The organism is Pyrobaculum calidifontis JCM 11548 (genome assembly GCF_000015805.1).
GTDB lineage: Archaea > Thermoproteota > Thermoprotei > Thermoproteales > Thermoproteaceae > Pyrobaculum > Pyrobaculum calidifontis.
Genome location: NC_009073.1, coordinates 113,706 through 168,579, shown reverse-complemented (window position 1 = coordinate 168,579; position 54,874 = coordinate 113,706). Strand labels below are relative to the sequence as shown.

Annotated in this window: 61 protein-coding genes and 1 tRNA gene (1 of these 62 running past the window's edge); 27 read left to right on the top strand and 35 right to left on the bottom strand. The window is 59.0% G+C overall.

The genetic code is table 11. The features are described from left to right. Positions 1-35 precede the first annotated feature (35 nt). The gene (locus tag PCAL_RS00900; RefSeq protein WP_011848866.1) at positions 36-977 is read left to right on the top strand and encodes an acyl-CoA thioesterase; all 942 of its coding nucleotides are present in this window, start codon (positions 36-38) and stop codon (positions 975-977) included. Here the strand turns inward: PCAL_RS00900 and PCAL_RS00895 are convergent. Both PCAL_RS00895 and PCAL_RS00890 read right to left on the bottom strand, forming a co-directional pair. Beyond that, positions 969-1,457 carry a Rab family GTPase gene (locus PCAL_RS00895; RefSeq protein WP_011848865.1) on the bottom strand — a complete coding sequence of 163 codons (489 nt, stop codon included), beginning with the start codon at positions 1,455-1,457 and terminating at the stop codon, positions 969-971. The two genes, PCAL_RS00900 and PCAL_RS00895, sit on opposite strands and share 9 nt — an antisense overlap. Then, positions 1,447-2,220 carry a hypothetical protein gene (locus PCAL_RS00890; RefSeq protein ID WP_193322771.1) on the bottom strand — a complete coding sequence of 258 codons (774 nt, stop codon included), beginning with the start codon at positions 2,218-2,220 and terminating at the stop codon, positions 1,447-1,449. Before PCAL_RS00890 ends, PCAL_RS00895 begins: the two co-directional genes overlap by 11 nt. Before the next feature lie 66 nt (positions 2,221-2,286). On the opposite strand from PCAL_RS00890, the gene PCAL_RS00885 reads away from it, so the two are divergent. Continuing rightward, positions 2,287-3,990 carry a hypothetical protein gene (locus tag PCAL_RS00885; RefSeq protein ID WP_011848863.1) on the top strand — a complete coding sequence of 568 codons (1,704 nt, stop codon included), beginning with the start codon at positions 2,287-2,289 and terminating at the stop codon, positions 3,988-3,990. 27 nt (positions 3,991-4,017) lie between these two features. Beyond that, entirely contained in the window at positions 4,018-4,350 is a 333-nt protein-coding gene (locus tag PCAL_RS00880) for a hypothetical protein (RefSeq protein ID WP_011848862.1), read from the top strand. Here the strand turns inward: PCAL_RS00880 and PCAL_RS00875 are convergent. Further along, on the bottom strand, positions 4,347-5,477 hold the full coding sequence (locus tag PCAL_RS00875) for an acyl-CoA dehydrogenase family protein (protein WP_011848861.1): 1,131 nt from the start codon (positions 5,475-5,477) through the stop codon (positions 4,347-4,349). The two genes, PCAL_RS00880 and PCAL_RS00875, sit on opposite strands and share 4 nt — an antisense overlap. A gap of 46 nt (positions 5,478-5,523) precedes the next feature. On the opposite strand from PCAL_RS00875, the gene PCAL_RS00870 reads away from it, so the two are divergent. The 3 genes from PCAL_RS00870 to PCAL_RS00860 all read left to right on the top strand — a co-directional run bounded on the left by PCAL_RS00870 (position 5,524) and on the right by PCAL_RS00860 (position 8,629). Further along, a complete protein-coding gene (locus tag PCAL_RS00870; RefSeq protein ID WP_011848860.1) occupies positions 5,524-7,395 on the top strand; it encodes an AMP-binding protein in 1,872 nt (623 codons plus the stop codon). A gap of 226 nt (positions 7,396-7,621) precedes the next feature. Beyond that, positions 7,622-7,732 (top strand) — tRNA-Cys (locus PCAL_RS00865). 624 nt (positions 7,733-8,356) lie between these two features. Continuing rightward, the gene (locus PCAL_RS00860) at positions 8,357-8,629 is read left to right on the top strand and encodes a hypothetical protein (protein ID WP_193322770.1); all 273 of its coding nucleotides are present in this window, start codon (positions 8,357-8,359) and stop codon (positions 8,627-8,629) included. A gap of 1,045 nt (positions 8,630-9,674) precedes the next feature. On the opposite strand, the gene PCAL_RS00855 is transcribed toward PCAL_RS00860, so the two are convergent. The 5 genes from PCAL_RS00855 to PCAL_RS00835 all read right to left on the bottom strand — a co-directional run bounded on the left by PCAL_RS00855 (position 9,675) and on the right by PCAL_RS00835 (position 14,487). After that, on the bottom strand, positions 9,675-10,373 hold the full coding sequence (locus PCAL_RS00855; RefSeq protein ID WP_011848858.1) for a diphthine--ammonia ligase: 699 nt from the start codon (positions 10,371-10,373) through the stop codon (positions 9,675-9,677). Beyond that, complete coding sequence (locus tag PCAL_RS00850) at positions 10,370-10,636, bottom strand: hypothetical protein (RefSeq protein WP_011848857.1); 267 nt, start codon at positions 10,634-10,636, stop codon at positions 10,370-10,372. Before PCAL_RS00850 ends, PCAL_RS00855 begins: the two co-directional genes overlap by 4 nt. After that, the gene (locus PCAL_RS00845) at positions 10,636-10,776 is read right to left on the bottom strand and encodes a hypothetical protein (RefSeq protein ID WP_193322769.1); all 141 of its coding nucleotides are present in this window, start codon (positions 10,774-10,776) and stop codon (positions 10,636-10,638) included. The genes PCAL_RS00850 and PCAL_RS00845 overlap by 1 nt, the downstream gene beginning before the upstream one ends. Positions 10,777-10,820: 44 nt before the next feature. Next, positions 10,821-13,559, bottom strand: coding sequence for a pyruvate, phosphate dikinase (gene ppdK, locus PCAL_RS00840; RefSeq protein ID WP_011848856.1), 2,739 nt, complete (start codon positions 13,557-13,559; stop codon positions 10,821-10,823). A gap of 118 nt (positions 13,560-13,677) precedes the next feature. After that, positions 13,678-14,487, bottom strand: coding sequence for an MBL fold metallo-hydrolase (locus tag PCAL_RS00835; protein ID WP_011848855.1), 810 nt, complete (start codon positions 14,485-14,487; stop codon positions 13,678-13,680). Positions 14,488-14,523: 36 nt separating this feature from the next. Here PCAL_RS00835 and PCAL_RS00830 point away from each other — a divergent pair, with 36 nt between their 5' ends. Continuing rightward, positions 14,524-15,372 carry a DUF1028 domain-containing protein gene (locus tag PCAL_RS00830; protein ID WP_011848854.1) on the top strand — a complete coding sequence of 283 codons (849 nt, stop codon included), beginning with the start codon at positions 14,524-14,526 and terminating at the stop codon, positions 15,370-15,372. Here the strand turns inward: PCAL_RS00830 and sfsA are convergent. Next, positions 15,352-16,041 (bottom strand): DNA/RNA nuclease SfsA, encoded by a 690-nt coding sequence (sfsA, locus tag PCAL_RS00825; protein WP_011848853.1) that lies wholly within the window; start codon positions 16,039-16,041, stop codon positions 15,352-15,354. The two genes, PCAL_RS00830 and sfsA, sit on opposite strands and share 21 nt — an antisense overlap. A 24-nt stretch (positions 16,042-16,065) precedes the next feature. On the opposite strand from sfsA, the gene PCAL_RS00820 reads away from it, so the two are divergent. Next, positions 16,066-17,010, top strand: coding sequence for an MBL fold metallo-hydrolase (locus PCAL_RS00820; protein ID WP_011848852.1), 945 nt, complete (start codon positions 16,066-16,068; stop codon positions 17,008-17,010). On the opposite strand, the gene PCAL_RS00815 is transcribed toward PCAL_RS00820, so the two are convergent. Next, complete coding sequence (locus PCAL_RS00815) at positions 17,007-17,291, bottom strand: MoaD/ThiS family protein (RefSeq protein WP_011848851.1); 285 nt, start codon at positions 17,289-17,291, stop codon at positions 17,007-17,009. The genes PCAL_RS00820 and PCAL_RS00815 overlap by 4 nt on opposite strands. Positions 17,292-17,345: 54 nt before the next feature. On the opposite strand from PCAL_RS00815, the gene sixA reads away from it, so the two are divergent. The 4 genes from sixA to PCAL_RS00795 all read left to right on the top strand — a co-directional run bounded on the left by sixA (position 17,346) and on the right by PCAL_RS00795 (position 23,225). After that, positions 17,346-17,792, top strand: coding sequence for a phosphohistidine phosphatase SixA (sixA, locus tag PCAL_RS00810; protein WP_011848850.1), 447 nt, complete (start codon positions 17,346-17,348; stop codon positions 17,790-17,792). Between the two features lie 114 nt (positions 17,793-17,906). Then, positions 17,907-19,856 carry an acetate--CoA ligase gene (locus tag PCAL_RS00805; protein ID WP_011848849.1) on the top strand — a complete coding sequence of 650 codons (1,950 nt, stop codon included), beginning with the start codon at positions 17,907-17,909 and terminating at the stop codon, positions 19,854-19,856. A 1-nt stretch (position 19,857) separates the two neighbouring features. Then, positions 19,858-20,982: a citrate synthase/methylcitrate synthase gene (locus PCAL_RS00800; RefSeq protein ID WP_011848848.1), complete on the top strand. Its 1,125-nt coding sequence runs from the start codon at positions 19,858-19,860 to the stop codon at positions 20,980-20,982. A 404-nt stretch (positions 20,983-21,386) separates the two neighbouring features. Further along, positions 21,387-23,225, top strand: coding sequence for a S49 family peptidase (locus PCAL_RS00795; protein ID WP_011848847.1), 1,839 nt, complete (start codon positions 21,387-21,389; stop codon positions 23,223-23,225). Between the two features lie 78 nt (positions 23,226-23,303). Here PCAL_RS00795 and PCAL_RS11655 read toward each other — a convergent pair whose 3' ends face one another. The 3 genes from PCAL_RS11655 to PCAL_RS00785 all read right to left on the bottom strand — a co-directional run bounded on the left by PCAL_RS11655 (position 23,304) and on the right by PCAL_RS00785 (position 24,389). After that, positions 23,304-23,429 (bottom strand): hypothetical protein, encoded by a 126-nt coding sequence (locus tag PCAL_RS11655; RefSeq protein WP_264317709.1) that lies wholly within the window; start codon positions 23,427-23,429, stop codon positions 23,304-23,306. Continuing rightward, positions 23,426-23,587 carry a hypothetical protein gene (locus PCAL_RS00790; protein WP_193322767.1) on the bottom strand — a complete coding sequence of 54 codons (162 nt, stop codon included), beginning with the start codon at positions 23,585-23,587 and terminating at the stop codon, positions 23,426-23,428. Before PCAL_RS00790 ends, PCAL_RS11655 begins: the two co-directional genes overlap by 4 nt. Positions 23,588-23,672: 85 nt before the next feature. Next, positions 23,673-24,389 (bottom strand): DUF92 domain-containing protein, encoded by a 717-nt coding sequence (locus PCAL_RS00785; RefSeq protein ID WP_011848846.1) that lies wholly within the window; start codon positions 24,387-24,389, stop codon positions 23,673-23,675. Between the two features lie 61 nt (positions 24,390-24,450). Here PCAL_RS00785 and PCAL_RS00780 point away from each other — a divergent pair, with 61 nt between their 5' ends. Together PCAL_RS00780 and PCAL_RS00775 are read left to right on the top strand one after the other, a co-directional pair. Next, positions 24,451-25,455, top strand: a complete 1,005-nt coding sequence (locus tag PCAL_RS00780; protein ID WP_011848845.1) for a polyprenyl synthetase family protein — start codon at positions 24,451-24,453, stop codon at positions 25,453-25,455. Further along, positions 25,456-26,178: an isopentenyl phosphate kinase gene (locus PCAL_RS00775; protein WP_011848844.1), complete on the top strand. Its 723-nt coding sequence runs from the start codon at positions 25,456-25,458 to the stop codon at positions 26,176-26,178. Here PCAL_RS00775 and PCAL_RS00770 read toward each other — a convergent pair. Next, positions 26,168-26,725 carry a hypothetical protein gene (locus PCAL_RS00770; RefSeq protein ID WP_011848843.1) on the bottom strand — a complete coding sequence of 186 codons (558 nt, stop codon included), beginning with the start codon at positions 26,723-26,725 and terminating at the stop codon, positions 26,168-26,170. The two genes, PCAL_RS00775 and PCAL_RS00770, sit on opposite strands and share 11 nt — an antisense overlap. Positions 26,726-26,761: 36 nt before the next feature. Next, on the bottom strand, positions 26,762-27,022 hold the full coding sequence (locus PCAL_RS00765; RefSeq protein WP_011848842.1) for a hypothetical protein: 261 nt from the start codon (positions 27,020-27,022) through the stop codon (positions 26,762-26,764). A gap of 47 nt (positions 27,023-27,069) precedes the next feature. Between PCAL_RS00765 and PCAL_RS00760 the strand changes: the two genes are divergently transcribed. After that, the gene (locus PCAL_RS00760) at positions 27,070-27,618 is read left to right on the top strand and encodes a ZPR1 zinc finger domain-containing protein (protein ID WP_011848841.1); all 549 of its coding nucleotides are present in this window, start codon (positions 27,070-27,072) and stop codon (positions 27,616-27,618) included. Here PCAL_RS00760 and PCAL_RS00755 read toward each other — a convergent pair. From PCAL_RS00755 to PCAL_RS00745, 3 genes are read right to left on the bottom strand one after another with little or no spacing between them, the layout of a single operon-like run. After that, on the bottom strand, positions 27,594-28,121 hold the full coding sequence (locus PCAL_RS00755; protein ID WP_011848840.1) for an HD domain-containing protein: 528 nt from the start codon (positions 28,119-28,121) through the stop codon (positions 27,594-27,596). The genes PCAL_RS00760 and PCAL_RS00755 overlap by 25 nt on opposite strands. Beyond that, a complete protein-coding gene (gatD, locus tag PCAL_RS00750) occupies positions 28,118-29,371 on the bottom strand; it encodes a Glu-tRNA(Gln) amidotransferase subunit GatD (protein ID WP_011848839.1) in 1,254 nt (417 codons plus the stop codon). Before gatD ends, PCAL_RS00755 begins: the two co-directional genes overlap by 4 nt. Before the next feature lie 29 nt (positions 29,372-29,400). After that, positions 29,401-29,907: a hypothetical protein gene (locus PCAL_RS00745; protein WP_011848838.1), complete on the bottom strand. Its 507-nt coding sequence runs from the start codon at positions 29,905-29,907 to the stop codon at positions 29,401-29,403. A gap of 107 nt (positions 29,908-30,014) precedes the next feature. On the opposite strand from PCAL_RS00745, the gene PCAL_RS00740 reads away from it, so the two are divergent. Then, a complete protein-coding gene (locus PCAL_RS00740; protein ID WP_226951975.1) occupies positions 30,015-30,245 on the top strand; it encodes a winged helix-turn-helix domain-containing protein in 231 nt (76 codons plus the stop codon). 40 nt (positions 30,246-30,285) lie between these two features. Then, the gene (locus PCAL_RS00735; protein ID WP_011848836.1) at positions 30,286-31,740 is read left to right on the top strand and encodes an RtcB family protein; all 1,455 of its coding nucleotides are present in this window, start codon (positions 30,286-30,288) and stop codon (positions 31,738-31,740) included. On the opposite strand, the gene PCAL_RS00730 is transcribed toward PCAL_RS00735, so the two are convergent. The 3 genes from PCAL_RS00730 to PCAL_RS00720 are packed head-to-tail and all read right to left on the bottom strand — an operon-like array spanning position 31,737 to position 34,457. Continuing rightward, positions 31,737-32,423, bottom strand: coding sequence for a 1-(5-phosphoribosyl)-5-[(5-phosphoribosylamino)methylideneamino] imidazole-4-carboxamide isomerase (locus PCAL_RS00730; RefSeq protein ID WP_011848835.1), 687 nt, complete (start codon positions 32,421-32,423; stop codon positions 31,737-31,739). The genes PCAL_RS00735 and PCAL_RS00730 overlap by 4 nt on opposite strands. Then, positions 32,420-32,983 carry an imidazoleglycerol-phosphate dehydratase gene (gene hisB, locus PCAL_RS00725; protein ID WP_011848834.1) on the bottom strand — a complete coding sequence of 188 codons (564 nt, stop codon included), beginning with the start codon at positions 32,981-32,983 and terminating at the stop codon, positions 32,420-32,422. The genes PCAL_RS00730 and hisB overlap by 4 nt, the downstream gene beginning before the upstream one ends. 34 nt (positions 32,984-33,017) lie before the next feature. Further along, entirely contained in the window at positions 33,018-34,457 is a 1,440-nt protein-coding gene (locus tag PCAL_RS00720; RefSeq protein WP_011848833.1) for a hypothetical protein, read from the bottom strand. Between the two features lie 78 nt (positions 34,458-34,535). Between PCAL_RS00720 and hisF the strand changes: the two genes are divergently transcribed. Genes hisF through hisE form a run of 3 tightly spaced genes read left to right on the top strand, consistent with a single transcriptional unit; the run spans position 34,536 to position 36,687 of the window. Continuing rightward, positions 34,536-35,294: an imidazole glycerol phosphate synthase subunit HisF gene (hisF, locus tag PCAL_RS00715; protein ID WP_011848832.1), complete on the top strand. Its 759-nt coding sequence runs from the start codon at positions 34,536-34,538 to the stop codon at positions 35,292-35,294. Continuing rightward, complete coding sequence (hisD, locus tag PCAL_RS00710) at positions 35,291-36,406, top strand: histidinol dehydrogenase (protein WP_011848831.1); 1,116 nt, start codon at positions 35,291-35,293, stop codon at positions 36,404-36,406. Before hisF ends, hisD begins: the two co-directional genes overlap by 4 nt. After that, positions 36,403-36,687 carry a phosphoribosyl-ATP diphosphatase gene (gene hisE / locus PCAL_RS00705; RefSeq protein WP_011848830.1) on the top strand — a complete coding sequence of 95 codons (285 nt, stop codon included), beginning with the start codon at positions 36,403-36,405 and terminating at the stop codon, positions 36,685-36,687. Before hisD ends, hisE begins: the two co-directional genes overlap by 4 nt. On the opposite strand, the gene hisG is transcribed toward hisE, so the two are convergent. Together hisG and PCAL_RS00695 are read right to left on the bottom strand one after the other, a co-directional pair. Next, positions 36,688-37,536 (bottom strand): ATP phosphoribosyltransferase, encoded by an 849-nt coding sequence (gene hisG / locus PCAL_RS00700; protein ID WP_011848829.1) that lies wholly within the window; start codon positions 37,534-37,536, stop codon positions 36,688-36,690. An 18-nt stretch (positions 37,537-37,554) separates the two neighbouring features. Then, positions 37,555-38,577 (bottom strand): pyridoxal phosphate-dependent aminotransferase, encoded by a 1,023-nt coding sequence (locus PCAL_RS00695; protein WP_193322764.1) that lies wholly within the window; start codon positions 38,575-38,577, stop codon positions 37,555-37,557. 167 nt (positions 38,578-38,744) lie between these two features. Here PCAL_RS00695 and PCAL_RS00690 point away from each other — a divergent pair, with 167 nt between their 5' ends. After that, complete coding sequence (locus tag PCAL_RS00690) at positions 38,745-40,409, top strand: TIGR04190 family B12-binding domain/radical SAM domain protein (RefSeq protein ID WP_011848827.1); 1,665 nt, start codon at positions 38,745-38,747, stop codon at positions 40,407-40,409. A 207-nt stretch (positions 40,410-40,616) separates the two neighbouring features. After that, positions 40,617-41,003: a phosphoribosyl-AMP cyclohydrolase gene (hisI, locus tag PCAL_RS00685; protein WP_011848826.1), complete on the top strand. Its 387-nt coding sequence runs from the start codon at positions 40,617-40,619 to the stop codon at positions 41,001-41,003. 5 nt (positions 41,004-41,008) lie between these two features. Here the strand turns inward: hisI and hisH are convergent, their stop codons facing one another. From hisH to PCAL_RS00670, 3 genes are all read right to left on the bottom strand, one after another. Then, positions 41,009-41,581 carry an imidazole glycerol phosphate synthase subunit HisH gene (gene hisH / locus PCAL_RS00680; RefSeq protein WP_193322763.1) on the bottom strand — a complete coding sequence of 191 codons (573 nt, stop codon included), beginning with the start codon at positions 41,579-41,581 and terminating at the stop codon, positions 41,009-41,011. A gap of 115 nt (positions 41,582-41,696) precedes the next feature. Then, positions 41,697-42,923 (bottom strand): adenylosuccinate lyase, encoded by a 1,227-nt coding sequence (gene purB / locus PCAL_RS00675; RefSeq protein WP_011848824.1) that lies wholly within the window; start codon positions 42,921-42,923, stop codon positions 41,697-41,699. Beyond that, the gene (locus PCAL_RS00670; RefSeq protein ID WP_011848823.1) at positions 42,920-43,924 is read right to left on the bottom strand and encodes an adenylosuccinate synthetase; all 1,005 of its coding nucleotides are present in this window, start codon (positions 43,922-43,924) and stop codon (positions 42,920-42,922) included. Before PCAL_RS00670 ends, purB begins: the two co-directional genes overlap by 4 nt. 117 nt (positions 43,925-44,041) lie before the next feature. On the opposite strand from PCAL_RS00670, the gene PCAL_RS00665 reads away from it, so the two are divergent. Next, positions 44,042-45,487, top strand: a complete 1,446-nt coding sequence (locus PCAL_RS00665; protein WP_193322955.1) for an NAD(P)/FAD-dependent oxidoreductase — start codon at positions 44,042-44,044, stop codon at positions 45,485-45,487. A gap of 28 nt (positions 45,488-45,515) precedes the next feature. Continuing rightward, the gene (gene tmk / locus PCAL_RS00660) at positions 45,516-46,097 is read left to right on the top strand and encodes a dTMP kinase (protein WP_011848821.1); all 582 of its coding nucleotides are present in this window, start codon (positions 45,516-45,518) and stop codon (positions 46,095-46,097) included. Here the strand turns inward: tmk and PCAL_RS00655 are convergent. Continuing rightward, positions 46,075-46,572 (bottom strand): DNA replication complex GINS family protein, encoded by a 498-nt coding sequence (locus PCAL_RS00655; RefSeq protein ID WP_011848820.1) that lies wholly within the window; start codon positions 46,570-46,572, stop codon positions 46,075-46,077. The two genes, tmk and PCAL_RS00655, sit on opposite strands and share 23 nt — an antisense overlap. Between PCAL_RS00655 and PCAL_RS00650 the strand changes: the two genes are divergently transcribed. Continuing rightward, positions 46,573-47,214, top strand: a complete 642-nt coding sequence (locus tag PCAL_RS00650; protein WP_193322762.1) for a CPBP family intramembrane glutamic endopeptidase — start codon at positions 46,573-46,575, stop codon at positions 47,212-47,214. Here PCAL_RS00650 and PCAL_RS00645 read toward each other — a convergent pair. The 6 genes from PCAL_RS00645 to PCAL_RS00620 form a co-directional block, all read right to left on the bottom strand. After that, positions 47,211-47,741: an SLOG cluster 4 domain-containing protein gene (locus tag PCAL_RS00645; RefSeq protein WP_011848818.1), complete on the bottom strand. Its 531-nt coding sequence runs from the start codon at positions 47,739-47,741 to the stop codon at positions 47,211-47,213. The genes PCAL_RS00650 and PCAL_RS00645 overlap by 4 nt on opposite strands. Beyond that, a complete protein-coding gene (locus tag PCAL_RS00640; protein WP_011848817.1) occupies positions 47,738-48,259 on the bottom strand; it encodes a MogA/MoaB family molybdenum cofactor biosynthesis protein in 522 nt (173 codons plus the stop codon). The genes PCAL_RS00645 and PCAL_RS00640 overlap by 4 nt, the downstream gene beginning before the upstream one ends. A gap of 21 nt (positions 48,260-48,280) precedes the next feature. Beyond that, positions 48,281-48,439 (bottom strand): hypothetical protein, encoded by a 159-nt coding sequence (locus tag PCAL_RS00635; RefSeq protein ID WP_193323058.1) that lies wholly within the window; start codon positions 48,437-48,439, stop codon positions 48,281-48,283. 41 nt (positions 48,440-48,480) lie between these two features. Next, the gene (locus tag PCAL_RS00630) at positions 48,481-49,575 is read right to left on the bottom strand and encodes a polyamine ABC transporter substrate-binding protein (RefSeq protein ID WP_011848815.1); all 1,095 of its coding nucleotides are present in this window, start codon (positions 49,573-49,575) and stop codon (positions 48,481-48,483) included. A gap of 133 nt (positions 49,576-49,708) precedes the next feature. Further along, positions 49,709-50,257 carry an endonuclease dU gene (locus PCAL_RS00625; protein WP_011848814.1) on the bottom strand — a complete coding sequence of 183 codons (549 nt, stop codon included), beginning with the start codon at positions 50,255-50,257 and terminating at the stop codon, positions 49,709-49,711. Continuing rightward, on the bottom strand, positions 50,235-51,143 hold the full coding sequence (locus tag PCAL_RS00620) for an aminotransferase-like domain-containing protein (RefSeq protein ID WP_011848813.1): 909 nt from the start codon (positions 51,141-51,143) through the stop codon (positions 50,235-50,237). Before PCAL_RS00620 ends, PCAL_RS00625 begins: the two co-directional genes overlap by 23 nt. A gap of 26 nt (positions 51,144-51,169) precedes the next feature. On the opposite strand from PCAL_RS00620, the gene PCAL_RS00615 reads away from it, so the two are divergent. Then, complete coding sequence (locus PCAL_RS00615) at positions 51,170-52,141, top strand: AIR synthase family protein (RefSeq protein ID WP_011848812.1); 972 nt, start codon at positions 51,170-51,172, stop codon at positions 52,139-52,141. Between the two features lie 29 nt (positions 52,142-52,170). Further along, on the top strand, positions 52,171-52,671 hold the full coding sequence (locus PCAL_RS00610) for a PaREP1 family protein (protein WP_011848811.1): 501 nt from the start codon (positions 52,171-52,173) through the stop codon (positions 52,669-52,671). Here PCAL_RS00610 and PCAL_RS00605 read toward each other — a convergent pair. Beyond that, positions 52,657-53,451 carry a RimK family alpha-L-glutamate ligase gene (locus tag PCAL_RS00605; protein WP_011848810.1) on the bottom strand — a complete coding sequence of 265 codons (795 nt, stop codon included), beginning with the start codon at positions 53,449-53,451 and terminating at the stop codon, positions 52,657-52,659. The genes PCAL_RS00610 and PCAL_RS00605 overlap by 15 nt on opposite strands. Beyond that, positions 53,445-54,874 carry the final stretch of a carbamoyl-phosphate synthase (glutamine-hydrolyzing) large subunit gene (carB, locus tag PCAL_RS00600; protein WP_011848809.1) on the bottom strand. 1,648 nt of this gene lie beyond the right edge of the window, so the window shows 1,430 of its 3,078 coding nt (coding positions 1,649-3,078); the start codon falls outside the window, past its right edge; it ends in the stop codon at positions 53,445-53,447. The genes PCAL_RS00605 and carB overlap by 7 nt, the downstream gene beginning before the upstream one ends.

Sequence of the window (54,874 nt, the reverse complement as noted above, 5' to 3'; positions counted from 1 at the left end):
ACGGTAAGCTTAAATGCGCCTAGCTTTGGGGGTCTGTGGACGTGTTGGACACTTTGACGGAGTACGTGGCGTGGGTTTCGCAGCGGCACGTCAACCCTCTGGGGAATCTATACGGTGGATATATGCTCCACTGGCTGGTGGACGCCGGGTCTATTACTGCCATGAAGTTCGCCGAGGGCAACGTTGTGTTGGGGTTTTTGGATAAGACGCATTTTGTCTCCCCGGTGAGGCTGGGCGACTTGGTGACTTACAGGGGGTGGGTGGTCAATGTGCGGAGGAGTAGCATGGGGGTCCTTGTGGAGGCGTACGTCTCTAGGGGCGGCGAGGCGCGTTTAGCCACAGTTGGCAGGATGGTCTTTGTGAAAGTGGATGGGGAGGGGAGGCCCGTCCCCGTCGGCAAGTCGCTTACATGTGCGGGCGAGGTTAAGCGGCTGTGTGAATACTTCCAGGAGTGGCGGGCGAGGGTGGACGAGGCGCTGAGGAGGGAGGAGAGGGCTGACCCCGGGTGGGAGGCGTTGAGCCACTTTATCGCAATGCCTGAGGACTCTCTAGACGGAGTGTTGATGTACGGGGGGAGGCTTCTCTTTAGGCTGGACGAAGTGACGTCTATCGCCGCTTTAAGGTTCTACCCCTCCATATATGTGACGGCCAGCGTCAACAGCATGGCTTTTAGAAGGCCCATCTACGTGGGTGACATTGTCTCAATAAGGGCCGGCGTCACGTACGTTGGAAGGACTAGCGTTGAAGTGGGGTTCGCAGTGGAGGCCCTCGGGGTGAGGGGCAGGAGGCTTGTGGCAGATGGCTATTTTACATTTGTAAACATGTCTGGGGGCAGGCCGAGCGAGTTGCCGGCGGGGCCGCAGGGCGATGAGGAGGCGAGGAGGCGTAAGGAGGAGAGCGTAAGAGAGGCGCAGATGTTGAAGACGCTGAAGCCGCCGCCGGCGCGCAACCTCCCCTGGATGACTCAGCTACTGTAGATTTTCCAGTATTATGTGGAGGAGGGTGTTTGGGTCGTCTTTCAATGCCGAGGCGTAGTACACGCGCGTCGCGCCGAGGGCTTTCGCCGCCTCTTCGCCTTCTGTGTATATGCCCAATTCTTCTGCCAAGTCTCGCTTGTTGCCTATCAGGATTTTGCGGGGGTTGAAGGCCAGTCTTACCTCTATTTGGAAGAGGTCGTTTAAAGTGTGTGGCGCGGTGAGGTCGTACATGTAGGCGACTAGGTCAATCTGCGCGGCGTATTTCCTAACGGCCTCGTTGTAAAGCGCGGCCACCTCTGCTGCGTACTGCCCTGGGGCGTCTAGCAAGAAGAGCTCCATGTCCCCAACCCTCAGCACGTAGAACCGCGGCCTCCTCGTCACCCTAGGCTCTTTAGAAAGGCCCAACAGGCGGTATATGTAAGTAGTCTTGCCCACTCCACCCACCCCGAGGAAAGACACTGCATATTTTCTACGTGGCATCCATTATACAGAGGTCTGCGTCTTTGTAGTATATTTTGCCGGCGCATTCGCCCACTTGGCCTAATCCGAGCGCCTCTGCGAGGAGGTCTGCGAAGAGGCCCAGGGCGCCGAGGAAGCGTACTTTGTAGACTTTCTCTGCCACTTCTCTGGCTCTCTTCGCGTCTACCCCTCTGTGGCAGATAACTGCGGCTGAGAATTTTCCATACTTGTCTAAGGCCAAGTCCTCTAGCCTCCCCACTTCGAAGGCTATGAAGAGGGACGGCGATACGGGCTCTAGCACTCTTTCAAGCTCTAGGGGCAGTATTGACACTCTCTCCTCCTCAAGGGCCAACACTTCCCAGTTCTCGTCTAATATCACGATGTCGGCCCCCGTGGCGGCGGCCACCTCTGTGGAAAAGCCGCAGGGGAGCCAGCCGGCCACTAGCACGAGGGGCATTTTTCCCAGCTTGCCCGCCGCCCTGGCCCTCAGGCCTTGGAATATCGCAGTTGCGGCGAACAGCGTCTCGTGGCTCGGCCTGACGCCTTCTCCCAGGAGGTGGGGCACAATCACGTCGTCGAAGATTGCGCCGAGGACTTTGCTTGGGATAGGCGGAGGCGCCTTGTTAGTCCTCCTGTACTTGTCGCCTCTCTTCACGAAGTAGCCGAGCTCTGCGAGGAGGTGGTACAGCTTGCCGAGGGCGTCGTCTACCTTGACTTCGTTTTGTTTAAGCAGTAGGCGGAGGTAGCGGCTGCCAGCCACCCCGGCCTCTAACACCGAAGACACATACATCTTCGCAAACGTTATATATATTTTAAACACGGGGCGTTAAATATGCGCTGTGCATAATACGTGTACGTGCTGTCTCTGCGGCGCGGCGAAGTCTACATGGGCGGCGTAAAGCTAGTCCCAACGCCCCTAGTGGAAGAGGTGCGTAAACTGCTGAAGGAGGGCTCCTCCGTCCTCGTCTTGGGGCCTCACGGCGTTGGGAAATCCGCCGCCGTTTTTACCGCCATGTACACGGCAGTGGGAGAAGGCGCCGCGGCGATAGATCTCTCTGTGGACACTGCCACGTTCGCCGAGTATTTAAAAGTGGCCGAGAGGGCGAAGTGGGCCTTTGGCTTCTTTGACGCGCTGCCGCCCCAGTTCTACGAAGAGCCAGACGTGTGGGTGGAGTACGCAACTCTGTGGAGGGACGGCTGCCAGAGAATTGCGGCCCGCTCCGCCTACCTCCAGAGGAGGGGCTACCCCGTGGTGTTAGTTCTCCCCCGGGAGCTCGCCGTCCGATGCGGTGCATATCTACGTAAATTTGTCAAAGTTAGAGTTGGCCAGTCTGAGGATGTGGCTAGGAGAATTTTTGAGGAAAACGCGGAGGTTTACTGCGGGGATAGCTACGCCGAGTATGTGGCAGCGGCTGTGTCTAAGTGGGGCGAGGGGGGCTACTACATGGCGCTTTACGCGGCGAAGGCATTGCGCTACTGCGACGAGGACCCCGAGGGGCTGGTGGAGGTGGCGCGCGCCTCCTTTGTGGAAAAACTGAAGAAGTACGTCAAGGCGGTCTACGCTGGCCCCCGCTTCGCCGATGTGGTAGCCCACCGCCGCCTGCCGGGGCCTCTCCTCTCAGAGGTGGCGCACTACGAGGAGGTTGAGGCAAAGGTGAGGGTGGCGGAGAGGCTAGTCTCGCTGGCTAGAAAAATTCCAAGCCCCCACAGGGAGTACGTGGAGGTGCTCGCGCTACAAGCCGCAGATGGCCTTAGGCGTTTTACAAGGCCTGGGTGGTATGTGCGCTCTCTAAGGCGGGTGGGGCCCCTCTGCGAAGAGGCCCTGGTAAAAGTGGCAGAGGAGCTGGGAGGAGGGCGCCGGGAGGTCGACCTTCGCCTCTTGCTGAAGGGGTTTGTGATAGCCCACGGCGCCTATAGCGACTTGGCAGAGGCCGTTCTGCGCCTGGCCCTTGGGGAAAGCCCTTGCGTGGGGAAGCTCGCGCGGCTTTGCAGAGGCGGCGCCATGGGGGAGGAGTTGGTCAACGCCATTGTGCACCCGTACCGGCTGTCGCTGGACTTTCCGCCTCTGCCCGAGGGCCCCGCCTACTACGCCAGCGTGAGGGCTGAGGAGCTGGGGGAGGACAAGTGGGTTGAGTTCCTCGCCTTTCTCAATGAGGAGGCTAAGAGGCGGAGGGTGGACGTGACCCCGTTTAGAGACTACGTGGAGCTGGCTCTGTCGAGGGGCGGGCCTGAGGCCAGGGGGCTCGCCTTGTCTCTCGTTGAGGCGGCCGCCGTTGTGCCTAGGGACTTGATAGTGTACGCCCTCGCCGAGGCCTCTAAAATGGGCAGAGCAAGCGGGGCGCTCGTCGACAAGTATGTACAATACGTGGGCGACGCAGAGGCCCTCTACAAGGCGTGTGGAGAGGCGTGTAGAGACGTGGTGGTAGAAGTGGCGCTTGCCGCCGCGGCTAGGGCTAGGGGCTGTGAAGCCCTGCGCCAGCTGGAAGTGGCGCTGACGGCCGCGGGGTATGGTAGACTAGTAGAGAAGTACAGACCACACCAGTTCTGCACATAAGATAAATACTGGGTCTGTTGCCTTTTCGTGGATTTGAAGACTTTAGTGGCCTCAGCGCTTGCGGCCGTGGAGTCGGGGGACGTGGAAACTATATACTCGCTGGTGGTAATCGCTCTGCGTGAGCTGAAGCAGAAGGCGGAGCTTACGCCCATAGCGGTGGAGGCCGTCTTAGACGAGCTTGTGGCGGAGGGCTACGCCATTGTGTATGAGGAGGCTACCCTCGACTTCAAGCACAAGTACAGGAAGTACATGGCCACGGACAAAATTGCCACAATAGCCAAGCCGCTTCCGCCCACCGCGCAGAAAGTGGCGTCTATGAAGTACGTGACGCCGGCCTTCTACCTGCTGTTAAACAGCTAGCGTTTCTCCAGGAGTTTGAATAAGACGTACTTCATCACCTCGTTTGTGCCCTCGCCGATTTCAAGAATTTTGGCATCTCTATAGAACATCTCCGCCTTACTCTCCTTGCTGTAGCCGTATCCGCCCTCGAGTTGCACAGCCCTCCTCGCCACGTCCACCGCAATTCTCGCCGTCTGAAGCTTTGCCACATGGGCCATGGCTACAAAGTCGGGAGACTTCACATCGTACAGATATGCTGCGTAGTACGTCAAAGTCCTCGCCGTCTCAATGGCGGCGTACATCTCAGCTAGCTCAAACTGGGTGTTCTGGAACTCTATGAGCGTTTTCCCAAACAGCCTCCTACCCCTGGCCCAGGAGAGTGCCTCCTCAAAGGCCCCCCTGGCGATACCCACAGCCACGCCAGATATAGCCGCCCTACCCACGTTCAATGCATGAACTACAACGGCCCATCCTTCGTTTATTTTTCCTACTATGTCGTCGTCGTTGGCTGGGCATTCGTTGAATTTTACCTCGGCGGTGCCTGTGCCTCTCACGCCCATTACCTCTATTGGAGTAGCCTCTACGCAGCTTCCCCTCTTCACTAGGAAGGCGGTTATCGCCTTGTGCCTAGCCTCTTTGGGGCCAGTGCGGGCAAAGACTAGGTAGTAGTCTGCGTACAAGCCACTGGTAATCCACATCTTAACCCCAGAAATACGCCACTCACCACCCACACGCACAGCCCTAGTCTCAATAGCCCCAGCATCACTACCACAACAAGGCTCAGAAAGAGCAAAAGCGCATATGAGCTCGCCGGAGGCAAACTTGGGCAAAAGCTCCTCCCTCTGCCGGGGGTTGCCCATGGCGTATATATTCTCCGCTATCATGGAGCTCTGAATTTCCATAATTGTGGCCACCCCGGGGCTTGCCCTAGCCAGCTCCTCCACCACCAATACCTGTGTCAAGGTGTCTGAGCCGCCGCCGTTGAACTCAGGCGGGATTGTGGGCGCTAGGAGACCCAACTCGCCTAGCTTTCTCAATATCTCCCTGGGGTAGACACCCCTGTCTATCTCCCTGGCCCTAGGTCTAACATGTAGTTCTGTGAATTCTCTCACACTTTTTAAAATTAACCTATGCTCTTCGTCAAGCATATTAACAAGTCGATACACTTTTTAAAACTTTATTCAATTCTAACCCATGTGGAAGCCCGAAAGAGAGCACTTGGAGGAGTCCAACGTGGCTAAGACTCTGGCGGAGAGGGGGGAGCCGCTTGAGAAATTCCTGGAATATACCTACACGGGGGACTTCTGGTCTTGGTTTGAGTCGCACGTCCTGGGGCTGAGGTGGGCCAGGCGTTATGAGAAAGTACTGGACCTCTCCCGCGGTGTTCAGTGGCCTCGCTGGTTTGTGGGAGGATTTTTAAACATCGGCGACCAGGTGGAGGAGTCCGCCCAGCCGCTGGTGAAGTGGGAGGGGGAAGACGGTTCGGCGGCCGAGTGGTCTTACTCCTACGTGCTCTACAAGGCAAGGGCAGTGGCCTCTTGGCTGAAGAGGGCGGGGCTTAGAAAGGGGGATAGAGTGGCCGTCTACATGCCCATGGTGCCCGAAATTGTGCCTGTGATGCTCGGCATCATTAGGGCTGGGGGGATTTTTGTGCCGCTTTTCAGCGGCTTCGGCAGAGAGGCCATTAGAATTAGGCTTGAGGACAGCGAGGCCCGCTTCGTCTTTGCCTCAGATGTGTCGTATAGGAGGGGGAGGGAGGTGGACATGTTGGCCGAGCTGGAGGCCGGGTTGGCCAAGTCTGTGGAGGCCGTGGTGCTCCACGCGAGGGCCAGGGAGAGGAAGGACTACGTAGACTTGGGCGAGGTCTTTCGCACAGGCGGAGACTACGTGGAGGTCACCGAGGCGGAGGACCCCATGATGCTCATATACACCTCGGGCACCACTGGGAAGCCCAAGGCCACAGTGCACGTCCACGGGGGGTTCCCCATAAAGGCCGCCGCCGACGTCTACTTCCACTTCGACCTCAAGAGGGGGGAGACCCTCACCTGGGTCACAGACATGGGGTGGATGATGGGGCCGTGGCTCGTCTTCTCGGCGTATCTGCTGAGGGGCTCCATGGCCTTCTTCGAGGGAGCCCCCGACTACCCCAAAGACAGGGTGTGGAAGTTCGTAGAGCGGTTTAAGGTAAAGGTGCTCGGCATGGCCGCCACGCTCACAAGACACCTCCGCACAATTGGGGCAGAGCCTGGGGAAGGGGCGGGCGAGCTGAAGGCATTCGGCAACACTGGGGAGCCCATAGACGCCGAGAGCTGGTGGTGGCTGCACAAGGCCGGGAGGGGGAGGGCGCCCATAATAAACTACTCAGGCGGCACAGAGATCTCCGGAGGCATACTGGGGTGCTACGTGGTAAAGCCCATAAAGCCCACATCCTTCAACGGCCCCTCGCCGGGGACAAAAGCCGCCGTGTTTACAGAAGACGGAAAGCCGGCGCCGCCGGGGGTTGAGGGAGAGCTGGTGGTGCTGTCCGTTTGGCCTGGCATGACTAGGGGCTTCTGGAGGGACCCCCAGCGGTATTTAGAGACGTACTGGTCCAAGTGGCCGGGGGTGTGGGCGCACGGCGACGCGGCTGTGGTAGACGAAGACGGCTACTTCTACATCGTGGGCAGGGCAGACGACACGCTCAAGGTGGCTGGGAAGCGCCTAGGCCCCGCCGAGGTGGAGGGCGTGCTTAACTCCCACCCCGCAGTGGCCGAGTCGGCTGTGGTGGGCAAGCCCGACCCGCTCAAGGGCGAGGTGCCAGTGGCCTTCGTAGTGTTAAAGCAGGGCTTTCAGCCAAGCGAAGAGCTTAAAAGAGAGCTGGCAGCGCTGGCGGAGAAGGCGCTTGGCAAGGCGTACGGCGCCTTGGAGGAGATATACTTCGTGAAAGAGCTCCCCAAGACTAGAAACGCCAAAATCATGAGGAGGGTAATAAGGGCAATTCTCCTGGGAAAAAGCCCAGGCGACCTCTCAGCTCTCGAAAACCCCACCGCCGTAGAAGAGATCAAAAAGGCAATAGGACGGCAGTAATTTTCCAATACTGCGCGCAGAAGAGCGCAAGTCGTTCGCTCGCATCGAGGCATGCAATAAAATAGAGATGACATGACCACTGAGGCTCGGCGAACAACGAGAGCGGCCAGACTCTAAGGCTTGCCTCCACTAGACGTAACACATGGTGCCGGTCTCCTAAAGGCGGCTACCTGTAACCTAGGGAAACGCGGCAGTAAATTTAAAAATTGAGGAAGGAAAAGAGATAGCCCCGGTAGCTCAGCGTGGTTAGAGGGCTAATTATCCGACTAGAGCGGCGGGCTGCAGACCCGTAGAGCCGCCGGCGCGGAAGTCCCGGGTTCAAATCCCGGCCGGGGCTTCAGCCTTTATGGAGAGCAAAGCCGTTTTGATTATTTCTAGGGATCTCTTTTCATATACCCTCACCTCTCCTTTATGCCGTAATAGCGAACTCCTTATGCCCACAGACAAAAGCATAGCCTTTATTTCGCACGCCTTTGTCTTATCATGGGGAATTATCCTGATGTACTCTCCGCGCTTGTACTGTGCTACAATGATTCTGGCGATCTTTGCCATCTCTACTAACACACGCCTAACAGACTCGACATCGAGTTGCGGCTTCATCGCCCTGCCAGCCCTCTTCTTAGCCTTCTCTAACCTCCTGATCATCTCTCTGGCCGCCACCTTTTCTATCTCGTCTAAAAACCGTACGGAGACACCTCTCTGCGCTAATTCCTCTAGCTGTTTTGGCGTAAATTTGACCGCGTTGCCCCTTAGCTTTACCTCTATATCTAATTTCTTCAACGTTTCGTACAATTCGACAGCTGTTACGCCTTTTACCCCAAATCTGTTATCATAACGGTAAAGTAGATATTTAGCATTACCTAGTTCAACAAGGGCCGCTACAGGGTTTCTAGCCAGCGACGTGTAAAGATTCAAAGCTTTCCCAAACGCAGGGCTCGGCGCAATAGGCAGTAGGAGACGCATGTGCCACGGCCTGAGACGTATAAATGGCCCCGCGAGAATACCTTTTACAGCCTCGGCTAGTTCACTCGCCAGAGAAGTCTCCCCCTTAAACGTCTTCTTCGGCGTAGTTTTTGCCGCAATTCTCAGCTCTGTCCTATACATATTGCCATCCCCCAGCACGAGCGTCCCCACGGCGTTGCTGAAGGCAATCCAAGCGCCGGCGTCGTCAACCACGTACACTCTGCCATTCCTTTTAAACGCCGCCTCCCTCAACGCCTTTAGCACGGCGTAGCCCCGCACGAGCACTCCCTCCGTTCTGCCCAGCGTAATTCCAAACCACTTATAGAGACCCCTAATGACCTCAGCCGCTGTGCCGACCGGCCACATTTCCACTGTAGGGCTTATGCTCATCACAGTCTTTGTGGCTTGGCGGACCGCCAGCTTAAATACCAGAGGCTTATTAGGGGATAAGTTCAATACTTCAATGGCGTATTTCGCCAAGGCAATCCAGTCAAAAAGCCGTAAGGCAATTTGGCCAGGATTACTGGCACTATGCTTCAAGCTACCTCGTCTATCGTCACTGAGCAACCAGCCCAAGTTTCTAAACAACGCCACAGGCGCCCTATCTCTCTGGCCCAACATGCGCGATACCGGCTCTACTAGCGGTATCTCAAGCCACAGTCTCTTGTAGTCCACATCTATATCGAAGACTCCCACCCTCGTATCCCTGGCACCATGAGCCCCATCCACAAATTGCATAAACTCCTTCTGCTGACTCCGTAGCGACGTCTCGTCAAGTTCTCTCCACGTGACACGCATCTCCGTGTCCAATAGCGTTAGATAAACAAGCACCGGCTTATTTAGGTGCCACTTTGTAATCTCGCTGTGCGCCACCGACCTTTTGACTAAGCCACCATGTCTCTTAAGGCTCTCTATCCCAAGCTCTCTTATCCTATACTCTACCCCCGCCAGCCCTTTCATCAGTTTGCAACACAGAGGCTCTGTGTACTCTATGTACTTCCACATCAGCTTCAGATCATCCTCTGTGTACTCCCTGCCCCACGGCCGCTTACAATGGGCCCCAGGGAAGTTGCACCTCTCGCTATGAAACCTAGCAAGTTCCATGTAGCGATGGTGGATATTCCGCAGGTGTCGGCAGAGCTCGTCCCAGCCGTCTCCAGCTACTTTAGACGGCGACATATCTCTGCCGCTCCGCGGCATTAAAAAGTCGCTGTTTATAACTTTGTAGGGGGACCTCGCTGAAAGTAACAAACCGAAGAGAGCAAAGGCTTTAGGCAGACGCGGCGCCGGTGCCAAAACAACTTACTGAGAAGTTTCTATGGAGCGTGGCTACTGCGAATCTCTCTCCTCACCGCCTTTGCCTCTTTTATCTCGTAGTACCCCCACCCGCTGGGGTGCCAGTGCGCCGTGCCGCTTACCTCCACCCGGAGTAGGGGGCTTTCCACAACGTACGTCTCGTATTCGCCTCCCTCGCCGACGGGCGAGAAGCCGTACCGCCGGCTGAGGGCGATTAGCTCCTCGGCTGCGTCGGGCGTGACGGCTCTCCCCAGCCACTGGGGCCCCAGGCCCATGGCCATGGCGGCTGTGATTATGAACCGCATGTGGGCCGCCTCTTCCCGCAGGAGCTCCTCTTGGTCTCTCCCCCAGTGGGGGGCCAGGTGGCGGACGCCCAGGAGCTTGGCCAACTTGTCTACTCTCTCCTTCTGGTAGCGGGACGCCACGGCGCCTGAGACCAATGCGTCAAATCGGCAGTCTCTGCGCAACTGGGCAAGCAATTCGCCGAGTTCCTCCACTTCCCTCTCCTTTTCCCCACTTACCTCTACCGCGAAGTGAGGTATGCCCATGGCATCGCCGTGTATTAAGCTCCACCTTATGTTCACTGTGTGGAACATGTAGGAGTCGGCGCGGCGGGGGAGCGCGATGATGAGACAGGCGGCTTCGTGCCCCTCCTCCAACGCCTTTAGCAGGGCGTAGTGGCTGTCTTTGCCGCCTGTGTAGAGGACGGCGACTCTCATTTCCTAAGGCTTGCGATTATCTTCTCCACGTGTGCAACTGCCTCGACGTGGCTTTTCGCCTCCACCTCCCCCTCCCTCAGCCCCGCGGGGCATTTTACGGCGTATACGAGCCTCTTGGTGGCTGGAAACCAGAGGAAGTACACGTCGCATTTCCCCACTCTGCCGTTTGCCCACTCCATTAGCCCCGCGGCCTCGCCTGCCGAGTCCACTGCGTCGAGTCTCTTGGCTACCTCTCGGTGGAATGTCTCAATAAAATTTAGCATTACTTGATCTTGGTGCAGCGGGTCTCGCGCGTCTCTTTGACTCCGCTCTGCGCCTTAGGCGCGCCGAATTTGCAGACGTCGAGGTACGGCGCTAGGAGTAGGCAGACCCCAGTTATGAAGTTCTTAAGCTTCGTCCACATGTGTATAAAATTGGCGTGGTTTTAAAACCGTTTTCGTAAGTGCGTTATTTGCTCTGCAGTATTGCGGCCTGGGCGGCGGCTAGTCTCGCCAGAGGCACTCTAAACGGCGACGCGCTTACGTAGTCAACCTTGGTCTTGTGGAAGAAGTAGATGGACTTGAGGTCTCCGCCGTGTTCGCCGCATACTCCCACCTCTATGGAGGGGTTCACCTCCTTGGCTGTGGCAGCTGCGTATTCTACTAGTTTTCCAACTCCCTTGACGTCCAGCGTCTCAAAGGGGTTTGCGTCTAGTATCTCTAGCTCTAGGTACTGCGGTATGAACTTGTTCTCAGCGTCGTCGCGGCTGAAGCTAAACACGGCCTGCGTCAAGTCGTTGGTGCCGAAGCTTATGAAGTCCACATGCTTGGCTATTTCGTCTATGGTCAACGCGGCGCGCACAGTCTCCACCATTGTGCCTATTTTCACGTTGAGAGACACGCCGAATTCCTTCTCCACGTCTCTAAGCGCAGGTATTATGCTCTTCTCTTTTACAAACACTATCTCTCTCGCGTCTGCCACCTGCGGTATCATGATCTCCACGACGGGGTTGTGCCCGGCCTTCTTCAGCTCCGCCGCGGCCTCTAGAATGGCCCTGTTTAAGTAGTAGTAGAAGTCGGGGTGCGTGACGCCGACCCGCACGCCTCTGTGGCCGAGCATTGGGTTAGCCTCCTGCAACGCCTTTACGCGTTTGTACAACTTCTCGAGCTCCGAGGCGTCTTCACCGCGCATCTTCCTCTGGTAAATCTGCTCCAGCACTTCCTCGGGCTTTGGCAGAAACTCGTGGAGCGGCGGGTCTATCAGTCTCACAATTACGGGCAGGCCGTCCATTATGCGGAACACCTCCTTAAAGTCCTCCTTCAACGCCTTGTACAACTTCTCTAAGTATGGCCTCCTCTCCTCGGCGCTCTCCGCGAGAATTATCCTCCGGAGTAGCTCAAGTCTCTCAGGCTTTCTAAACATTCTCTCAATTCTCAACAAGCCGATGCCCTCTGCCCCAAACTTCCTCGCTATGGCCGCGTCGTCGGGCAAATCGGCGTTTGCTCTAACGCCGAGCCTCCGCACTTGGTCAGCCCAGCTCAGAAGCTCCTCGAGCTCTGGGATCAGCTCGGCCTCTATCGTGGGCACGACACCTATGTAGACGTTGCCCGTGTGCCCGTCGATGGTTATCCACTCCCCCTCCTTGACCACTATGTCGCCTATCTTGAGGTACTTCTCCTCCTCGTGTATCTCTACGCTCTCTGCCCCGACCACCGCGGGCTTCCCAATTGCCCTCGCCACCACCGCGGCGTGGCTAGTCATCCCGCCTCTGCTCGTGAGAATGCCCACCGCGGCGTAGAAGCCGTGCACGTCGTCGGGCTTAGTCTCCACCCTAGCCAATATCACCCGCTTCCCCTCAGCCGCCCACCGCACTGCATCGTCGGGGTGGAAGACCACTTGCCCAGACACTGCGCCTGGGCTGGCGGGGAGGCCCTGGGCCACCGGCTTTGCCTTGGCCTTGGGGTCTATGCGCGGGTATAAGAGCTGGAGGACGTGGTCCGGCTTAACGTAGAGGATGGCCTCCTCCCTAGTTATAATCCCCTCCTTGGCCATGTCCACAGCCGTCTTTACCCTGGCCAACGCCGTCATCTTGGCGTTTCTAGCCTGGAGGAAGTACAAGACGCCTTTCTCCACTGTGAACTCCACGTCTTGGACGTCCTTGTTGACGCGCTCAAGCAACTTCACCCCCCTGTAAAGCTCGTCGTATAGGTGCGGGAACCTCTTCCTAAACTCCTCGATGTCCATGGGAGTCCTTATGCCAGCCACCACGTCCTCTCCCTGTGCCACTGGTAAGAATTCTCCATACAGCTTATTCTCGCCGGTGGCCACATCTCTGCTGAACACGACCCCCGTGCCGGAGTCCCACCCCACGTTGCCAAAGACCATTGTCACCACGTTGACGGCGGTGCAGTCCGCCACGTCGGGGGTTATTTTCTCAATTATCCTGTAGAAAATGGCGCGGGGGCTCATCCACGACTTAAACACCGCCTTTATAGCCAGCCTCAACTGCTCCCACGGGTCCTGCGGGAAGCCGCCCCTCTCTCTGAGAATTATCTGCTTAAACCTCTCCACCGCCTCTTTGAGCCCCTCCAAGGGGACCTCCGGGTCCTCCTTTGCCCCATACTTGCGCTTAATCTCTTCCCACGCCGAGGAGAAGAGCTTCTCGTCTATGGAGAGGACAATTTTGCCGAACATCTGCAAAAACCTCCGGTAGGCGTCGTAGGCAAACCACTCGTTGCCCGACCACTTTGCGAGACCTTTCACAGTCTCGTCGTTTAGGCCCAAGTTGAGTACCGTGTCCATCATCCCTGGCATGGAGACCGCGGCGCCGCTTCTCACAGACACTAAAAGCGGCGCATTAGGATCGCCAAATTTTCTCCCAGTCTCTTCCTCAAGCCTCTTCATGTACTCCACGGCCTCTCTCCAAATCTCCTGAGGCAACTCAAGGCTGTCTATAACCTTGTGGAGTTTTTCGATGACTTGGTCTCTCACCTCCGGCGGCGGGTTTTTCAGAAGGGCTGCCTCCAGCTCGGCGATTTCCTCTCGCCTAGGCTCGTAGAACTTCTTACACGCCTCGGTGGTTATAATGAAGCCGGGCGGCACGCGGAGGCCGAGCTGGCTCATTTGAATCAAGCTGGCCCCCTTACCGCCGAACAGCTTCTTATTCCGATAGTCGGCCTCTTTGAAGCTGTACACATACTTACCCATAGAGAGTACAATATAGCATGTTTTTAAATGTTTCTATAGAAAAATATAGAGAAATGAAGCTAAGAAAGTTTAGAGAAGCTTCTATTTTTATACAGGCAAAATTTATAATTATCTATAATTATAGATTACTCCTCCAAGTGCCCTCTTCATCTAAGTAAACACGCCCCTCGCTAGACAGCTTAGACAAGATAGCCCTAACCGTGGTCATCGTCAGTAGCACATTTTCCCACCCCCTCTCCCCACCCACCTCCTTCAACAAGCCCACGGCCAGCTTAGTCAAGTCGCCGGGCAACAGCTTGGCCACGGCCTCCACAGCCCTTTCCACGTAGCGCCTATTTGCCTCAATCAGCTCCGCCGCCCTCTTCCGGCTACCTACCACGGGGCCGTGGCCCATCACCAAGACCTCTGGCTCAAGCGCCATTATCTTGTCCAAGGAGGCTAGAAAGGCGTCTACGTCCATGAGGTAGGGCGCGCCGTATTTCTCGAGCACCTTTTCCCCAAACAACGCGTCGCCGGCGTACAGCACCCCCTCTACGTAGTACCCCACGTGGCCAAAAGTGTGGCCGGGCAGAGACACTACCTCGAAGGGGCCTACCCTCTCGCCGTCTTTCACCACGCCGGACACCTTTATATCTCCGCCCTTGTACACCGCGTTGTTTACATAAACGCCGTGGGTGAAGAAGAGCCTCGCCCGGACGCTGGCCACGAAGAGCTCTTCGCCCCAGGGCGCGTAGACCTCGGCGCCTGGGGGCACCGCGGTGAGGTGGTCTGCGTGGAAGTGGGTGAGCAACACCTTAGGCGCGGGGCCCGCCGCCTGCAACACCTCAGCCGCCCTCTCCGCCGGCTGGCCGGGGTCTACGACGTATTCCCCAACCACCAAGGTGTTGGGAGAACCCCTCAACAGCCTTACGCCTTTTCTCAGCTCCATGTTATCTTTATATCCCCTATAAATCAATAAATCAGTGTGACCTTCTCCATAGTGGCAAGCGACGGCGTCGACGTAGGCGTGGCTGTGGCGTCTAAATTCGTCGCAGTGGGTGCCGTGGTGCCGCACGCAGAGGCCGGCGTAGGCGCCGTGGCCACGCAGTGTTATGCAAACCCCAGGCTTGGGAGAGTAATACTCGCGCTCCTCCAACACCGCTCCCCGAGGGAGGCGTTGGAAAAGGCCTTGGCGCAAGACGCCGAGAGGGAGATCAGGCAGGTCGGGGTAGTCAACGCCAGAGGCGAGGCGTACGTCCACACTGGGGGCAAGTGTCCGTACTACGCTGGGCACATCGTGGGCAACGGATACGCGGCGCTGGGGAACATACTGGCGGGGCCCGAGGTGTTGGAGGCCATGGCCAAGGCCTTTGAGACAAAGAGGGGGGAGCTGGTGGACAAGCTCTTGGCGGCTCTAGAGGCTGGGGACAGGGCCGGCGGAGACCGCAGAGGGAGGCAGTCAGCCGCTTTGCTTGTGCTCAGGCCCGGCGGGGGATACCTCGGCTTGTCAGACACCTACGTGGACATTAGGGTAGACGACCACCCAAACCCGGTGGAAGAGCTGAAGAGAATCTTCCACATTTGGGAGCTCACTCTACTGCAAAGGGAGGACCCCAGCGACGTTGTGTCAAAGAGAGATGTGGCGGCGGAGGTGCAGAGGGCTTTGAAAAAGCTAGGCTTCTACAGGGGCGAGGTGACCGGCGTCTGGGACGAGGCCACAGAGGAGGCGTTTAGGGACTGGGCGGGCTATGAGAACTTTGAAAACAAGATACGCGACGACGACAAGATTTGGGGCACAGTCTACCGCTACCTCTTATCTAAGCTTAACGGGTAGCTCCCCCGCGAATTTCAACCCCCACTTGAACATCTCCAGCTTAACCGCGGAGATTTTCACTCCCGCGTCAGCCGCCTTGGCCAAGGCCTCTGCGAACTTGGCGTCTAGCGCCCAGTTGGGCGAAAAGAGGCGGGCCCTCCTCCTGAGCACTAGGAAGAGGACATGGGCCTCGTAGCCCTCCGCCGCGGCCCTCGCGAGCTCCTCCATGTGCCGAGCTCCCCTCGCCGTCGGCGCGTCGGGGAAAAGCGCGACTCCGCCCACCTCAAGCGTGACACCCTTAACCTCCACCAAGGCCAGCCCCCCATCGGGCCTCCTCAGTAGTAGGTCGAAGCGCCCTCTGCCGTAGGAGGGCTCGGTCTTCGCCACGGAGTACCCCTTAAACACGTGCCCCTCCTCCACGAGCCACGTGGCTATCTTGTTGTGCATCGCTGAGTCCACGAGGACGAGCTCCTCCGGCAACTCCACGGCGAGGAGGTAGTAGGGGGCCTTTCCCCCCGCCTTCTTCCTAAGCCACACGGTGGAGCCGGGGAACAACAGCTCGGCCAGGCGGCCGGGGTCGTGGATGTGGACGAGCGCCTCTTCCCCCTCCACCTCTGCCACGCCGAGGAATCTGTTGAGGCGGCGTTTGAATGTCGCAGAGACGTCTGGCTGGGGGAGCGGGAAATGCATAAATAGGCGTGGGGATGTGGTTCTATGTATTTTTCGAGGATAAAGGTCCCCCTGCCCGGCATGGAGCTCGGCCATGTCAACGTCTACGTGGTGAAGTGCGGCGACGGGTTTGGGCTTGTAGACGTGGGCCTTGCCACCTACGAGGCGGCGCTGGCCCTTTTGAGGGGGCTTAAGGCCATTGGGATAAAGCCGCAGGAGGTTGCCAAGGTCTTTCTCACGCACTTCCACGCCGACCACATAACTCTCGCCCAGTTCTTGGCGGAGGTGGCCTCGCCCGACTTCTACATAGGGGCAGAGGAGTTGGGATGGGCGGCCCCCTCCTTCGACGAGTTGGCCAAGATGTACGCCGAGGAGTACAAGAGGCACGGCGCGCCGCCTGAGGTCTACGAGGCCTACCTCAAGCTCCACCCCATGTCTAGGTACCGGAGGGCGTTTGAAGACGTGTGGAAGTTGCCCTGGCGGGGAGTCCGCGACGGCGAGGAGCTGGACTGCGGCCTGAGGGCGGTGCACACCCCCGGGCACACCCCAGGCCACACGGTGTACATGTCCCAGGGCGCCGTCTTCACCGGCGACCACGTACTGCCCAAGATTACCCCGAACATTTCGTGGTACCCCAAGCCCGGCTTTAACCCCCTAAAGGAGTACTTGTCCAGCCTACGCAAGACTAGGCTGGAGGCGAGGGGCCTCCCAGCGCACGGCGAGGAGATCCCAAATCTGGCGGACAGAGTAGACCAGCTTATTCAACACCACGAAGAACGCTTGGCCGAAGTGCTGTCGGTCTTAAAGGAGCCCATGACCACCTACGAAGTGGCCAAGAGGATAACTTGGGATGCAGGGCCCTTCGACCAATTCGACGTGTATAATAAAATGTTCGCCGTGGGAGAGGCGTACAGCCACCTGCTCTACCTAGAGGAGATGGGGAAGGTGCGGCGGATTGAGGGCGAAGTGGTGCGCTGGGCGCCGGCCTAGCCGCCGAAGGGGGGCACCAGTTGTACAACATCGCCGTCTTTTAGCCTCGTGGCGAGGCCTTGGAGAAACTGGATAGAGCGCCCGTTGACCCATATGTCGTGCATAGGGATTATCTCCTCGCCCCTCAGAATCCTCCCCCTAAGCCCTGGGTACATCTTCTCCAAAAGGTCTACCACGTCCCCCACCGTGGCCCCGTCTGGGAGATCAAAGACGTGTGTTACAACGTCGTACTGCGGCAGACCAAAGTACTTGGGCCCAAATATTTTTACAGTGACGCGCACATGAGTTACAACGGCCTCTTTTAAAGCTTTAAACTAGCACACACCCCCTTGTTCATGATATACCTAGTTCAACACGGCAAAGCCTTCGACGAGAGAGTTGACCCAGAGCGTAGCTTGACGCCGGAGGGCATTGAAGAGAGCAGGCGGGTGGCAACGCATTTGGCGAAGGTGGGGGTGAAAGTGGCCGTTGTGTATCACAGCGGGAAAAAGAGAGCTCGGCAGACTGCGGAAATCTTCGCCCAAGTACTGGGGGCGAGGGCAGAGGAGAAAGACGGGCTAAATCCAAACGACGACCCTGCCATTTGGGCCGAGAGGCTTAGCACCCTCGACGAAGTGATGATCGTCGGCCATCTGCCCCACCTCTCCCGCCTGGCGTCGCTCCTCGTGGTTGGCAACACAGAGGTGCCCATAGTCGAGTTTAGATACTCCGGCGTAGTCGCGCTGACGCGTACGCCGAAGTGGGTAGTCAAGTGGCTTCTTACGCCTGACATTTTGCCCTAGTGAGATATCTAACATACACTTTTTCATCTGTTCTGCTTTTGTACTTTGCTTCTAACAGTTTTTAATTATATATAATGAACGACAATACTTATAACAGATGATGATAGTACCGCTATGAGAAGCTTCTTCCCTAACTACGAGCTGTCGCTGAAAGACCCAGAGACCTACTGGCGGCGGGTGTTGGAGGCCTCGGCCGAGGACATATACTGGGCTAAGTGGCCTGACAAAATTTTTGAGTGGGAGCCGCCTAAGCCGTTTAAGTGGTTTGTGGGCGGGTACACAAACGCGGGCTTCAGCGCCGTGTCTTACAAGATTAGGAAGTACCGCGACAAGCCCGCCTACATCTACTACAGCCCAGAGCTCGGCGTAGAGAGAAAAATAACCTACTGGGAGCTCTACCAGCTCGTCTGCGACTACGCCGCGGCTCTAAGGGCCGCTGGCGTGAGGAAGGGGGATAGAGTGATGGTGTACATGCCGAACTCTATCGAGGCGGTGGCGGTTATACTGGCGGCGGCGAGAATAGGCGCGATTTCTACGACGGTCTTCGCGGGCTTTTCGCCCAAGGCTGTGGCCGACAGGATAGAGCTCACCGAGCCTAAGATAATATTTACCCAGGACTATTCGCTTAGGCGTGGGCGTAGGGTGCCGCTGAAGGAGAACATTGACGAGGCTTTGAAGATTTCGCCGTGGCGGCCCGAGAAGGTGGTGGTAAAGAGGGCGCTTCCCGAGGCGGAGGTGGCCATGGAGAAGGGCAGAGATTTGACTCTCGACGAGTTTCTCGAGTTGGGCAAGTACACGGACTGTAGCCCCGTGTTTCTCGAGGCCAACGAACCCCTCTTCATAATGCCTACGTCTGGCACCACCGCTAAGCCGAAGCCTGTGGTGCACGTGCACGGGGGGTACCAAGTGTGGATTTGGCACGGCGCAAAGCTCGTCTATGGGCTAGAGCCGGGGGACGTGGTCTTCAACACGTCGGACATTGGGTGGATTGTGGGGCAGAGCTACATAGTCTTCGCCCCGCTGATAATCGGCGCCACGTCTATACTCTTCGACGGGGCAATAGACTACCCGCGGCCCGACGTGTTCTGGGAAGTGGTGGAGAAGTACCGGCCCACTCTCATCTGGACGTCTCCCACGGCAGCTAGGCTTTTGATGCGGCTCGGAGTAGAGCAGGCAAGGAAGCACGACTTGAGCAGCGTGAGGCGAGTCGTGACCGCGGGGGAGGTATTGAACCCGGAGGTGTGGCGGTGGCTGTACGAGGACGTCTTCCAGAGGAGGGTGCCCGTGATTGACCACATGTGGCAGACCGAGACTGGGGGGCCCATCTTCGGGTACCCATACGCCCTTGTAAAAGATATGGGATACGGCATGGAGTATGTGAAAATTAAGCCCGGCTCCGCGGGGCAACCCCTCCCCGGTGTGGAGTTCGAGATAGTGGACGAGAAGGGCAATCCGCTACCGCCGATGCATAAGGGGATTGTGGTAATAAAGCGCCCCTTCCCGGGGCTCACGCCCACTCTGTGGAAGGACCACGAGAGGTATCTAAAGGACTACTGGCAGAGGTTCGAGGGAAGGCTGGTCTACTACACCGGCGACGCGGCGCATGTGGACGAGGAGGGCTACATATGGTTTGGCGGGAGAGCAGACGAGGTTATAAAAATCGCGGGGCACCGCATAGGCACTATAGAGGTTGAGTCGGCCCTCTTGACACACCCCGCGGTGGCTGAGGCGGCTGTGGTGGGCGTGCCCGACCCCCTGAGGGGGGAGGCCATCGCCGCCTTTGTGGTGCTAAAGCCGGGCTGGCGCCCCACAGAGGAGCTCAAGAGAGAGTTGATAGAACACGTGCGGAGGACCTTTGGCCCAATAGCCGTCTTCGCTGGGGTAGAGTTCGTCAACATGTTGCCCAAGACGCGGTCTGGCAAAATCATGAGGAGAGTGCTTAAGAGGGTGTGGACCGGCGAGCCCATAGGCGACATATCCACCATAGAGGAGGAGGCGTCTGTGGAAGAGGTAAAAGAGGCGGTGTCAAGGATGAAAATATTAGCCGAGACGAGCAGGGAGTAGCATGGCCTACTTCCCAGGGCTGGAGGGGGTGGTGGTAAAAGAGACTGAGATCTGCCACATCGACTTGGAGAACTCGAAGATATACTACAGGGGCTACGACTTGGAGGAACTCGCCGAGAGGTCCACCTTTGAGGAGACGGCGTACCTACTGCTCTATGGAAAACTCCCCACCCGCGGCGGGCTTGAGCAGTTCAAGGCCGTGCTGAGGGGCAACAGAGCGCCGCCTCAGCACGTCACCGCCGTACTCCAGCACTTGCCCAAGTCGGCGGAGCCCATAGACGTGTTGAGGACTGGGGTGTCGGCCATGGCACACGGGGAAGATCTCAGGGACAGATCCCCCGAGGCCGAGCTCGCGAGGGGGGTGCGGATTATGGCGGCGATGCCGTACATAGTTGCGGCGTGGCACAGAATTAGGACAGGCCAACAGCCCCTTTCGCCAGACGCCGACAGCCACGCGGAGTACTTCCTAAAGGCCCTAAGGGGTAGCGACGTCTCCCCCCTAGAGGCGAGGGCGATGGACGTCATGTTGATAATATACGCCGAGCACAGCATGAACAACAGCGCCTTCACCGCAGTCACAGTGGCCTCCACTCTCTCCGACATGTACGCCGCTGTGACAGCCGCCATCGCCAGCCTCAAAGGCCCACTACACGGGGGAGCCAACGTGGATGCGGCCCTCATGATAGAGGAGATAGGCGACGAGGGGAACGTGGAGAAGTGGGTAGACGCCGCGCTGGCCGCCGGGAGGAGGATACCCGGCTTCGGCCACAGGCTGTACAAGAGGGGGCCCGACCCGCGGCTGAGGGTATTGCGAAGACTCGCCAAGGAGCTAGCCTACGCCAAGGGAGACACCAAGTACTACGCCATTGCCCAGAGACTTGAGGAGTACGTCACGGCAAAGCTCGCCGCCAAGGGCATATACCCCAACACAGACCTCTACGCCGCGGTGATATTCAAATACCTAGGCCTCCCCGTGGACATAAACCTCCCCACCTTCGCCATATCCAGAGTAGCCGGCTGGGTGGCACACGTCGTGGAGTACAGGAGGAAGAACAGGCTGATACGCCCCACCGAGAAGTACACAGGCCCCATAGGGCTGAAATACGTGCCAATAGAAGAACGCTGACCCTGCCCCTCCACACGCTCAAATGGTAACCACCTCTTTTCACAGTAGGAGTCGCGCGACTATAGCGTGTGTAGGTTATCATAAACCAGACATAGTCCCAAGATCCCGCACCACAACATCTGTGATGGCAAGACGGCCTTGAACGTCAAACCCTTGTCGAAAATTTCTAGCGCCTCGCACCGCCGATTGGTTACACTGGCTAGAGACCACTGGAAAGCCAGAGGCGCCGAGCGAGGAAGGGGATAGTGAGAAAGTCTTGACTACTTGTGTTGTGAATTTCGACAAACAGTGCTTGTATAAATTTTGAACATAATCTGCTAAGCGCAATACTGAGGAGCCTACACTTGATCGAGAAATAGCAGACTAGGGGCGACAAGCTTTAATACACATGTTTTCTGAGGTACATGAGGGCTTTGTGGGCGGTATCTCTCCTGGCGCTCGTACTAGCTGCGGCGGCGTTGGTCGGCTGGTTCTCGCTACAAGTCTCCCTAGGCGAAGTTAAGGCCGAAGTCGGCAAGCTGGGCAAGGATGTAGCCACTAATTTAAACTCCCTTGAGAAGAGAGTTGCAAACATATCGGCCTCTGTGGATAAGCTCCTCAACGCGACGAGGGGGCTTGAGGAGCGTGTGTCTAAGCTTGAGGCCAAGAAGGCGGCTGAGAAGGAGATCGTGGTAGTGCCCGTGGATTTTGCGATTTACGACTATGAGGTAGACTTCCTTGTCAAGTACGTGAAGAGGCTTGAATTCGACGACAGAGTGGCCGGCGTCGTGCTTCTGATAAACTCGCCTGGCGGCGCCGTGGGGGCCACTGAGCGCCTCTACAGCACCATCGCCGGGTTGAATAAGACTAAGTACGCGGTGATCGCTGGGCTGGGCGCCTCGGGGGCCTACTATACGGCGGTGGCGGCTGAGAAGATATACGCCACGCCCTCCAGCTGGGTGGGAAGCGTCGGCGTAATTGCCCTTATAGCGCCCGAGGACTACCTCGCCGAGGTGCCCGACTGGATTTATACCACAGGCCCGTGGAAGTACTACGGCAAAGACCTCCTGGCGCTGTACGACGACGTGGAGAAGACTAGGGAGAACTTCGTCAACGCCGTGCTCAAGGGGAGGGGGGACAGGCTCAAGGATTTGAAGGCGGTTGAGACCGCCGAGATATTTAGAGCTGACGAGGCGCTGAGGATTGGGCTAATAGACGCCATAGGCGGTCTGTGGGACGCGGTGAGGGACATGGCCAAGGAGCTGGGGCTGAAGAACTACACAGTGGTGGACATATATGAGAGGCACAACGCAACGAGGTACACCGGCATAGTCATACCCCTGCTGGGCGGCAAAATAGACGCCAAGACGCTTCTGAGGCTGAGCCCGGAGCCCATCTTCTACATCTACCCAGGCGCCGTGCAGTTCGACGGCTTCCCCAACGCCACAGTGCCGCCGGTGCAGGTGGCGGTGGAGGAGAGGCGCGGGGCGCCCTACGTCGTCCTCGACATGTCTCACGGCAACGCGGTGCCGCTCCCCTTGCTGGAGCCCTTGGCGGCCGAGCTTGTGCCAAGGGGTTACGGGATTAGGGTGGCCAACAGCGAGTCTGAGCTAGTGAAGCTCCTCGACAACGCCACTGGGCTAATAGTGGTAAACCCCACGCAACCCTTCAGCGAGGAGGCCCTCTCGGCGGTGGTCAACGCCACTAGGAGAGGCGTCAGAGTGCTCTACATGGTCGACGTGAAGAGCCCCGTCTTTCTCTCCTACGGGTTCATCATAGTGTTCACGTCGTACAACGCGCCCCTCTACGTGCACAACCTGCTCGCATACTTCAACGCCACGGTGGTCCACAGAGCCGTCTACAACGACACGGCCGCGGGGGCCAAGACCTTTACGGAGAACTGGCAGTTCCTCCATGTCACAGACTTCCCCAACTCCACTCTGTTTAGAGGAGTGCGCCGCCTAGTCCTCTTTGGCGCAACGCCGGCCTTTACGCGGGCCCAGTATAGAGTAGACGTCCGCGGCGCCGTGCGGGGATACGGGCCTGGCAACTACACAGTGGCCTTCGCCGTGGGCAATTTCACATACGTGGGCTCTGTGAGGTCTTTCACGCCGTACTTCATCCAGCTAGGCGACAACAAGAAGTTCTTCTCCAACTTGGTGGAGTGGCTGGTGGAGCCGCGGCCAATAGCCCCGCCGCCTAAAAAGGCTGAAACGACGCCCACATATCCATACTACCCGGTGCCAATTCCGCCAGTCAAATAGTGCTTCTTTTTGTACACGAGTCTTTTTCGACTTAATCTCGCGGTCTTTTTTAGAGCCATAACAAGGCCGCATACAGTTCTAAAACCACCCCTCGGTCTCTACACTGTGCCTGACCTTGTCTTCGTCAGAGAGTCTCCAAAGCCCCCTCTTGAAGTCTAGGAGGACTATGCCCAACATGCTGGCTACATAGTCGCCTATAATCACTTCGCGAACCGCCGGTTTATGACGGGGTTTACGAGGATGGGCTCCACGCGTCTGTCCTCAAGCAATAACTCGAGCTGTGCCCCGTCCTCTATTAAGTAGGCCTCCACCTCGCCGCCTGTCTCCATGGAAATCAATGCACCAGCCTTAGGAGGCCACACGCCTATCGCCTTAGCGAACTGATGACCAATACTCTCATCCTACGTCCCATTGTTGTTGAATCCTCACTAAGGCAATATGTGACCCCTAGGGAGTTAGAACGGCGAGGGTACCCACGGCGAGGCCGCTGACTAGGTTGACGGTCTCGTTGCTTAAGAGCCCCCGCTTGACGCAACCCGGGCGGGGTGTCTCGGAGAGCTGAGAGCCGCAGAGGTATTTCACTTGGAGCGAGGCGCCTAGCACGCTGTCTATTACTTCGCCTAGGTAGCCGAGGAGGGCTATTTTCCACGCGTCGCCCAGGCCGAGGGCGTGGGCTAGGAGGGCCGTGGTCAACGCGCCTGCGGCCGACGCGGCGGCGCCTATTGGCGTAACGCCGCCCGACGTGCCGGGGTCAACTCTCCTCCAGGGGGCGAGGATGTACCTGGGCGCGCCGCCGTAGGCCACGCCCACCTCGCTTGCCCACGTGTCCGCTGCGGCCACGGCCACTGCAGTGGCGGCGGCGGTGAGGAGGCGCGGGTCGCCTGAGGCGAGGTATGCCAGGGAGAATACTGCAATGGGGGTCCCCACGCCGACGACTTGGCGCAGAGACCTGCCAGAGACGTCTTTGAGACCCATTTCCCTCTTCCACTCTGCCCTCAGCTTGGTCAACAGCGACGAGGATATGAAGAAGTAGGTCAAGACGGCGAAGAGGCTGAGGCTCGCGGCGGCCACCGCCAGCCCCACTGCTACGGCGGAGGCGGCGCCGCGGGGGGTGAGGTAGCCCCTCTTGAGGGCGAGAAGGGCGAGGGCCACTATGGAGGGCATTACGACGAGGCTTGCGTCCACGGCGCCTACACTGCATATATATTTATTGGTTTCTTTTGCCATGGACGTCGTAAGTAGACTGCACCAGAAGTACGGCGCAGAGGTTGAAAAGGCGCTTGTGCGCTACCTCTCCATTGGCCTGGCTGAGGACTTTAGAGAGGCGGTGTTGTACCAGGTGAAGACCGGGGGGAAGCGGCTGAGGCCCCTCCTCACCTTGGCGGCGGCTGAGGCCGTGTCTGGGCAGTGGAGGCCGGCCCTCCCCGCGGCGGCTATCGTAGAGCTGATCCACAACTACTCGCTGATTTACGACGACATCATCGACAGGGGCGACGTGAGGCGGGGGTTGCCCACTGTGCGGAAGGCCTTTGGGGACAACGCCGCCATACTCGTCGGGATTTGGTACAGGGAGGCCATTGAGGAGGCCGTCCTCGACACGCCCAAGCCCACGCTCTTTGCCAAAGAGGTGGCGGAGGTGATAAAGGCCATCGACGAGGGGGAGAGGCTGGACATCTTGTTTGAGGCGGCTGGGCGGAGCGACCCCTACTTCGTCCAAGCCAGGTGGAGAGAGGTGACGCTAGACGACTACATCAAAATGGTGTCTCTCAAGACTGGGGCGTTGATCGCGGCTGCGGCCAAGTGGGGCGTCCTCTCAGTGAGCGACGACCGTGGACTTGCCGAAGCCGCGTGGAACTTCGGCATGGCCGCGGGTGTGGCCTTCCAAATAATCGACGACGTGTTGGACATATACGGCGACCCCAAGAAATTCGGCAAAGAAATTGGCAAGGACATAAAGGAGCACAAGAGGGGAAACGCGGTGGTGGCCGTGGCCCTCTCGCATCTGGGGGAGGGGGAGAGGAGGAGGCTCTTGGAGATCTTGGCCAGGGAAGTTGTGGAGGAGGCCGACGTCAGAGAGGCTGTGGCGCTCTTGGACTCGGTAGGCGCGAGAGAGGAGGCGCTGAGGCTGGCGGCGCGGTACAGGGAGGAGGCCGAGAGGCACTTGGCCAAGATCCCCAACAACGGCACGTTGAAAGAGCTGTTGGACTTCATCGTGGCGCGGGAGTATTAAATGTACGTGGTAAAGTTCGGGGGCTCCGCCATCACCGACAAGACTAAGCCGTATACCTACCGGCGGGGGCGCGTGGCCAAGGCCGCGGCTGAGCTCAGGGGGAGGCAGGCCGTGCTTATCCACGGGGCGGGGTCCTTCGCCCACCCCCACGTGAAGGCCTTCGGCCTCACCCCCCTGGGCATCGCGTTGACAAAGGCCTCTCTGCGGAGGCTCACGGCGTATGTGGTAGAGGAGCTCGCCGAGGCCGGAGTGGCGGCTATGCCAGTGGAGCCGAGCGACGTGTTCTGGGGGAGGGAGCTGAGGCGCGTCGAGGTGTTGACCCACGCCCTCTCCCACGGCCTATACCCACTCCTCCATGGGGACATAGTCCCCTCCGACGGGGGCTACGTGGTAGTCAGTGGAGACGACATGGCGGTAGAAGTGGCGAGGCTCCTCAAGCCGCGGGCCGTGGTCTTCCTAATGGACGTAGACGGCATATACACCGCCCCGCCGGGCACCCCCGGCGCCGAGAGAATACGGAGGATAGCGCCCGGCCTAGCGGTGGAGGGGGCCGGCGGAGTAGACGTGACGGGGGGCGTGAGGAAGAAGGTAGAAAGCGGCCTCGAAATAGCTCGGCTGGGAATTCCCGTATACTACTGCCACATAGAGGACAGAGAGGCGCTTAGAGAGGCCCTAGATGGAGGCCACCCAGAGAGGTGCACAGTGGTGGAGCCTATACAATAATCGCCGACTGAACAGTGCCGTTGACTATTTGAAATCTAAGGACGCGCGTCAAATCCACAGTGAGCCCGAGTCTATGCGCCTCTCCCGACGCCCAGTCGTATACTATGCGTACATTGTTGGGGTTTGGGGCCAAGAGAACCACGGGGAATTTGGCGTTTGTGGGAAGCAACTCGTAGAAGTCGCTGGGCACCACGGCCGCGCTAGTCACCGGGAGCGGCACGATGTAGACGGGGCCCTGGGACGCGTCTAGTACAATTCTGGCAATCAATTGGTCGGGATACACAATCCCTGGCTGATAAGGCAGTACGTAGACATACGCCGTTTGGTACACAGGCGGCTTTTCAACAGTGACATTGCCGTTGAAAAACACGTAGGCCTGAGACGCTTGCAATACAGCATTAAAGTCGGGCGGCGGAGGGTTGCCCCAGTGAAAGCATATGCCAGTGGTTCCGCATATGTACCCTATCTCTGCGAAGATTAGCGCGGCTAGTGCTATTATGAAGATTTTGCCCCGCTTTCTCTTTCGCTCACTCTTTGCTTTAGCCATGGTGGAGCTGGAGGGCGGCTTTATAAGCTTGTCGCGTTAGCAGTCGTAGAGGGCGGCCGGGTTTGCAAATGTGGCCCACATGGCAACTAGGTAGAGCAGGAGGAGGCCTATTCCCACCACCTCGAGGGATTTGTACCACCGGGAGAGGAGCAGGAGGGAGCCGGTCAAGGCGCCCAGGGCCACGTAGCCCCCCAAGACGCCGCAGTAGGGCTTGTAGACGAGGCTCCACAGGCCCCCCAGCACCAGGGCCACGAGGACCACCGCGGAGAGGCCCACTGCGAGGTCGAACTTCTGCATGGCGAGGGCGCATTTACACGTTTTTAAATATCCCCCCTCCCGGGGCCGTGATCTACGAGACTGAAACGAGGTGCCCCGTATGTGGAGCCAAGGCATTTAGATACGTGGAGTTCCTCTACGACGTCCCATTCTTTGGCAATGTACTCATACAAAGCGGGGTGTGCACGGCGTGCGGCTACCGGTACTTCGACATAGTCTACGCAGACGCGGGGCGCCCCACGCGGGTCACCTTCACCGCGAGAGACGGCCTCGACGTGGCTAAGTCGTTGCTCATTAGGAGCCGCACGGGGCGCATCTACTCCCCCGACCTGGGCTTCGAGCTTGAGCCAGGGACGCAGGGGGAGGCCATGATCACCACAGTGGAGGGCTTCCTCTACAAGGTGGTGGACTACGCGGAGAGGCTCAAGGTGCTGGAGCCCGAGAAGGCCGACGTCGTCGACGCCTTCATACAGAGGGTATACGAAAAGATCGAGAATGGGGGCTTTACCCTGGTTGTGGAGGACCCCCAGGGGAAGTCCTTCATTTCGCCGTACAGGCCCGACACAGTGCAAGTGGAATACCTCGACGAGGGTCAAGCCGGCACTCCTCCACAGTAGGCAGAGACGTATACGTCCAGGAGGTGGGCCAAGTCGTCGTATTCTTGCAATCTCTTGTACAAAGACTTCACTAGGTCGTCTGTGTCATAGCCCATCTGTCGGTAGCGGCAGGCCCGGATCAACGTGGCGAGCTTGTCTGCGAAGGCCACGACCCGCCCCACTAGGTTCTCCTCGTAGCGGTACCAGCGGAATAGCTCCAGGAGGTGGGGGAACTCGCGTTTGAACACCTCCTCCTCTACCTCCTCCCAGCGCAGTCGGTTCCTCACCTCCCGCGACGGGTGGCCGAGGTACGCCTCAGCCAGGTCGTGGACCGCCGCGGCGGCGATCACCTTCTCCACGTCGATGTCTACGCCCTCTGCCCTCAGCCTAGCCGCCACCTCCGCCGCCAGCAACGTGGCCAACAGAGAGTGGGCGCACACCGTCTCTGCGTTAGAGACGCCCCTCTGGAGCCACCCAACCCTCGGCGTATTGCAGAGCGTGTCTACGACCGAGAGGAGGCTCATGGCGCCCCAAAGGCCAGGGGGTCTGACCGCGGGTTTATCTCAAACGCCACGGGGGTCTTAAGCACCTGCGGCACCTCCTCGCGCTTGAAGTTGGCGAGGGCCCAGGAGAGCTTGGCGTAGGCCACCTCAGGCAACATGTCCTCCACTGGCACCACCCCAGCGGCCAACAGCTCTCTCCCCCTGCGGTAGACGTAGAGGTTTACTCTGCCGTACAAGGTCTGACTGGCCATGGCCACCACCACCCCCGCGTCTGTCAGCTTCTTCACCGCGGGGAGTAGGTACTCCCCCACGTGGCCAAACCCCGTCCCCTCGATAACCACCCCCTTTATCCCCAAGTCGAGGAGGGCCTCCAACATCTTGGGGTACATCCCGGGGAAGAACTTGACCAGGGCCACAGCCTCTTCGAACTTCGTGGTGTAGGAGAGGCCGCCCCTCTCCTTGTACTGCGGCTCTAGTACCTGCAACAAGTCTTTCTCGGGGTAGTACTCGGCCAGCGGCTGGGCGTTTATGGACTGGAAGGCGTCTCTCCGCGACGTGTGCATCTTCCTCACCCGAGTGCCCCTGTGAGCCGCTATCACGCTGTCACTACTCGTCTTGTGCATAACTACGACAGACTCGGCAAAGGGGGCCCTGGCGGCGACGGCGACCGCCGCCTTGAGGTTAAGCACCGCGTCTGTGGAAGGCCTGTCGCTCGACCTCTGGGCGCCCACAAGCGCAATTGGCCCCGGCGCCTCTCTAAAGGCAAAGGCGAGGGCCGCAGCCGTGTAGTGCATAGTGTCTGTGCCGTGCAAGACGACAACCCCCCTGGCGCCTTTTTCAAAGGCCTCGCCTACTTTCGCCGCTATTAGAGACCACGTGGCCGGGGTGAAGTCTTCGCTAAACTTGGCGGTGACCTCCACGAGCTCCACAGGCGACTCCACTTCGCCCAACAGCTCGAAAAGGTAAGACGCCGACAGAGTGGGGTACACGCCCCCCGTAACGTAGTCCACGCGGGAGAGAATTGTCCCGCCAGCCGCCAAGACCCAGACACCAGGCCCCACCTGCTTAGGCGGCTCAGCTGCGCCAAAAGACGGGGGCGGCACATCCCCCAGCTCCACAAGCTCCCTAATCCTACTCCTCTTAATCCCCACGTTGTACCCATTCCTCAGCTTCACGACAACTACATCTGGGTCGCTGAACTGGGTAGGGGGCAGAAGGACGCCTTCAAAGACGTCTCCGCCTTCCAGCACCACTCTGACGCGTTTATACATACGGCGGGAGATGGAAGACGGTAAAATATTTACTCAAAGGGGCACTTGGGCTCCCCAACCGTGTACGTGGGCGTGAATGGGAACTTGAAGCCCTCCGCCGTATGCAACCAGCCTACCAGCGACTGGCCGTATTCCACTCTCACGTCGAAAAACGCCTTGACTACCGCCGTCTCGCCCGCCCTAACGACTGCGCGCGGCGAGTCGCCCACGTAGACCTCTACCCGTGACGCCTTTACGCCCCCCAGCTCTACGCTCTCGATCTTCAACGCGTCGGAGCCTCCAGCGGCGACGCACAGCTTTACCCACGACCCGCCTCCCCCGGGATAGACGTAGGCCTGTAAAACCGCTATGTAGGTATACCGCGCCGCGGCTTGAAACATAGTCATGAGGTACCCAGCCACGGCGAGAGCTATGGCCAAGATCACCGCCATCAAAATCGCCACCTGTATGCTGACCACTGCCCCTCTCACACGTCTACACACGGGGAGGTATATAAAGAAGAGGGGAGGCGCCCCGCCGGGGTCACAGCGCGGCACGGCGCCGGCCTTGCCCGGCGTAGTCCCGGCAGTGGGAGATAGTGCGGTGGTTTTTAAACTTGTACGGCGCTACGCAGGATTTTTTAAATTGGATGCACGTCGTGGACATGGCGAGGGCCAAGTCTGCAAAAGCAATAAACGACCCCAGGAGGATGCAACTCCTGCAGATAATTAAGGAGCGTGGTCCGCTTACGCAGGGCCAGCTGGCCAAGCTAACGGGAATGTCGTGGGGGACGCTCCAGTGGCACCTCTACGTCCTCGAGAGGGAGGGGCTCATAAAGCGGATTAGGCAGGGGGCCCTTGTCTACTACGCCACGCCGGAGCAGGCCCTCGCGTAGGCGGAGAAAACACTTTTAAAGAGAAGTGGCGTAGCCTCACATGTCCCGCTTTCAGATAAATAAGATATCTGACTATATCTGGGAGATTCCGCCGGGCCAGAAGCCCTGCCAGAAGGTGCCGGTGAGAATCTACGCCGACAGCGTCTTGTTGGAGAAGATGAAGACCGACATGACGCTGGAGCAGGGGGTAAACGTGGCCTGTCTCCCCGGCATCTACCGGTGGTCGATCGTGTTGCCGGACGCCCACCAGGGCTACGGCTTCCCCATCGGAGGAGTGGCGGCTATTGACGCAGAGGAGGGCGTGATATCGCCGGGCGGGATTGGCTACGACATAAACTGCGGCGTGAGAGTGCTCAGGACGAATCTCACGGAGGAGGAGGTGAGGCCGAAGTTGAAGGAGCTTGTGGACACCATCTTCCGCCTCGTCCCGCCGGGCGTCGGCGGCACGGGCCACCTGCGGCTCTCGCCGGGCGAGTTCGAGCGCGTCCTCGCCGAGGGCGTGGAGTGGGCGGTGCAGAAGGGCTACGGGTGGGCTGAGGACATGGAGTACATAGAGGAGAGGGGGTCGTGGAAGTTGGCGGACCCCTCTAAGGTGTCTGAGAAGGCGAAGGCGAGGGGAAGGGACCAGTTGGGCACTCTGGGTTCTGGCAACCACTTCCTAGAGATCCAGGTGGTGGACAAGATATACGACGAGAAGGTGGCCAAGACCTTTGGCATTGAGAGAGAGGGCCAGGTCGTGGTGATGATACACACGGGCAGCAGAGGCTTTGGCCACCAAGTGGCCACCGACTACCTATTGATCATGGAAAGAAAGATGAGGCAGTGGGGGCTGAACCTGCCCGACAGAGAGCTAGCCGCGGCGCCGCTTAAGGACAAGGTGGCGGAGGACTACATCAAGGCCATGGCGTCGGCGGCTAACTTCGCTTGGACGAATAGGCACATCATCATGCACTGGGTGAGAGAGGCCTTTAAGAAGGTGTTCGGCTCCATCGAGAAAGTCGGCTTAGAGCTGGTATACGACGTGGCCCACAACATCGCCAAGCTCGAGGAGCATGTGGTTGACGACAGGGGCACCGTGAGGAAGGTGTGGGTCCACCGCAAAGGCGCCACGAGGGCCTTCCCGCCTGGCAGACCCGAGATACCTGCCAAGTACAGAGACGTGGGTCAGCCCGTGCTGATCCCCGGCTCCATGGGCACTGCCTCGTGGATCCTCGTGGGGACTCCCGAGGCTATGAGGCTCACCTTCGGCACTGCTCCACACGGCGCTGGCCGCGTCCTCAGCCGCGAGGCCGCCATCCGCATGTATCCGCCTCACAAGGTGCAGGAGGAGCTGGCGAAGAGAGGCATCATCGTGAGGTCGGCCGAGACGGAGGTCATAAGCGAGGAGGCCCCCTGGGCGTACAAGGACGTAGACAGAGTGGTTGAGACGGCGCACCAAGTGGGCTTTGCCAAAAAAGTGGTGAGGCAGAGGCCTATCGGAGTAGTGAAGGGCTAGAGGGGGAAACACTCCCTTAAATCTCCTCTGTACAGCGCGTAGCCAACGATAACTCCATCAAAGCCTGCTTTTAACGCATTTTCAACGTCTCTACAGTCCTTAATCCCTCCAGCGTAGTAGAGCCTCTCAGCAACCTCCCGCAACACCGATGTGGCCACCTCCAGGGCGACCCCCGCCCCGGTTCCCTCCACCTCCACTGCCGTGACCACCAGGCCTCCGAGGGGGCCGAAACGCTTTAAGTGCTCCACCGCCTGGCCCAGGGGAGCCCCTTCAGACCTCCAGCCGTCTACCAACACCACACCTCTGCGGTAGTCGAGGGAGGCAACGAGGCGGCTTCGATACAAGTCGGCGATGCGCTGGAAGAGGGCGGGGTTTTTGAAGGGGAGGGTGCCCACCACGGCGTATTTGCAGGTGCCCAGCGCCCAGCCGATGGACGCCTCGTCTCTCAGCCCGCCGCCCACTTGGCAACGCCCCCCGAGGGCCTTGGCCACTGCCTCGATCGTCCCCACGTTGACTGGGCGCCCCGCCTCTGCCCCGTCTAAGTCAACCACGTGGACGAGGGGCGCCTTGGAGAGCCTCGACGCGAGCTCCAGGGGGTCTCCCACGAAGACGTACTCCCCCCTCCTCCCCTGGACCCGCTTGACGGCCCTGCCCCCCTCTATGTCTATGGAGGGGATAATCATTTCAAAACGCCCTTGGTGCTCTGGACTCCGCTTGCGGGGGACACGGCGGCGCGTAGGGCTAGGCCGAGGGCCTTGTGCGCAGCCTCTACCTTGTGGTGGGGGTCGCGGCCTCTGGCGTATATGTGGATGGTGGCGCGGGCCTCCGAGGCGAGGCTCCTCACCCAGTGGGGGAACATGGGGAGGGGATAGCCGCCAATCGCTACGTTGGGGAGCTTGGCTTTCACGACCCAGTAGGGCCTGCCGCCTAGGTCCACTGCCGCGAGCGCAAAGGCGTCGTCCATGGGCACTGCCGCCCACCCGTACCTAGCCACCGCCGACCTGTCGCCGATTAGCTGGTCTAACGCTCTGCCCAGCGCAATCGCCACGTCCTCGATGACGTGGTGCCCGTCGTCTAGCCGCCTCTTCTCCTCCGCATACACCCGGCCACCCAGCCCGGCGTAGAAGAGGAAGGTCTCTACCATGTGCGTGAGGAAGGGGATCGGCGTCTCCACCTGCGCTACGGCGCCGGGGACAAGCTCCACTACCACAAGTGTCTCCCTAGTCTCCCTGCGGTAGGACACTAAAGCCCCAGAGAAAGGGTTTATATGCGTTGATCTACCTCGCCACAACTACAGCAAGAGGGAGGTACTGCTGGCGGCTACTCCCATCTCTTGCAATGATCTTTACTCTTACGCCGTAAACGTCAATGAACTCAGGCACGCTATACGTCGGACCATAGATGTCACCTTTGTTGAAAATTGTTAGCGCCGGCCCGCGCCACCATCGACCCGCATCTTCTACCTCAAAGGAGATTAGTATAATGAGTAGTGCGGGGTTACTCCCTGCGCCTTTGGTGGCCGCCCGTAGTAACTCAACGGCACCTAAGGGGGCGCCTACTTTGATGTCCTTCTTACCCCTCGATGAGTAGAGCGCAAACAATTCCCTTTCGAGGTATAGGTCTCTGCCTGGATCTAGTCTGTAGGTTCTAATGACGGTTACGTTAGCGTTGGAGCTCAATGTATCTAGCAACTCCTTTTGCGGCGTGTGGTCGTCGATTGTGCTGACGGCGCCCTGCGGCAGGTACAGCACATCTGTCTGAATCTTAATGTTCCCGGTGCGGACTGTACTCACCACTCTGTCTCCGTCATGACACACGTAGTATTCGTCGTATTTATAGACCGCTAATCGGCCGGGCAAAAATGCAGTATACCACCCCTCTGGCGTAACATCAGCACCAAATGCAACTTGGAAGTCGTTGCTTTTAATGTCGTATTCTATTGCGGCCAGCTCTCTGACTGCTATATCTAAGTTGCCAATTTCATGTCCGAGGAGCACTGTGAAATCTATGTTGACGCTACTTACATGAGTTATAAAGCCTAAGACGGACACTAGGCCCGAGTAGTTGTACTGGTTATAGAGCAGGAACAAGGTAATGCGCCGCGTGTCAATTAGCGTTGTGTTATACCGCCACTCGTAGTTGCAGTCTAGGCCAGGGGCGAGTCGCGCCGCTGTGTTGTTGACCTTTTTAATCGGCTTTTCTATGATGTAGACGGCGGCTTTTATGACGTATTCCCCACGTTCCATATTGCCTACCTCTCTTGGCACGTAGTGAGCCGCGGCGAAGCCTATGTGGGTGTCGCCGTACCATATGTCGATTTGTATTGGGACTTCTATGTCTGTGGCGTTGCTGTTTAGCCAGTCGTCTAGGGCCTTTCTAAAGTCGCCGTTTACTGGTATGCGGATCACGTTGCCTCTGGCCTCGAAGTCCCTGATCTCGTACTTACCCACGTTGGGCCCCTTGGCCCACACTTGCACGTTCCCCATGGGGGGCACACCAATCCTTCGCATATTGTCTAGTACGACTACTATGTATGGCGGACCCGGCTTGTCGAAGTAGGCGCGGTAGAGCGGCTTAATGTAGACTCTGTACTTAAGGGGCGCCTCCTCCTTTACCTCCACGCTTATCCACACGGGCATGCTGACAGTCGCCGCCACGTATGCGAGCAACAAGGCAACCACGCCGATGGCAACTCCATATAGTACTCTCCTCTGCATAATGGGATAATGAGGATGTCGTTTAGATGTTTTTCCGTTGGGCACGGCTTTATTTTATATACACGAGGTTTTTCCCGTATGCCTGCTGTGCGGGTGATACCTTGCTTGGACATGGATGGAAAGGCTGGCGTAGTGGTGAAGGGGGTCAACTTCCTCGGGGTAAGGGAGGTGGGGGATCCCGTGGAGCTGGCGGTGAGGTATGAGGAGGAGGGGGCCGACGAGCTTGTGGTACTCGACATCACAGCCACGCCGGAGGGGCGGGGGACCTTTGTGGAGGCTGTTAGGAGGGTGGCCACCTCGGTGTCTATACCGGTGGCCGTGGGGGGCGGCGTCAGGGGGCTTAAGGACGCAGACGCTCTTTTCAAGGCGGGGGCGGACAAGGTCTCTGTAAACACTGCGGCGGTTAAGAGCCCTGGCCTTGTGGAAGAGCTGGCTAGGGAGTACGGCTCTCAGTCCGTGGTGGTGGCCATTGACGCAAAGCGGGTGGGCGGGGGCTTTGAGGTGTTTATAAACGGGGGAAGGACGCCCACTGGCCTAGACGCAGTTGCGTGGGCTAGGAGGGTGGAGGAGCTGGGGGCTGGGGAGATCCTCCTCACGTCCATCGACCGCGACGGCACTAAGCTGGGCTATGACGTGGAGCTCATACGCGCCGTGGCCTCGGCCGTCCGTGTCCCCGTAATAGCCTCGGGAGGGGCGGGGGAGCTGGAGCACTTCTACGAGGCGGTCAAGGCTGGGGCCGACGCGGTGTTGGCGGCCAGCCTCTTCCACTTTAGAAAGCTCACCGTGGGGGACGTCAAGCGCTATTTGAGGGAGCGGGGCGTGGAGGTGCGGCTATGAGGCGAGGCGGGTTGCCAAGGGACGTGGTGAAGGGCGTGGAGGCCGTCGTCGACGACGTGGCTGAGCGCGGCTTAGAGGCGGCGTTGCGGTACTCGGAGCAGTTCGACGGAGTCAAGCCCTCGGCGCCCATTGTTGAGCCAAGGGCCGGGGGCGACCCCGCCGTCGTAAAGGCGGCGTTGGAGGCGGCTGAGTCGCTTAGGCGGGTCTACAAGAGGCTTGTTCCGCCGGACGCCGTGGACTACTACGGCGGCTTCATGAGGCTTGTGTCTTGGCGGCCCGTGGACAAAGCGGCGCTCTACGTCCCAGCTCGGTACATCTCCACCTTGGTCATGCTGGCCGTGCCCGCCTCGCTGGCCGGCGTGAGGGAGATCTACGTGGTGACTCCTCCCAGGGGCGTCACAGAGGAGCTCCTCGCCGTGGCCAAGGAGCTGGGGGTAAAGGGCGTTTTGCAGATAGGCGGCCCCCACGGCTTGGCCTACGCCGTGTTTCACATTGGCGTAGACGTAGTGGCGGGGCCCGGCGGCCTCTACGTCCAGGCGGGCAAATACGTCTTGTCTCAGTATGTGGGGGTTGACGGGATTGAGGGGCCTACGGAGCTCGTGGTGTACGCGGAGGGTGTCGCGCCCGAGGTGGCAGCCAAGGGCGCCATGGCGCAGTTGGAGCACGGCCCCACCTCCTTCGCCCATGTCCTCTCCCCCGACGAGGAGCTCCTGAGGGCTGTTGAGGAGATCTACAGGAGGGAGAAGACCTCCTCCATGGGCCCACTACACGTCAAAAAGGTGGCGGGCGTGGAGGAGGCGGCGAGGGTCGTAGACGAGATTGCCCCAGAGCATTTAGAGGTCTGGGGGAGGCGGGAGTTGGCCTTCATGGTGAAAAACGTAGGCGCGGTGTCTATAAACGCGCCGAGCCCCTACTTGGACTACGTGGCGGGCATATGCCACGTGTTGCCGACCGGCGGCACGGCCAGGTGGCGGGGCCCCGTGACCCCCCTCAACTTCCTAAAGCCAATCGGCGTGGCAGAGGCCGTAGGCTCCGTGGACCCCGCGCTGGCCGAGGCGGCGAGGGTGCTCGCCAAATACGAGGGCTTCCAGCGCCACTTCGAGGCAATATGAGCTGCCACGTGTTAGAAAGGCTGGAGGAGGTCATTAGGCAGAGGATTAGGGAGGGCAACCCCCAGAGCTACACCTACCGCCTGTACAGCTCCGGCCTCCACAACGTGGCTAGGAAAGTGGGCGAGGAGGCCGTGGAAACGGCGGTAGCCGCCTTGGCGGAGGGGGAGGAGAGGCTTGTGCAAGAGGCGGCGGACCTTCTCTACCACCTCCTCGTCCTACTAGCCGCCAAGGGACTCGCGCTCGCGGACGTGTGTAAAGAGCTTGAGAGGAGGATGAAGTAGCTACGAGATCAGCTTCTCTATTGGCGTGACGACTATGTCCTTTGCCCCGGCCTCCTTTAGGCGTATGACTATGTCGGGTAGCTCGTCTTCGGGGACTACGCTGAAGACTTCGTACACGTCTCCCTTTGCCAGCGGCGTCACGCTGGGGGCCTCCATGGCCGGCAACACGGCCAGCACCTTCTCCAGCCTCGAGGCTGGTACGTTTAGGAATATCATCTTCTTCCCCTGCGCCGCGTAGTACCCCTGGATGAAGGTGGTCAACTTCTTTGTGAGCTCGTGGTTGACGTAGCTTGGGTGCACTATTAGCCTCGCCGAGGTTTCAAGCACCGTGGCTATGGGCACGAGGCCGTGGACCTCGAGAGTGGTGCCCGTGGCCATTACGTCGAGTATGGCGTCTGCAATGCCCAGCTGGGGGAGGATCTCCACAGAGCCCGTGACTCTCACCACTCTAACCCGCTTGCCCAACTCGGCGAAGTAGTTGTAGGCTATGTTCACGAACTTGGTGGCGACGCGGGTTCCCGGCGGCAGCTCGTCCACGGTCTTTATCCCAGAGGACTTGGGCACCGCCACCACCAGCCTCCCCCTCCCAAACCCCAGCTCCAGCGCCTCGACGACGCTGGCGCCGGACTCCACCACGTAGTCGTGGCCGGTTACCCCGGCCCACACCTTGCCCGACTCCACTATGTACGGGATGTCCTCAGGCCTCGCCCTTATCACATTTACATCGCGCCAGCTCGTGGGCACCACTAGGGCTCTCTCGTCAGACGCCAAGAGCCTCATGCCGATGGCCTCTAGGAGCTTCAGCGTGGGGTCTAGGAGGCGGCCCTTAGAGGGTATTGCCAAGAGCATGGGGACGGGCCATGCGGCCTATTGACGGCCGGTATTTAAAGCTTCTTCTAGGGCTTTAAGGAACTTCTCCATCACTGGCATAGGCGCCAGGGTAAATCTAATGCACGAGCGGCAGAGGGGCTTGCCGCCCAGAGTCCTAACCACAAATCCCGCGGCGTCCAGCGCCGAGGCCACCTCCTCCGCGTTGGCCACGTGCACAGTAATGAAGTTGACGGGGCCCACGTACTTCTCAGCCCTTATCCGCGGCGCCACCGCCTCTCTCACCTCGGTCACCTGCGCCACGGACTGTTCCACATAGCGCCGGCCCCTCTCCAGCGCCCGCTCCACCACCTTTGCCGACAGAGCCGATATGGGGTGCGGAAGGGAGAGAGACCTCAGCACATCGGCTATCCTCTTGTCGGCTACCACGTAGCCCACCCTCAGCCCCGCGAGGCCCCACGCCTTGGAGAAAGTCCTCACCTCCACCACGTTGCCGTACTCGTAGAGCTTCGGCGCCCAGTAGCCGGCGAATTCGGCGTACGCAGCGTCGTATATGACCAAGCCCTGGAATCTTGCCGCCAGCTCCTCGAGCTCCTTCACCACGTGGGCCGTGGGGTTGTTAGGCGAGCATACATACACAGCCGACGCGCTCGACTTCACTACCGCGTCGACGTCCAGCGAGAGGCCAGCCCCCAGGGGCACTGCCACGGGCCTCAGCCCCACCTGCCTAGCCACGACCCTGGCCATGCCGTAGGTGGGCTCCACCACCGCCAGCCCCCAGCCCCCGTGGAGGGCAAGCGACATGGCCAGCCTGAGGCCGTCGTCGGCTCCCGCCGTCACCACCACCGAGCCCTCTGGCAGAGAGAAGTAGCGCTCAATGACGGACGCCAGCCGCCTATTTAGCGGGTCCGTGTAGTACCTAAGCTCCCAGGGCTCAGCCGCAGCCGCCACTTCCCTGTAGTATTCATCGGGGAGGAAGAGGTTCTCGTTGAAGTGCAATCGGTATTTGGCATATCCCACGTCCGGCTCGTCGTAGGCGAAGTCCAGTGAGGGAAGCCGCATTAAGCACAGAAGCCGCCCAGTAAATAAGCTTAACGCAAATATAGCCCCCATTCTGCCTTCTTCTTTTTACGCACGTAACGCGAGACGTGGCGTTTAACGTCGGCAACCACGGAGGCGACTCTGCGCTCTATACAAAGTATTAATATTTGCTAACCAATAGAGATCTCGTGCCTAAGTTCGACGTTGTGTTTCTCCACGCCCCCAGCGTTTATGATTTTAGGAAAACTGCGAAGGTGTACGGGCCTATAGCCGACGTAATACCCTCAACTCCCGTGTTTGACATGTATCCAATAGGTTTTTTCTCGCTGGCATCGTACTTGAGTTCTAGTGGGTATAAGATTGGCATAGTCAACCTCGCCGCCAGGATGTTATTGGACAAAGACTTTGACGTAGAACGCGCGGTTAAGGGGATTGAGGCCGAGATTTTTGCAATAGACCTCCACTGGCTGGTCCACTCGCACGGAGCTATTGAAGTAGCTAAGCTGGTGAAGAAGTACCACCCAAACTCGGCCGTAGTCTTCGGAGGCCTCTCCGCGACGATATACTACGAGGAAGTTCTATCACGTTACAGACAAATTGACTACGTAGTTCTTGGAGATACGGTTGAAGTACCGTTTAAGATGTTAGTAGAGCATCTGCTAGATAGTAGGAGGGGTCTGGAAGAAGTTCCAAATTTAGCTTGGCGGGATAGAGAGGCCGTGAAGACCACGGGGATTAAGTTCGTCCCTAAAAGCCTAGATGAATACGCAGTAGACTACGGCGAGGTTCTCAAAATAGCCGCAAGAGGAGGCGCCCTCTCGGCAATTCCCTTCGCCGGATTTTTGAAAGAGCCTATAGGCGCAGTGCTGAGCTACAAGGGCTGTATCTTAAACTGCGCAACTTGTGGAGGTAGCCTTTGTGCATACGCTAGTTACTTCTCTAGGACGTACCTAGGCGTGAAGAAGCCTGAGACTCTAGTAAATGAGGTAAAGAGCATAGAACAGTACTTGAGAGTGCCCATATTCGTAGTTGGAGATCTCCAGCCCTTGGGCGTTAAGTGGATTGAAAAATTTGTCGAGGGTTTGAGAAGAGAGAGATTCTCCAGCGAAATAATTTTTGAATTCTTCACCCCACCCCCACTCAACGTCTTGAAACTTCTCTCAAAGGCCTCAGACAGCGTGTATCTACAGATTTCCCCTGAGACGCAGGACGAATTACTGAGGTTGAAGTTCGGCAGGCCATACGACAATAGCTCACTGGAGACCTTTATCAAAAGGACTCTATCGCTCGGATTTGCCAGGCTAGATCTCTACTTCATGGTAGGCATACCCGCCCAAACCCTCGACTCTGTCCTTGCCATGCCGAACTACGTTAGAAAACTCTACGGGCTACTGCCAAGACCTCAGAGGCATAGGCTAGACGTCTTTGTGTCGCCGCTTGCCCCCTTCATAGACCCTGGAAGTAGGGCCTTTGAAAACCCCCGCGCCTTCGGGTACAGGCTGAGGGCTAGGACTCTTGAAGAGCATAGGAGGCTGTTGGAATTCTCTAGAGACTGGGTTGAGATGTTGAACTACGAGTCTGACCACATTAGTAGAAGCGAGATAGCCTACGCCGTATACCAAACAGCAAGAGAGTTTGTAAAAATTAAGGCAGAAAACGGCGTAATTTCATGGGATCAAGCTAAAGAGACTCTAGAGAGGATGGAAATGCAACGTAACGGCGCTTTTGTCAGAAGCACCATAGATCTTTACCCAAGTAGAAGACTCCTGAGGTCTGTTAGATGGAAGTTGATAAGCTTGATGGGCTTTAGAGGGCTAGTATCTATTGCAAGAGACCTAGCGCCTCTTATTTAACTGAGAAATCCGCCTTCCCTTATAAGGGTGGCGGTGCTGTTGGGCAGTATAGAAGCGGATACGCCATTGAAGCATCCGTGTTGCCTAGTTTCCACCCCTTTAGGGCCTATGGACATAGGCACGCAAAAAGTGGCAGATCCGCAACGGCGCCGACACCTATCTCTTGGTCAAGGCATGCCCTTTATATAGCCCCTCGCATCTCTCGACGTGGACGCGGTGCCGCTGGCAACGCCCGAGGAGGCGTGGCGCATAGCAAAGTCATTGAACTACCGCCACATAGGGGGCACAGTGGTTGCGGTGGTGCAGGACGTAGAGACGGGGGAGGTGCTCATGGTTGGGCACATGGACCCGGTAGCCGTGGTTCTGACGCTCACAACGGGCCTCGCCCACTACTACTCGACGTCGCGGAAGAGGATTTGGCTGAAGGGCGAGACGTCGGGACACTACCAAATAGTGAAAGAGTTTCGGACGGACTGCGACGGCGACGCCGTGGTATTAAAAGTCGTTCAAATTGGGGCCGCCTGCCACACGGGGGCTAGGAGCTGCTTCAGCTCGCCCGCCTCTTTCAAAATCCGCCTAAACCGCGACGCCTAGCCAGCCTACCTCCTCCAGGCGGCAAAGAGGTTGCGCAACAGCGCCAGCCCCGCCTTCCCGCTCCTCTCTGGGTGGAACTGCACGCCGAGTATCGGCTCTTTGTACACCGCGGCGACGTAGGGGCGCTGGAGCTCCACATATGCCACAAAGCGCGCGTCTGGGGCATACGGGACACCGAAGCTGTGGAGGTAGTAGTAGTAGTTCTCCTCCAAGAAGGGCAACTGCTTAACCACGCGGGTGTAGCTCCAGCCTATGTGCGGAACCTTGGCCGCTTTTATTCTCTCGGCTCTCCCTGGGAATATCCCGAGGCCCCTCTCCGCGCCCTCTTCGCTACCCTCGAAGAGCAACTGCATGCCGAGACATATCGCGAGCGTCGGCTTAGACTCTATTACGCGTTTAAAGCTTCTGGCCTTTGCCGCCGCGGCGTCGTAGGCGCCTACGCCGGGCAACACGATAGCGTCTACTCTATTGGCCTCCTCAGGCTCGTTTACCACCACGGGCTCTGCGCCTGCCCTCTTCAACGCGGCCAAGAGACTGCCGAGGTTTCCCACCGTGTAGTCCACCACGCCGATGCGCACGGCTACGACCCATAGCATATTTAAAAATCTGAAAGCGCGCCTCCGGGTACTACTATCTACGACGCCTTTCGCCAGTGAACCCTCGGGAGGAAAGCGGCGTGACAATTGCGTCAGCCTACTGCTGGCACAGGGGCAGCGAAAGCGCGTTGTCGATGAGCTTGTCGATGGGCCACTTTTGGTAGTCGAAGGTTATTGCCCTCACCTCGCGGGCCCTTTTGTAGGCCTCTGCGCGGGGGAGCCCCTCCTTGATCATCCGGTTCATGTGGAACTCGGTGAGGATGTACGGCAAGGCCTTCTCTAGGTTTTCCCTAATCCTCCCCTCGTCTACGTGGATAGACTTTAGCAGGCGGGCGGCGGAGTCCAGGATTTCGTCTACGGCTAAAATGGCCTGGGGTATCCACACGCGTTCATTTGCCGAGTTTGTGAGGTCCCGCTCGTGCCACAGAGCCACGTTTTCAAGCGCTACGGAGACGAGGCTTCGGACGTAGCGGGCTAGGCTGACTATCCTCTCAGAGGTCGTCGGGTTGGCCTTGTGGGGCATGGCGCTTGACCCCCCGCCGCGCTCCACCACCTCGCCTATCTCCGGCCTAGAGAGCTCCCTCACCTCCACGGCCAGTCTCTCAAACACCGAGGATAGCACGGCCAGCGCAGAGGCCAACACGGCGAATGTCTCCCTGGGCGCTACTTGAGTCGAGATGGGGTGGTAGGGCAGGCCGAGCCGCTGGGCCACTCTCTCCCTCACCGCGGGTCCCAGCTCCCCCCAGGCGGCCATTGTCCCAACTGCGCCTCCCAGCTTGGCCCTCATTAAGTCCTCCGCCAGGGCGAGGAGGCGGCAGGCGATGTGTAGCTCGTAGTAGTAGTTGGCGAATTTGAAGCCGAGGGTAATGGGCTCGGCCCACTGGCCGTGGGTCCTCCCCACCATCTCCAGCCGCCTATACCGCGCGGCGAGGGAGGCAAGTTCTCCGCCGACTGCGTTAACCTTCCTCTTTATGTGCCCCAGCGCGCGCCTCACAAGGAGTGCCCACGCCGTGTCTATCACGTCGTTGGAAGTGGCGCCGAAGTGGACAAAGCGGCAGCCGCTCTTCTCCTCGAGGAGCAAGACGAGACTCAACACGTCGTGGCCCGTCTTCTTCTCCAACTCGTAGACCTCCTCCGCTGACACAGACGCCTTGCCCACCGCCTCGCAACAGCCCCTCTCGGCCACGCCCAGTTCCTCCAGCGCGCAGACCAGCGCCCGCTCCACTTCGACGTATGCGTCTATAAAGGCCTGCGGCGTGAACAAGGCGCGGACCTCCTCTGAGCCGTAGCGCCAGTCGAAGGGGGAGATGAGAGACGGCTTCACAGCCGCCCCTTCTCGCGCCTTAAGTCCACCATGTGCCAAGGCTCAGGCCCAGTGCCAATGAGCGTGACTGGAACCCCCAGCCTCTCCTCCACCTCTTCTACCCACCGCCTGGCCTCTGGAGGCAGGTCTTGCCACCTGGTCTTCCCTGCCGCGTCTTTGAACAACGCGTCCACCTTAGTCAGCGCGATTTGAGTCGGCGTGTTTAAGAGGACGGCGCGCTTGGCCAGTTCGAAGTTAAACGGCGCGGCCCGCCTAGGCCTCCCAGTCACAGCGCCCCTCTCCACCCACCCGCGCCTCTCGGCCTCTTCCGGCGGGAGCTCGCCGGGGAGCGGCCCCCCGCCCACTCTCGTGACGTACGCCTTGAAGACCAGCACCACCTCGTCCACGGCCTTGGGCCCCACCCCCGCCTCACTTAAGACGCCGCTCGCCGTCACGTCTCTGCTAGTCACGTAGGGGTACGTGCCGTGGTAGAGGCTTAGGAAGGTGCCCTGGGTGCCCTCTATCACTACCCCCCGCTCCCTCGCTTCGTGAATCATAGACGGCACGTCGGCGAGGTAGGGCCTCAGCTCTTCCACGTCCTTTGCCAGCCGGAGGCGGCGCAGGACCCGGTCCACCATGGCGGCGCCGACGCCCTGCCCCGTGGATCCCACAGTCTTCATCAGAAACTCGTCCCTCCTCTCGGCCTCCACGTGGCGGTCCTCAATTACGCCCGTGTTGAAGTCGACGTAGGACTTGCCCTTCCCATACCTCTCAACCTCCGACAGAAACACGTCCACTTTTATCAAGGCGCCAGGCGCCACTGCCAACTTAGACGTGGGATTTACAAAGCAGGTGGGCAACGTCCGCAGTACATGCACCTCGCCGCCGATGACGACCGTGTGGCCCGCATTAGGCGCACCCGTCCTGACGCATAGCTCCGGCTTGTCGGCCAAGGCGAGGTACGCCACTACCTTCCCCTTGCCCGTATCGCCGAAAAACCCGTCGACGACCACCGTTAACACTTTGCCGCTAGATCGGCTGAATATATGTATTTACTTAACTGGGCCCGAGCCGGAGGCGTGGGTTCTCGTACTTTGTACAAGTGATCATTTTTAAACTACGTAGAACGAGTGGTAAAGGTGGTCACGTCTTATTTGTCCCGCCTCAGGGCGCTTGAGAGGTACGTGGGGGACTACGACGTGGTAATCGTCGGGGCGGGGCCCGCCGGCCTCTTCGCGGCGTTGGAGCTGGCTAAGGCTGGGGGGTTGCGCGTGGCTCTCGTCGACGGCGGGTATAGGGCCTCGCAGAGGCACTGCCCCCTCCAGACCCCCCTTGAGAAGTGCACCTTCTGCGTCCCCTGCCACATCATGTACGGGATAGGGGGCGCGGGGACTCTCAGCTCCGGCTTGATAAACCTGAGGCCAGACGTGGGGGGAGACCTCCACGAGCTGGTTGGCGACTGGGACAAGGCCATGGAGTTAATAAACTACGTGGACAAGACCTTTGTAGAATTCGGCGCACCAGACAAGGTGTACGAGCCTCAGATGGAGTTGATTGGCAAGCTCTCCGCCATTGCGGCCAGGGTAAACGCCAGAATTGTCCCCATTCGCCAGAGGCACATGGGCACCGATGGCGCCAGGGCCGTGGTGGAGAACATGACTAAGTTTCTCGAGGGGGCCGGCGTCGCGGTGATGTACGCCACGTGGGCTCTGGAGGTGGAGAAGGGGGGCAACGGCTTGTTCACCGTCAAGACGACGAGAGGGGTCTTAAACGCGAGGGCCGTCCTCCTGGCCCCGGGCAGGGGCGGGGCGGAGTGGCTCGTCGCCCAGCTCAAGAGGCTGGGGGCCTCGCTGGACTTCGGCCCCATAGACATTGGGGTGAGAGTGGAGGTGCCTTACCACGTCATGAAGCCGCTTACAGACGCCGTGCACGACCCCAAGGTGATTCTCTACACATCTAAGTACGACGACAAGGTGAGGACCTTCTGTACAAACCCCCGCGGCTTCGTGGTGAAAGAGGTTTACTCAGACGGGACGGTGGGTGTCAACGGCGAGACGTACCTCGAGCGGAAGAGCGAGAACACGAACTTCGCATTCCTCGTCACTCTGCGTCTCACAGACCCAATGGAGGACACGATAGAGTTTGGGAAGTCCATCGCGAGACTTGCCACTAAGCTGGGGGGCGGCAAGCCGCTCATCCAGCGCCTATACGACCTAGAGCGGGGCCAGCGCTCCACTTGGGATAGAATTAGGCGCTCCAGCATCTCTCCCACGCTGAAGGACGTGACGCCCGGCGACATATCCCTGGCCCTCCCCCACCGCATAGTGGAGGACATAATTGAGGGGCTGAAGAAGCTGGACGAGCTGGCCCCCGGCGTGGCGAGCCCGCAGACCTTGATCTACGCTCCCGAGATTAAGTACTACTCCGCCAGGCCCACCGTCGACAAGAACTTAATGACCACGGTGCCCGGCCTATTCGTCGCCGGAGACGGCGCGGGGCTGTCCCGGGGCATAAACGTGGCCGCCGCCACGGGCGTCTTAGCGGCTAGAGGCATACTCCTGTACCTACAGAGCGGGAAACAGTAGAGATTTTTAAAGCCCGCAGAGAGGGCACGTGTTCATCGCAGTAGAAGGGATAGACGGCAGTGGAAAAACGACGGTGATAGCGGAGGTGGCCAAGGCTCTGCCCCGTGTCTACGTCACGAGGGAGCCCAGCGGCGGGCCCATTGGGAGGTTGCTGAAGGAGTGGGCGCTGAGGGGGGGCACGGCGGATCCCCACGTCGATGCGCTACTCTTCGCAGCAGACCGAGTTGAGCACTACAAGAGGGAGATTGAGCCCAAGCTGAGGGAGGGGTATATAGTCATAACCGAGAGATATGTAGAATCCTCCATCGCGTACCAAGGGGCGGCGGGGGTGCCCATCGAGTATATACTGTACATAAACTCCGTAGTGCCCAGGCCCCACCTCACTATAATCCTCGACGTGGACCCGGCGGAGGCTATAAAGAGGATCAAGGCGAGGGAGAGACTTGAGAAATTTGAAGACGTGGAGTTCCTCAGACGCGTGCGAGAGATCTACCTTACGAGGGCCCGCGCAGAGGGCTACCCCGTGATAGACGCCGGGAGGCCGGCGGGCGAGGTGGCGAAAGACGTGGTGGCGATTATTGAGAGAGCTATGGCATCACTGCGGCGATAAAGGAGGAGATAGAGACGTACATCGAGTTCAACAAGGCCTTCTCCTCGGGCGTCAGCCTCTCTAAGAAGCCTTGGTCGCTTACTACGTCGGGCTTCGTGGCCACTAAAACCGCTATCTTCCGGACACGTTCAATGAGGAGCTCCCGCAGGTCCTGCGCCACGGCGCGCGCGCCCTTGGAGTCCCCCCTCTTGTTTAACACGTGGACAGTGAGCTTCACTCTGGCGTAGAACCCCTCGGGCAACTGGACGGGGTAGGTCTCCCTCTGCTCCATGTACTTATACGTCGTCACGTCCTTAGGCGCGATTAGGCTCCCCTCGTCGATCTCCACCGCGCCCACCTCCTCCAAGCTGAGGGCCAGGTAGAGGGGCAGGTCTGCCTCTGTGTTAGCCTTGTAGGAGACGCCGAGGAGGGGCAGAGCGACGTCCTTTTTAAACACCACGCGCACTCTATAATCGTTTAAAATGCCCTGGTACACATGCCACTAGTGTCCACCTTAAAAAACGATGCAAGAGTTAGCCAAGTATTACGACTGCGGTGGGCAATCCCGCTGGCCTTCACGGCGGCCGTCTTCGCCATGTACTTTGCCAAGCCGCCGATCTGCCTAGGCCTCTACATAGGCGCAGTGATCTACGCCGCGTTCCTTCCCGCTGGACTACTCACCCAATGGAGGTTAAGCAGAGCTTTCCCGCTTGCTTTCGCCGCTTACTTCTTAGCCCTCATAGCCGCGGGACTAATCGCCGCAATACCGCCGATAGGGGCCGAATTCCAGCGGCTACAGAGGGCACAAGCCGAGTTCTTCGCAAGAGCTGCCACATGTCCCCTCGGGACTGTTGCAGTCGGAGCGCAAGCCCTTATCCTTGCACCGCTGGTGGAAGAGACCCTCTTCCGCGGCATGCTCTTTGAGGAAGTGAAAAGAAAGGTCGGCACAGTCGCGGCCTACCTCGTGTCCTCGGCGCTATTCGCAGTGCTCCACAGCCCAGGGCTCGGCGCCCTCCCCATCTTCGTCATCTCCCTCGCGCTGGCTTACGCATACCACAAACACGGTCTAATCTCCTCCGTGTTGATACATTTTACACAGAACTTTATCGCCTTCGCCATGGCTCACGGCGGCGTTTAGCCAAATTTCGCCGCCACGCCGGGCCCCGCCGCGCAGACCGCCCGGGCCAGCTCCTCTGGGCTCTCTACGTACACCACGTCCACGGCCTTTCTCTCGTCGAAGTGCCGCGGGTAGGCCTCCCGCAACCTATCGCTGTAAGCGCCAGTGCCGACGAGGACAAAGAGCGGCTTGCCCATGGCGTAAGCCATGAGCGCCTCAATCATGGTCCCAACGCCGCCGCCGAGGACTGCCACCGCGTCGGCAGACCTCACCATTTGAACCGACCTACACCGGAACTCGCAACCCGTCCTAACCACTATTACGCCCTTTGGGAGCGCCACGTCTTCCCTCTCCATGGGCAGGAAGACCACCACCCTAAGCCCCCTCCTCAGCGCCGCGTCTACCACGTCTACCATATGGCCCCAGTATCCTCCGACGAGCAGTACGGCGTCTGGACACGCCTCGGCGAGGGCGTCTACGAACTTTGCGGCCTTTTCGCCCAGCCCCTCTACGCGGCCGCTGTGGATGGCTACAGCTATCTGCTTCACTGCCTCACTAGGTAGAGGAGGTGGGAGACCTCCCCCAGCAGTATCCTCAAGCCAGTCTTGACGGCGTTGGGAGAGCCGGGGAGGAGGACGAACACTTTGCCTTTTACAACGCCGGCCGTGGCCCTCGTTAAAAATGCCGCTGTGCCTACCTCTTGTATGCTGTAGAAGCGGAAGACATCGCCGAAGCCCTCTATCTCTTTCTCGAAGAGGGGCCTCAACGCCTCGATGGTCACGTCGCTCTTCGTCAAACCTGTGCCGCCGGTGAACACCACGATGTCTACGTCGTCTCTCGCCATGAGCTCAAACGCCTTCTTCCTAATCGCCGTCACGTCGTCGGGGAGCAGGTCGCGTCCAACCACCGCGTGGCCCGCTGAGGTTATCATCTCAACGGCCACGTCCCCCGACTCGTCCCTAGGAGAGCCGCCCCGCACCTTCTCTTGAAAACGCGACGTGCTGACCGTGACGACATAAAACCTAGCGCTTTTAGGCCCCTGAGCTCTGTGAAGCTCGTGAGACATGCAAGAGAGAAAAAAGCTTGTTTAAAGCCTTCGCTGCGCCACCTCGCTTAAGAACTTGGCCAAGTGCGGCGCTGTGGCCCTCAGCTTGGCGATGGCTGTCTCAACGTCGTCGGTGGGCCCTACGCCATATTTCCAAAGCCCGTAGGCGTGAGGACCCAACACCTCCAACACCAACGCCACGAACACGCCGTACATCCAATTTAAAAAATCCTCCGTAGCGCTTATCTGACAGCGGCCCTTATCCTCTCTACTGCATCTAAGAGCTCCTTGGTGTAGTTCAAGTATATTAGGTTAGCGCCCTCGGGCGGGTACACTGCGGGGTCCTCTAACACGTCGGCAGGGAGGTACTTGGCCACTAACTGCTTCTTGACCGCCGTGGGGTAGTAAGAGGCCAGCGTTATCCTAGCCGCGTTTTCCGGCCTGAGGACAAAGTCTATGAAGGCGTATGCGGCATCTACGTTTTTTGCGTCGCGAGGGATCACCATGAAGTCTACCCACCTATGCGTCTTGGGCCTTGGGAGGACGTATTCAAACTTGTCGCGATTGACCTCTCCTGCTAAATTTACAAATTTGTCTCTGGCCGTTGCGGCGTCGCCAGACCATATCTGGGAAACCCACAGCTCTCCGGCGGCTAGGGCGTCCACTATCTGGCTTACGCCCAAGTACCCCCTTATGTAGTCCTTCTGCCGCTTGAGCAAGTCTACCACCTTGTTCACCGCGGCATCGCTCCAGTCGTCTGGATCTATGCCGAGGGCATACTTCGCCGCCATGACGGGCTCTATGAACTCCTCCAACATGGCCACTCTGTCGCGCATCTTTTCCAAGAGGCCGAAGTCGAAGAGGTCGGACCAGCTGTCCAGCCGCCTGTCCACCCCCCTCATGGCGTAGTAGTTGACGGCGAAGCCCGTGATGCCGAAGGCGTAGGGGATGGAGTACTGAAGCCCACGGTCGTTTGGATTCTCAAAAAACTCAGGCGCGACGTTGCCAAGGTTGGAGAGCTTGCCGTGATCTATCTTTCTCACGTAGCCCCCCGCTATTACATCTTTCAGATACGTGTCGGGGACAACCACGAGGTCGTACCCCCCTCCTCCCCGGAGCAGGGCGGAGTAGGCCTCCTCCCCGCTTTCGAACTCTCTGTAAATCACCTCCACGCCGAATTCCCTCTCAAACTCCTTCAACAGATCCTTGTCTATGTAGTAAGAGTAGTTGTAGACGGCGAGCCTAGGCCGTTGCAACATGGAGAAGCCTATGGCTCCCAACGCCACCGCCACCACGGCACCTCCAGCCGCTATGAGCAACTTCCTCCTCGTTACCATAAGCGCGCATCTACAGGCTCTTTTAAACGTTAATGGTGAACAGACGCACAACCTCGCCGTGGCCAGCAGAGGCTGTACACGGCGTCTGCAGTGCGCGGAATGCCTCGAACAGAGTGCGCGTGGCGGGCCTGGCTTACCGGCTTCTGCGGCTTAGGTACTCTCTCACTCCGCTTGCCACCAGCTGCGCCACGCGGATAGGCTCTGGCCATTTGCCGAATTTTGCGCAGAGCTCGGCGGCCCGCCCGGCGTCTGCTGGGTCAATGCCCCAGGACCTGATGTATATCTTGTACCCACTCTTTGTGTAGTAGGGCGTCGGCCAGCCCAGCCTCCTAATGGCCTCAATCCTCAGTTCCCAGTCTTTGAAGAGCTTCTTCACCGCCTCCTCGACGCGGCCCTCGGGGTCTTCAAACACGTAGCATGCCACTGGCACGCCGAAGCGGCGCCACAGCGCCTCGCCGTCTATCCAGTTGTAGAAAGACACCACACAGCCGTCCAGCATGATTATGCTCACGTCGGGCTTGAGGAGCCTCTCCGCTATTCGCACAGCGGCCTCTGTGGCGTCTGTGCCTCCCACGGTGGCCGTGTCCACGGCCACTGCCTCCACCGTGCCGTCTCTCCTCGCCACGACCCCCGCCAGAACTGAGAAACCGTCTTCAACCTTAAAGCTCTCTGCAATGGCCAACGTCTTGAAGTTCTTCTGGAGGAAGCGAGGAGAAGAAGCGGGCAATCTCCTCCTCTGTCGCACTAGTGAGGCCCAGGCGTAGGCATTTGCCGAGTCTGCGCCTTCTTGTGAACTCACCGCCAGGGACGGCGCCGTGTTTTAAAAAGATTTCCGGATTCCTAGCCTCAACCCACGCGAAGTATGGTGTGGCGACTACGCCGAGAAGCTCCTCGACCGCCCGCGCCCGCCTTTTTAGGGAGGCGAAGACTTCGCCAACGGCCCCCTCCTTCAGTGCCGTGTAGAAGAGGTACTGGAGATAGGTGGGCGGGTGGAGGTACGCCGACTGCACGTATTCGAGGTATACTTCGTACAGCTCCTCTGGCGCCGCGATGAACCCCAAGGCGAGGCCGGGGAACAAAGCGTGGAAAGAGGCCACAGCCACCGCAGACCCGTAGATGGGGACTCTGCGGCCGGAGAGGAGGCCGTACGTCAAGTCGTATACCACCAACGGGACCTCAGATGCCACCCTCTTGATCTCATCCTCGCTGTAGGTGTAGCCGTCGGGGTTGCGCCAAATGGGCTGTATATACGCCAGGCGCGAGTCGGCACAGTGTTCAAAGGCCCGGAGGGCCTCCTGCGACGTGGGGTCCTCCAGGCGGACGCAGGGCTTCTCCAAGTGGGCAAAAGCAAGGATCCTTAGGCTGTCTCCAAGGCCGTTTGTGAAAAACGCCCTAAACCCAGTCAGCCCCAGCCCGCCTACGAGCTCTTCGAGCGCCCGGCGCGGCTCTGGCGCCCCCGCGGGGTCTGTGTATTGAAGCGCCTTGGCTCCCCACTTCTCTAGCACGGCTCTGTGAACCGACTTCACGAGCTCCGGTTCTACCTTCAGCCAGCTTCCAGAAAAGTCCATTAAGAGGTGGAAAAAACGCATATTTAATGAAAGTGGGAAAGCTACATCCCCAACTGCTCCGGCAGTTGGTGCTCGCTAGGCGCGGCGCGTGGCGGAGAGAGGTGGTGGTAGGCCCCGCCGTCGGCGAAGACGCGGCAATAATAGATCTGGGCGGCGCCTATTTGGTCGTCCACACAGACCCCATCTCTGGCTCTGTGAAACTCGTCGGCAGGCTGGCGGTGTTTGTCTCCACGAACGACGTTGCGGTGAGGGGGGTGGAGCCCATGTGGCTTTCGGTTTCGATATTCCTTCCGTCGGCGGCGGGCGAGGGCGATTTGGACGAAATTGCGCGGCAGATAGACGAGGCCGCGAGGGAAATTGGCGTGGCGGTGGTGGGCGGCCACACGGAGGTCACCACGGCGGTTACTAGGCCGGTGGTCGTGGCCACGGCGATGGGGGTGGGGAGGCGCTACGTGACGACCGGCGGGGCGAGGCCGGGGGACTACGTCCTTATGACGAAGTACGCTGGGCAAGAGGCGGCGTCTATACTCGCAACAGACTTCGGAGAGGAGGCCGTCCGCAGGGGGGTGGACAAGTCCGCCGTTGAGGCGGCCAAGTCTTTCAACATTTCGGTGATAAGGGAGGCACTGGCGCTGGCCGATTTCGCCACTTCTATGCACGACCCCACGGAGGGCGGCGTGGCCGGGGGTCTCGCGGAAATCGCCTACGCATCGGGCGTCTCCATAGTAGTGGACAGAGGCGCCGTGTTGACTAGGCCTGAGATAGAGGCGCTGTGCAGAGCCTTTGGAATAGACCCCTTGAAGACCCTTAGCTCGGGCGTCCTACTCGCCACAGTGCCGCCCAACCAACTCGACGCGGCCCTCAACAAGCTTAGGGGCCTCGGCGTCCCCCACGCGGTAATTGGCCGAGTAGTAGAGAAGTCAGACTACCTAGTGGACATCTCCGGGGAGAAGATCCATGAGCCATACGTCGAAGACAAACTCTTCTCCCTCTTCTAAAGATTTAAAATAGCCAGCCACAAAGAGGGGTGGAGCTTGTTAAGCCTTGGCGCAACGAGGCTGGGTACATGAGGGCGAGGCTCTTAGAGGCCAGCTATGAGGCTGAGTTGGCGGCTAAATTCTTAGAGGAGGGCCTCATACGCAATGCCGCTGGGAGAGCCTACCAAGCGTGGAAGGCCTTGTTGGCGGCTCTCGCGGCCAGGGCTAGGGACGAGTTAGCCAAGGTCTACACCGGCATGAAGAGACTGAGGAGCGGGGCTAGGATAAGCGAGGTGGACTGGGTCATTGCCTTTATGCCCTCCAGCCGGGTGAGGCCGGTGGCGCAGGTCTTAGCCAGGGTGTTTGGGCGCGATGTCCTAATGTACACAGACGTGGCGCTAAATTTACATGAGTATCAATACAATGGCCCAGATAGAGAGGGCGTATCCAGCCGCTACCCCAGCGACGAGTACGCGAAAGAGGACATAGAGAGGCTATTGAAGGGCGTCGAGGAGGTGAAGAGGAGGGTTTTTGAGTCACCTCTTGGCTAGTTCGTGGACGGCTAGAACGAGCTCCTTGGCTACGTCGATGCCGGTGGTTCTCATGAGGGCTTTGAACTCTGGGATGCCGTTTACCTCGTTGACGTAGTACCTGTCGCCCACTAGGATGTCTACTCCTGCGTAGTAGGCTCCCACGGCCTTTGCGGCCTTTACCGCGAGCTTTTCCAACTCGCCGTCTATGGGTTGCGGCAGTGTAGTGCCGCCGCGCGCTGCGTTGCTTCTCCAGTCTCCGCTTGGCGGAATTCTCCGCATGGCGGCCACCGCCCTGTCGCCTATTACGAACACGCGTATGTCCTCGCCTGTTCCCACCGCCTCTTGTAGCAACAGCACTTCGCCCTCTGCCGACTTTAGGAGAACCTCTAGCTCCTCCCGCGATGTTACCAGCGACACTTTCCGCCCCCAGCTCCCGCTCACGGCTTTGACAATCTTCCTCCCCTCCACGTCTAGGGGAGCCTTGCCGAAGAGGACGAAGCTTTTGGGCACTGGGAGCCCTGCGGCGAGTAACTTAGTCAGCGTAAGCGCTTTATTCCACGACGTGGCTAAGGCGGCTGAGGAGTTCACAGCGACGCCGCCGCGGCTCTCCACAGCCGACGCGAAGATTATCCCCTTGTTGTGGCTGAGGGTGCGCACTAGGTAGACATCTGGCTCCCACGCGTCTAGCACGAGGACGTCGCCAATTTCCACCAGCCTCAGTCCCACGCCCAGAGACGCTGCTGCCTTTATCAACGCCCTCTCCTCCTCTCTGACCACGTCGTACGCTAGTGCTACCATGGCTCTACCTCCAGCCTCCCGCCGTTGTAGTACCAGAGGAAGGCATTGGCCAACTCCACCGCCAGCGTGGCGTCGAGGACAAGCGGCGTGTTAGTGTCTGCGGCGGTTCTTCTAATTGTGTAGTCTCTCTGGGGCGTATAGCCGCTCGTCATCACTATGTCTATCTTCCTCCACTTGAGGAGCTCTACCACCTTCTCGCCCAACTCCTCCGGCTTGTACACCTCCAGCCTCGTGGAGAGCAGAGAGGCGGCGTGTCTCATTTTCTCCGCATCTCTCTCGTCGTAGGTGTAGACTAGGGCCGTCTTCTGCGGTATTTTGTTTGGCGTTGCCGAGAGCCAGCTTTTGAGGAGCGCCTCTTCAAACGTCTTCCCATTTGCGGCCACTTCCCCCGTGCTGTACATGACGGGGCCTAGGCGGGGGTAGGCCCCCCTGAGCCTAGACCAGGAGAACTGCGGCGACTTGACCCACCACTTAGTGGGCCTAAGCGCCACCACCTCCTCGTCTGTGGCCAATCTGCCGTTGGTCAACACGTCGGCCACTAGGGACATGTAGTTGACCCCCGTGGCCTTGCTCACAAAGGGCATGGAGCGGCTTACCCTGAGGTTTGCCTCTATGACGTACACGTCGTCGTTTACGAGGAATTGTACGTTCATAGGCCCCCTGACCTCCAGCTCTCTGGCCAGCGAGTGCACTACGTCGATCATCTTCTTGATCGCCGAGTCGCCCAGCCTCCTCGGGGGGAGGACCATGGTGGAGTCGCCGGAGTGGACGCCGGGGGGCTCCACGTGCTCTATGGGCGTAGCAACGAGCCTACGCCCGTCTGACACCGCGTCCACCTCTGCCTCTATGCCCCAGGGCATGAACTTAGACACGACCACGGGGTAACGCCCGCTGACCTTGGCGGCCTTGGTTAAAAACTCGGCAAGCTCCCCGGGGCTGTACACCGCGGCCATGTAGGTCCCGCCCAGCACGTAGCTCGGCCGCACGAGGACGGGGTAGCCGAGCTCCTCGGCGAGCTTCAACGCCTCGTCTATCGACGTGGCCGTGAACCAGGGCGGTTGCCTAATGCCCAACTTGTCTAAGAGCTTGGAGAACTTGTACCTATCCTCTGCGGCGTCTATAGAGCTGGCCCGTGTCCCCCCTATTTTGACGCCAGCTCTCTCAAGCGGCACGTATAGGCGCTGGCCTATTTGGCCGCCTGCGTACAACACCACCGCGACGTCTCCCCCCTCCTTCTCCACAACGTCCAACACCCTCTCCACGGTTATCTCGTCGAAGTAGAGCTTGTCCACCACGTCCCAGTCCGTGGAGACAGTCTCGGGGTTGTAGTTCAAGATGGCCACTCTATGCCCGCGGTTCCTCAGCTCCACTGCCAAGTTCACCGTGGACCAGTCGAACTCGACGCTTACCCCAATTCTAAACA

Coding starts and splice junctions, on each gene's coding strand:
- PCAL_RS00895 (WP_011848865.1), bottom strand. CDS start 1,457: ATGCCACGTAGAAAATATGCAGTGTCTTTCCTCGGGGTGGGTGGAGTG.
- PCAL_RS00875 (WP_011848861.1), bottom strand. CDS start 5,477: ATGCTTGACGAAGAGCATAGGTTAATTTTAAAAAGTGTGAGAGAATTC.
- PCAL_RS00870 (WP_011848860.1), top strand. CDS start 5,524: ATGTGGAAGCCCGAAAGAGAGCACTTGGAGGAGTCCAACGTGGCTAAG.
- PCAL_RS00860 (WP_193322770.1), top strand. CDS start 8,357: ATGTGCCACGGCCTGAGACGTATAAATGGCCCCGCGAGAATACCTTTT.
- PCAL_RS00855 (WP_011848858.1), bottom strand. CDS start 10,373: ATGAGAGTCGCCGTCCTCTACACAGGCGGCAAAGACAGCCACTACGCC.
- PCAL_RS00850 (WP_011848857.1), bottom strand. CDS start 10,636: ATGCTAAATTTTATTGAGACATTCCACCGAGAGGTAGCCAAGAGACTC.
- PCAL_RS00845 (WP_193322769.1), bottom strand. CDS start 10,776: ATGTGGACGAAGCTTAAGAACTTCATAACTGGGGTCTGCCTACTCCTA.
- ppdK (WP_011848856.1), bottom strand. CDS start 13,559: ATGGGTAAGTATGTGTACAGCTTCAAAGAGGCCGACTATCGGAATAAG.
- PCAL_RS00835 (WP_011848855.1), bottom strand. CDS start 14,487: ATGGAGCTGAGAAAAGGCGTAAGGCTGTTGAGGGGTTCTCCCAACACC.
- sfsA (WP_011848853.1), bottom strand. CDS start 16,041: ATGCATTTCCCGCTCCCCCAGCCAGACGTCTCTGCGACATTCAAACGC.
- PCAL_RS00820 (WP_011848852.1), top strand. CDS start 16,066: ATGTATTTTTCGAGGATAAAGGTCCCCCTGCCCGGCATGGAGCTCGGC.
- sixA (WP_011848850.1), top strand. CDS start 17,346: ATGATATACCTAGTTCAACACGGCAAAGCCTTCGACGAGAGAGTTGAC.
- PCAL_RS00805 (WP_011848849.1), top strand. CDS start 17,907: ATGAGAAGCTTCTTCCCTAACTACGAGCTGTCGCTGAAAGACCCAGAG.
- PCAL_RS00800 (WP_011848848.1), top strand. CDS start 19,858: ATGGCCTACTTCCCAGGGCTGGAGGGGGTGGTGGTAAAAGAGACTGAG.
- PCAL_RS00795 (WP_011848847.1), top strand. CDS start 21,387: ATGAGGGCTTTGTGGGCGGTATCTCTCCTGGCGCTCGTACTAGCTGCG.
- PCAL_RS00785 (WP_011848846.1), bottom strand. CDS start 24,389: ATGCCCTCCATAGTGGCCCTCGCCCTTCTCGCCCTCAAGAGGGGCTAC.
- PCAL_RS00780 (WP_011848845.1), top strand. CDS start 24,451: ATGGACGTCGTAAGTAGACTGCACCAGAAGTACGGCGCAGAGGTTGAA.
- PCAL_RS00775 (WP_011848844.1), top strand. CDS start 25,456: ATGTACGTGGTAAAGTTCGGGGGCTCCGCCATCACCGACAAGACTAAG.
- PCAL_RS00770 (WP_011848843.1), bottom strand. CDS start 26,725: ATGGCTAAAGCAAAGAGTGAGCGAAAGAGAAAGCGGGGCAAAATCTTC.
- PCAL_RS00765 (WP_011848842.1), bottom strand. CDS start 27,022: ATGCAGAAGTTCGACCTCGCAGTGGGCCTCTCCGCGGTGGTCCTCGTG.
- PCAL_RS00755 (WP_011848840.1), bottom strand. CDS start 28,121: ATGAGCCTCCTCTCGGTCGTAGACACGCTCTGCAATACGCCGAGGGTT.
- gatD (WP_011848839.1), bottom strand. CDS start 29,371: ATGTATAAACGCGTCAGAGTGGTGCTGGAAGGCGGAGACGTCTTTGAA.
- PCAL_RS00740 (WP_226951975.1), top strand. CDS start 30,015: ATGGCGAGGGCCAAGTCTGCAAAAGCAATAAACGACCCCAGGAGGATG.
- PCAL_RS00735 (WP_011848836.1), top strand. CDS start 30,286: ATGTCCCGCTTTCAGATAAATAAGATATCTGACTATATCTGGGAGATT.
- PCAL_RS00730 (WP_011848835.1), bottom strand. CDS start 32,423: ATGATTATCCCCTCCATAGACATAGAGGGGGGCAGGGCCGTCAAGCGG.
- PCAL_RS00720 (WP_011848833.1), bottom strand. CDS start 34,457: ATGCAGAGGAGAGTACTATATGGAGTTGCCATCGGCGTGGTTGCCTTG.
- hisF (WP_011848832.1), top strand. CDS start 34,536: ATGCCTGCTGTGCGGGTGATACCTTGCTTGGACATGGATGGAAAGGCT.
- hisD (WP_011848831.1), top strand. CDS start 35,291: ATGAGGCGAGGCGGGTTGCCAAGGGACGTGGTGAAGGGCGTGGAGGCC.
- hisE (WP_011848830.1), top strand. CDS start 36,403: ATGAGCTGCCACGTGTTAGAAAGGCTGGAGGAGGTCATTAGGCAGAGG.
- hisG (WP_011848829.1), bottom strand. CDS start 37,536: ATGCTCTTGGCAATACCCTCTAAGGGCCGCCTCCTAGACCCCACGCTG.
- PCAL_RS00695 (WP_193322764.1), bottom strand. CDS start 38,577: ATGCGGCTTCCCTCACTGGACTTCGCCTACGACGAGCCGGACGTGGGA.
- PCAL_RS00650 (WP_193322762.1), top strand. CDS start 46,573: ATGCCACTAGTGTCCACCTTAAAAAACGATGCAAGAGTTAGCCAAGTA.
- PCAL_RS00640 (WP_011848817.1), bottom strand. CDS start 48,259: ATGTCTCACGAGCTTCACAGAGCTCAGGGGCCTAAAAGCGCTAGGTTT.
- PCAL_RS00630 (WP_011848815.1), bottom strand. CDS start 49,575: ATGGTAACGAGGAGGAAGTTGCTCATAGCGGCTGGAGGTGCCGTGGTG.
- PCAL_RS00620 (WP_011848813.1), bottom strand. CDS start 51,143: ATGGACTTTTCTGGAAGCTGGCTGAAGGTAGAACCGGAGCTCGTGAAG.
- PCAL_RS00615 (WP_011848812.1), top strand. CDS start 51,170: ATGAAAGTGGGAAAGCTACATCCCCAACTGCTCCGGCAGTTGGTGCTC.
- PCAL_RS00605 (WP_011848810.1), bottom strand. CDS start 53,451: ATGGTAGCACTAGCGTACGACGTGGTCAGAGAGGAGGAGAGGGCGTTG.